Source organism: Pseudomonas sp. Eth.TT006 (assembly GCF_054456575.1).
Map to the genome: position 1 here is coordinate 111,217 of NZ_JBTJEN010000007.1, position 57,671 is coordinate 168,887.

Sequence of the window (57,671 nt, forward strand, 5' to 3'; positions counted from 1 at the left end):
CTGGGCGGACTGCTGGCCCTGATGCAGGAAATCGACCACAACGGCCTGTCCGATCTGCTCGAACCGCTGCGCGCCAAACACGGCAAACCTGCCCCGCGCCACTGAAGCGCCCTCCTCTCCTGAGCCGACTCGACCATGCCTGACAACACCCGCCGTGCCCGTGACGAAGCGTTCTGGCAAACCTTCGCCGATCGTTACGACGTGCAATCCGGCCCCCTGAATCTGGAAAACGGTTACTTCGGGCGCATGTCGCGCACGGTGATCGAGGACTACCAGCGCAACATCGAGCTGATTAACACCAGCAACTCGGTCTACGTGCGCCAGCGCTTCGAACAGCACGACGGCCTGGAGATCCGCGCGCAACTGGCCGAGACGCTCGGCGTGCGCGCGCAGAGCGTGGCGTTCACCCGCAACGCCAGTGATGCCCTGCAGTCGCTGATCCGCAACTACAACCGCCTGGAGCCGGGCGACCAGGTGCTGATCTGCGACCTCGAATACGACACGGTAAAAGGCGCCATGCGCTGGCTGGCGCGGCATCGCGGCGTGGAGGTGATCGAGATCGACCACACCCATCCCGCCAGCTTCGACAGCTTGCTGGACACCTACCGCGAAACCTTCATCCGCTATCCGAAACTCAAGCTGATGGCGCTGACTCATGTCACCCACCGCACCGGGCTGGTGATGCCGGTCCAGGCCATTGCCGCGCTGGCGAAACAGCATGGGGTGGACATCATCCTCGACGGCGCCCACGCCCTTGGCCAGATCGAGTTCGACCTTGAAGCCCTGGGCATCTCTTTCGCCGGCTTCAACCTGCACAAATGGATCGGTGCGCCGCTGACCCTGGGCTTTCTGTACATCGCGCCGCAGCGCCTGGCCGATATCGATCCGGACATGGGCGAAATGCATTTTCCACTCAGCGACGTCAGGGCCCGCACGCCATACAGCACGCCGAACATTCCGGCGCTGATGACCCTGCCGCTGGCGCTGGAAGAGCACCACTCGCTCGGCGGCGCAGCGGCGAAAAACGCACGCCTCACTTACCTGCGTAACCTGTGGGTCAGCGCGGTAAGGCACCTGCCGGGGATCGAAGTGATGACCCCGGACGATGCGCGGCTGTATTGCGGCATCACCTCGATGCGCTTCACCCGCCACGCCGATCAACAGGCGATGGTCGAGCGCCTGCTCAACGAGTACAACCTGTTCACCGTGGTGCGCAACGGTGCGGCTAGCGGGCCAAGCATCCGTATCACGCCGGGGCTGACCACCACCGCCGCCGACATCCAGACGCTGACCCGCGCGCTCAACGCGCTGCGCTGATCCGTTCACACGGTGTATTTGTCGAAGTCCTCGGGCTTGATCTGCGAGGAGGCAGCGAAGGTGTCGATGCCGATGGTCAGATGGCCGAAAAAACCGTCCTTGTGAGAGTCTCGGCCGATCGGCCACACCGTCAGGGTCGAACCCTCGCCGCCCATGGTCCTGTAATAGCTGTCATCGGCGTTGTTCAAGGGCATCGAAGCCCGTCCGCGGTAATCCCGGGCATTGAGTACCGAACGCGAAACCACTTCAGGGAAATACAATTGGCCGACCCAGGCCACGTTGCGCTCTTCCAGATACTCGCTGCCGGTCACGATGCGCACCGCCACATGGATGTGCAGTGCCCGGCCGGCGTAGAACCCCGGATAGATCGTGGTGAAGCGCGCCCGCCCCTGCTGATCGCAGAACTGGCTGCCACGCAGGTACGTGTGATCGTCGGTGCGCGGGATCGAGCCGATAGCCTCGACGTCGACCGCGAGATCCGGATTGACCCGGCTCCAGCCGGAATAGGCGCCCCGCGCGTTGCAATGCCAGATATCCACCAGCGCGCCTTTTACCGGCTCACCGGTCATGGCGTCGACAATGGTCAGGCGCAACAGCAAGGGCAGCCCTTCGGCGCCTTCACTGATGTTACGGCGCAGCAGCTTGGGATTGCGAAAGTACGGCCCGGCGATTTGCTCGGGGGCCAATTGATACACCGGTTTGGGCGGTGCGGCTGAAGTGTCTCGTTCCATGACGCGTTCTCTCTTCCATAAGATGAACGCAGATTACCGCCATGCCCAAATGCCTGTGCGGTAACTATGTGTCGCAGCGTAACGATCATCCCCGTAACTGTGTAGGAGCTGCCGAAGGCTGCGATCTTTTTAAAGCAGATCAAAAGATCGCAGCCTGCGGCAGCTCCTACAGGGGATTTGTTTTCTTTGGGCAAAAAAAAACGGTGCACCGACCAAGCGCACCGTAAAGCCGTAGAACACACAACGAAGTGTCTGGTAAAACTTTTAGTCCAGCAGCGCCAGCGCCTCGGCGGTGCATTCCTGAATGCGTGCCCAGTCGCCGTTCTTGATCCACTCCGGATCAAGCATCCAGCTACCGCCGACGCACATGACGTTTTTCAGCGCCATGTAGCTCTTGATGTTGGCCGGACCGACGCCGCCAGTCGGGCAGAATTTCACTTCGCCGAACGGACCGCCAAGGGCCTTGATCGCCGCCACGCCGCCGCTGACTTCGGCCGGGAACAGCTTGAAGCGGCGATAACCCAGGCCATAACCTTCCATGATCCCGGAGGCGTTGCTGATGCCCGGCAACAGCGGAATCGGGCTGTCGACGCTGGCTTCGAGCAGGTCACGGGTGATGCCCGGGGTGACGATGAATTGCGAACCCGCCGCTTCCGCTGCCGCAAGCATGTTGCGATCAAGCACGGTGCCGGCACCGGTCACCAGTTCCGGACGCTGTTCGCGCAGGATCTGGATCGCCTTGAGGCCGAACTGCGAACGCAGGGTCACTTCCAGTGCCGTCAGGCCACCGGCGGCCAGGGCGTCGGCCAGAGGCAGCACGTCCTGTTCACGCGCGATGGTGATCACCGGCAGGATCCGCGCCTTGGCGCAGAGGCTGTCGATCAGGGCAACTTTGTCCGCCATGGAAACGGTCGGGGATGGGGTTGTCATAGCGGCTGTTCCTTGGCTCATGGGCACCAGTAAATCTCTAGCGTAGGTTGCAGAAACGCGCGAACCGGCATGGCCGCGACGTCGCCGGATGCCAGTGCGGCATTCAGGGTGGTCAGTTTCGACTGACCGGAAATCGACAGAATCTTGTGCCTGGCCGAAGCCAGCAGCGCACGGCTCATGGTCAGGCGCTGACGCGGCACACTTGGCGCCAGCATCGGCCAGCAGCGACGCGTACCGTCCGCCTGCAACGCTTCGCTCAGGTTCGGACTGTCGGGGAACAGCGACGCGGTGTGTCCGTCATCGCCCATGCCCAACACCAGCACATCAATCGGCGGCAGTTCGGCGAGCAGGCGGTCAGCCTGTTCCGCCGCCTGCTCGAGGTTGGCCGCCACGCTGTACAGGCTAAGGAACTGCGCCTTGGCCGCCGGACCTTTGAGCAAGTACTGCTTGAGCAGGCCGGCATTGCTGTCGGCGTGCTCGACCGGTACCCAGCGCTCGTCGGCGAGGGTCACGACGACCTTCGACCAGTCCAGCTCCTGTTTGGCCAGGTGCTGGAAAAACGCCACCGGGCTGCGACCGCCGGACACCACCAGCACCGCGTTGCCGCGGGCAGCAATAGCGTCGCTGAGTTGCTTGGCCACGTTCAACGCCAGACCTTCGGCCAACAGCACCGGGCTCTTGAATTCGTGGGCAGTCACGCCCGTCGGCAGTTGCACATCAGATATCGCCATACCACGACCTCCCGTCCCGCGTAATCAGTGCGATCGAGCTCATCGGCCCCCACGACCCGGCCGCATACGGCTTGGGTGCGTCACCGGATTTCTTCCAGCCGGCGATCAACTGGTCACACCACTTCCACGCGGCTTCGATTTCATCTTTACGGACAAACAGGTTCTGATTGCCGTTCATCACTTCCAGCAACAAACGCTCGTAGGCATCGGGGATCCGCGCGCTGCGCCAGGTGTCGGAAAAATTCAGTTGCAGCGGACCGCTGCGCAGTTGCATGCCCTTGTCCAGGCCCTGCTCCTTGGTCATCACGCGCAAGGAAATGCCTTCGTCCGGTTGCAGGCGGATGATCAGTTTGTTGCTGATCTGCAGGCGTTGTTCCGGCGCGAAGATGTAGTGCGACGGTTCCTTGAAGTGAATGACGATCTGCGACAGTTTCTGCGGCATGCGCTTGCCGGTGCGCAGGTAGAACGGCACGCCGGCCCAGCGCCAGTTGCGGATGTCGGCACGCAGGGCGACGAAGGTTTCGGTGTCGCTCTGGGTGTTGGAATTCGGTTCTTCCAGATAGCCCGGAACCGACTTGCCTTCGCTGTGACCGGCGATGTACTGGCCGCGCACCACTTGCGTGGTCAGGCCTTCCGGGCTGATTGGCGCCAGTGCCTTGAGCACCTTTACCTTCTCGTCGCGGATGCTGTCGGCGGACAGGTCGGCAGGCGGGTCCATGGCGATCAGGCACAGCAGCTGCAGCAGGTGATTCTGGATCATGTCACGCAGTTGGCCGGCCTTGTCGAAGTAGCCCCAACGGCCCTCGATGCCCACCTTCTCGGCCACGGTGATTTCCACGTGGGAGATGTAATTCTGGTTCCACTGGGTTTCGAACAGGCTGTTGGCGAAACGCAGGGCGATCAGGTTCTGGACAGTCTCTTTGCCCAGGTAGTGGTCGATGCGGTAGGTGCGGTTCTCCGGGAAGAACTGCGCCACGGCGTCGTTCACTTTGCGCGAGGATTCCAGGTCGGAGCCGATCGGCTTTTCCAGAACCACGCGGGTGTTTTCCGCCAGACCGACTTTCGCCAGGTTCTCGCAGATCGCGCCGTACACGGCCGCCGGGGTGGCGAAGTAGGCAATCATGCGTTGCGTGGTGCCGGCGGCTTCGGCCAGCGCCACATAATCTTCGGACTTGAGGAAGTCGACGTGCAGGTAGCTCAGGCGCGCGAGAAAGCGCTCGGCCACGGCCTCGTCCAGCTCTTTGCCGACGTAACGGCGCAGTTCGGCGGCGATGAACGCCAGGTGCTGCTGTTCGGAGCCGGCTTCACGGGCCAGCGCGATGATGCGCGTGTCCTCGTGCAACAGGTCAGCGCCATCGAGGTGATAAAGGGCAGGAAACAGCTTGCGCAGGGCCAGATCGCCCAAAGCGCCGAACAAGGCAAAGGTGCACGGTTCAACCGTAATCGAAGGCATGATGTTTGTTCTTTTATCAAGTTAAGCTACAAATACCTTTTTTCAAGGCATCACTCAAGGGAAAATGTAGTAATAACCACAACATTTTCGCAAAATGCAGATTCCGAGTGGTGGTCGGTCGGAGCCATCAGTAGGATAGGCCACCGTCACGGGTCACATCAAAGGCCCAATTTGCATAGCCCGGCGCAGATTTGCGCAGGTGAATTAGGAATTCCATATGGACCGCGTGCGAAATTTACTGGAACAGATCCAGAGTCGCCTGGAAGAGCTGAACAAGGCCGAACGCAAAGTCGCCGAGGTGATCCTGCTCAACCCGCAGCAGGCCACCCGCTTCAGCATCGCCGCCCTCGCCCAGGCAGCAAAGGTGAGCGAGCCGACGGTCAACCGTTTCTGCCGCTCGTTCGGTGTCAGCGGCTACCCTGAACTCAAGCTGCAACTGGCGCAGAGCCTGGCCAGTGGCGCGGCGTATGTCAGCCGTGCGGTGGAGGCTGATGACAATCCCGAAGCCTACACGCAGAAGATTTTCGGCAGCGCCATCGCCTCGCTGGACAGCGCCTGCCAGGCACTCGATCCGAACCTGATCAGCCGCGCCGTCGACCTGTTGATTCAGGCGCGGCAGATCCACTTCTTCGGCCTCGGAGCGTCGGCGCCGGTAGCGCTGGACGCCCAGCACAAGTTCTTCCGCTTCAACCTCGCCGTCACCGCGCATGCCGATGTGCTGATGCAACGGATGATTGCCTCGGTGGCACACACCGGCGAGCTGTTCGTGATCATTTCCTACACCGGGCGCACCCGTGAGCTAGTGGAAGTGGCACGCATCGCCCGGGAGAACGGCGCCTCGGTGCTGGGCCTGACCGCCGAGAACTCGCCGCTGGCCAAGGCCAGTACGCTGAGCCTGAACATTCCACTGCCGGAAGACACCGACATCTATATGCCGATGACCTCGCGGATCATTCAGTTGACCGTGCTGGATGTGTTGGCGACGGGCATGACCTTGCGCCGCGGGGTGGATTTCCAGCCGCATTTGCGCAAGATCAAAGAGAGTTTGAATGCCAGCCGGTATCCGGTGGGTGATGAATTTAACTAAGGTCAAAAGCACCCTCACCCCAGCCCTCTCCCCGAGGGAGAGGGAGCTGACCGAGGTGCCTTGCGCTATACATCGACCTGAAATATCCAGTCGATTATGGATTCAGCACTGCTCTTTCATTTCGGCGTAATTCTTCAGCATCCCCAGATCGGTCCCCTCTCCCTCCGGGAGAGGGCTAGGGTGAGGGTAGCGGTGTACTTGGCACACTCAAGCCGCCGCCCACGCCTGCAAACTCAAATGCGCCTTCTCCCCCGGCGCCAGGTGCAGGCTGTCGGTACCGCCCGCAGCCGCTTCGACACAGACAAACTCCGCCACCTCATCCCAGCTCACGCCCAACAATGGCCGTGCGCCCGGATGCCAGACCACGGTGTCGGCACTGTCACCGGTATCGATGCACAGCTCGCGCTGCCAGGCGTGATCCTTGAGCTGCAATTCGCCCTCATGCTGGAACACCCGCTGACAGCCGCCATCCACGCGCAGTTCGCCTTCCTGCTGACAACTCTGCCGATTCAGCTGGTCATAACCCTGCGCTCCTTCGAGCCCAGACAGCGCTATCTCGCCAACATCGCCAATACGCCAGTAAGCGTGCAAAGCCTGGCTCAACTGGCACGGCATGTCGTCCTGATGCTCGGTGCTCAGGCGCAATTCCATGCGTTCGCCCAGGTGCGCGTGCAGGTCCGCCTGCCAGTCGCACAACTGCAGCTGCCAATGCAGGCGCACGCCGTCCTCGGCGCTGCTGCTGTCGATCAGTTTCCAGTCGAGCAGGCGCGCCCAGCCATGGGACGGCCAGGCATTTTCGCTCGGATGACGGCCATACCACGGCCAGCACACCGGCACGCCACCGCGGATGGCACCCACGTGCGGCCACTTCGCCGCACACCACAACCACGGTTTCTGCCCGCGCGGCTGAAAGTGCAGCAATTGCGCGCCTTGGCGACTGAACACCGCCTGACACAGCGGATGATCGATCACCAGCACATCGCGCAGCTGATAGCGCTCCCAGGCGAACACCGGTCGTTCGCGCAGGGATTTGAAGAAGCGTTGCAGCGGATGCTCATGCATGGGCCACGGTCCTGAAAATCATGGGGGTACTTATCAATCCAAAAGCCTTGCATAGCACTTTGTGGCGAGGGGATTTATCCCCGTTGGGCTGCGAAGCGGCCCTAAAAACACTCAATGAGGTGTATCAGTCAGACCGCGTTTTACGGATTTGCGACTGCTTCGCAGCCGAACGGGGATAAATCCCCTCGCCACAAATGCGTACGACACAAACCTTGCTGCGAGTGTCACAAAAAAAAGCGGACAGCCTTGGCTGTCCGCAAATATGCGCACATAGAGAGGAGCTTATCGCAACAACGTCAGAACGTAGACTGAATTTTCAGGCCGGCAACCAATGCGTTGTCCACTTGATCAACACCACCCGGGTGAGTGATGTACTGCAGGTTCGGACGCACAGTCAGCCAGTTGGTAACGTGGAAGCCGTAGTTGATCTCGTAGTTGTATTCGGTCTCACGAATCGGCGAGAACACCGGATTGTCGTAGTCCGAAACACCGTTGGAAGCGTTCAGCAGCTCGGCGTTTTTCTTCACGTCATCGTTGACGTGAATACGCGCCGCGCCAATGCCGACGTCATCCTTCGGACGGGCGTCGAACGGGCCTTTGTAGACAAACATCACCGACTGGTAGTTATCGATGAAGTTGGTGTCCTTGTCGTGGAAGGTCGCGTTGGCGGCAATGTTCAGACCACGGGAAGCGTCGCCGTTGTGGCTGGTGAGTTGCTGTTGCGCGACGAACCAGTAACCGTGTTTGCTGCTGTGGTTCTTGTAGGCGTCGCGGGTAGTAGCCGCGTCGAAACCATTGACGTCTTCACGGACGTCGCTGGCGTCAGCCGTGCTCTTGTAGTAACCAACGCGGTATTCGCCCGGCAGGCTGTTGACCTTCGGCGACCAGACCAGCTCGACCGGCAACACAGTACCTTTGGTGCCGCTGCCGCTGAGCTTGAAGCCGTTGCCGTGTTCCAGCTGCGACGGGTTCTGGTTGTACGCACCGATTTGCGCGTAGAGCTCGTCGTTGATGTTGTACTTCACACGGATCGCGGCCTGGCTCACCGGCCAGTTGTACCAGATGTTGGTCGCCCAGTTACCCACTTGCGAGCCGCAGAACGCCAGGTTCTGGAATTCGCACGGGAAGGTGTTGAAGTCTTCGCCTTCACCGAAATAACCGGCCTTGACGTCGAGTTTGTTGTCGAAGAACTGGTGCTGAATCCACAACTGGGTCAGACGCACCATGTGGCCGCGACCGTAGACTTCCTGCGAAGACGACAAGGTGCCGGCACGCGGATCGCCCACGCGGTCGTTGGAGATGTTTTGCCCGTTACGGTTGGTCAGCTGGATCTTGGCCTGGGTGTTGTCCCAGCCCCAGAGTTTCTGCAGGTCCAGCGCCACGCCCAGACCGAACTGATCGCTGTAGCGACCGGTCTTGTCGTCGTTGTAGCCGCCATGCAGGTTGGCGCCCATTTCCCCGACATAGTCCGCCTTGATGTCGATACCTTGCTCGATCAGCTTGGTCCGCTCACCACCCCAGTCGCCGGTCATCCATTTCGAATCGGAGCTGAAGGCATCGGCAGCCATGGCATTGCCGGCCAGCACCAATGCCGCCGCAGCTGACACTTGGCAGATCAACCGGGCATTGACGTGTTTCTTTTTCATCCCTACATCCTCGTCTTTATTGTTATTAACTGTTTTTTTCCAACGTGGTTTACATAAATTGCGCCGCCCGACTGGCCGGGCAACGCTTGCTCCTTGTGGAATCCGATCCCTGTGGGAGCTGGCTTGCCAGCTATGGCGGTGGATCAGGCGACATCCATGCTGGATGTGCCGGCCTCATCGCTGGCAAGCCAGCTCCCACATGAATGCATTCCAGTTTCGGTCTGTTTACCGCCCTTTGAACTGCGCCACATTCGCCGACCGTGCTTCGGTCTGCGCCTGGCCCGCAACGCCCAGACGCTCGCCAGTCTTGGCATCAAACAACAACACTTTCGATGGATCGAATTGCAGGGTCAGGGTTTCACCCACCTGCGGTGCCACGTCCGGCGCCAGACGGCAGCAGACCTTGGTCTCGTTGAGGTTGACGAACACCAGCGTATCCGGACCGGTCGGCTCGGTGACTTGCACTTCAGCCTTAATGCTCGGCAGACCATTGCCCTCGCCATTCGCCAGCACAATCTGCTCCGGGCGCAGGCCGAGGATCACTTCGCGATCTTCCAGCCCGGCGTCCTGCATGCTCATCGGCAGCTCGCAACGCGCCTGGCCGCTGTCGAGCAGTGCCAGCAGGCGACCGTCCTTGCGCTGCAGGCGCAGCGGGATGAAGTTCATCGGCGGCGAACCGATGAAGCTCGCCACAAACAGGTTGGCCGGGTCGTTGTAGATCTCTTTCGGCGTGCCGAACTGCTGGATGATGCCGTCCTTCATCACCGCCACCTTGTCGCCCAGGGTCATCGCTTCGATCTGGTCGTGGGTCACGTAGACCGTGGTGGTTTTCAGGCGCTGGTGCATCAGTTTCATTTCGGTACGCATCTCGACGCGCAGCTTGGCGTCGAGGTTGGACAGTGGTTCGTCGAACAGGTAGATCTTCGGCCGCCGCGCCAGCGCACGGCCCATCGCCACACGCTGTTGCTGACCACCGGAAAGCTGCCCCGGCTTGCGGTTGAGCAGGTGTTCGATCTGCAGCAGCTTGGCCACGCGAGCGACTTCTTCATCGATCGCCGACTGCGGCATCTTGCGGATCTTCAGACCGAACTCGATGTTCTCGCGCACGCTCATGGTCGGGTACAGCGCATAGGACTGGAAAACCATGGCGATGTCGCGATCCTTCGGGCTCATGCCGCTGACGTCCTGATCGCCGATCATGATCGCCCCACCGGTGATGGTTTCGAGGCCGGCGATGCAGTTCATCAGGGTCGACTTGCCGCAGCCCGACGGGCCGACCAGGATCAGGAATTCACCGTCCTTGATCGACAGTTCGATGTTCTTCAGGGTGTCCGGCAGGCCGGCACCGTAGGTCTTGTTGACGTTGCGAAGTTCGAGCGTTGCCATGATTACCCCTTGACTGCGCCGGCCGTCAGCCCGCGCACGAAATACTTGCCTGCGACCACATAGACCAGCAGGGTCGGCAGGCCGGCGATCATCGCCGCTGCCATATCAACGTTGTATTCCTTGGCGCCGGTGCTGGTGTTGACCAGGTTGTTCAGCGCCACCGTGATCGGTTGCGAATCACCGCTGGAGAACACCACCCCGAACAGGAAGTCGTTCCAGATCTGGGTGAACTGCCAGATCAGGCAGACCATGATGATCGGGGTCGACATCGGCAGAATGATCCGCCGGAAGATCGTGAAGAAACCCGCGCCATCCAGACGTGCCGCCTTGACCAGCGCATCGGGGATGCTCACGTAGTAGTTACGGAAGAACAGCGTGGTGAACGCCAGACCGTAGACCACGTGGACGAAAACCAGGCCGGTGGTAGTGCTGGCCAGGCCCATCTTGCCGAGGGTGAACGAGGCCGGCAGCAGCACGGTCTGGAACGGCAGGAAGCAGCCGAACAGCAGCAGACCGAAGAACAGCTGCGAACCACGGAAGCGCCACATCGACAGCACGTAACCGTTCAGCGCGCCGATGGCGGTGGAGATGACCACGGCCGGCACGGTGATCTTGATCGAGTTCCAGAAGTACCCGTCAACCGTGGCCCACGCCTTGACCCAGCCGATGCCACTGACCACGGTCGGCCAGCTCAACAGGTTGCCGGTGCTGATGTCTTCCGGGGTCTTGAAGCTGGTCAGCAGCATCACCACCAGCGGAATCAGGTACAGCAATACCGCAAGGATCAGCACCGCGTAGATCGCGATGCGACTCAGGCTGATAGCGGGTTTGGCAGCAAGACTAGTCATGGCGCTTGGTCCTCAGCTCGGAGTACAGGTAAGGCACGATGATCGCGAGGATCGCACCGAGCATCAGAATCGCACTGGCCGAGCCCATGCCCATCTGGCCGCGACTGAAGGTGAAGGAATACATGAACATCGCCGGCAGGTCGGAGGAATAACCCGGACCACCGGCGGTCATTGCTGCGACGAGGTCGAAGCTCTTGATCGCGATGTGGGCAAGGATCATCACCGCACTGAAGAACACCGGACGCAGGCTTGGCAGCACCACTTTCCAGTAGATGGTCGGCATGCTCGCGCCATCGATCTGCGCCGCACGGATGATCGATTGATCGACACCGCGCAGGCCGGCGAGGAACATCGCCATGATGAAGCCCGAGGCTTGCCACACGGCGGCAATCACCAGGCAGTAGACCACGCGATCCGGGTCGATCAGCCAGTCGAGACGGAAGCCTTCCCAGCCCCAGTCACGCAACAATTTGTCCAGGCCCATGCCCGGGTTGAGCAGCCATTTCCACGCGGTACCGGTGACGATCATCGAGAGCGCCATCGGGTACAGGTAAATGGTGCGGATAAAGCCTTCGCGACGGATGCGCTGGTCGAGGAACACCGCCAGCAGCACGCCGATCACCAGGGTGATGCCGATGAACATGCCACCGAACAGCGCAAGGTTCTTGCTCGCCACCCACCAGCGGTCGTTATCGAACAGCCGCGCGTATTGCGCCAGACCGGCCCACTTATAGTTGGGCAGGAACGTCGAGGTGGTGAACGACAGCACAAACGTCCACAGGATGTAGCCATAGAAGCCCACCAGCACGATGAACATGCTCGGCGCCAGCACCAGTTTCGGTAGCCAGCGCTGCAGCGCATCGAACGGCGAGGCCTTGCTGAACACAGCAACAGAACTCATGGGGAAATCCATAAAAAAGATAAGAGCAGTTGCAAGCTGCAAGCTACAAGACCAACAGCGCGCAAGCCTTTAACTTGCAGCTTGAAGCTTGAAGCTTGCAGCTCGCCGTCAAGGCGGTTATTTGGCCGACTGAACCGCCGCGCCCAGTTTCTTCGCCGCATCGGCCGGATCGGCTTTCGGGTCGTTGATGTAGTTGGTGACTACGTCAAAGAACGCGCCCTGCACTGCCAGCGTGGTCGCCATGTTGTGCGCCATGCTCGGCTGCAGGCCACCGGACTTGGCGTCTGCCAGGAAGTCCTTGGCGGCGGTCTGCGCGCAGGAGTCGAAGCCGAGCTTGTCCATGTTGGTCAACATGTCGTTGCGCACCGGAATCGAGCCTTTGTTGATGCTGAAGACTTTCTGGAAGTTTTCACCCAGCACGACCTTGGCGATGTCCTGCTGACCGGCCGCAGTGCCTGCGTCCTTCTGCTTGAACACGGCCAGCGAGTCGATGTTGTAGGTGAACGCCTTGTCGGTGCCCGGGAACGCTACGCACTCGTAGTCCTTGCCGGCAACTTTCTTGGCCGCAGTCCATTCGGACTTGGCCCAGTCACCCATGATTTGCATGCCGGCCTTGCCGTTGATGACCTTGGCCGCTTCCAGGTTCCAGTCCTGGCCTTTGCCGTCGGCGTCCATATAGGTCGCAACTTTCTTCAGCTCGGTCAGCGCCTTGACCATTTCCGGACCGGTCAGCGCCTTGTTGTCCAGATCGACCAGGGCTTTCTTGTAACCATCAACGCCCATGACCGAAAGCACCACGGCTTCGAACACGGTGCTGTCCTGCCAAGGCTGACCGCCGTGGGCCAGCGGGATGAAGCCCGCAGCCTTGAGCTTGTCGCCAGCGGCGTAGAATTCTTCGAGGGTGGTCGGGTTCTTGGTGATCCCGGCTTTCTTGAACACTTGCGGGTTGATCCACAGCCAGTTCACGCGGTGAATGTTCACCGGCACGGCCACGTAATCACCGTCGTACTTCACGGTATCGGAGACTTTCTTGTCGAGCAGGCTGTCCCACTTTTCCGACTTGGCGACGTCTTTCAGCACGTCGGTGTCGAGCAGTCCGGTGGAGGCCCATTCCTGAATGTCCGGGCCTTTGATCTGGGCCACGCCTGGCGGGTTGCCGGCAACGGCACGGCTTTTCAGCACGGTCATGGCCGTGGCACCGCCACCGCCAGCGACCGCGCCGTCTTTCCAGGTGAAACCATCTTTTTCGACTTGCGCCTTGAGCACATCGACAGCGGCTTTTTCGCCACCGGACGTCCACCAGTGCACGACTTCGACCGAACCTTTGGATTCGGCAGCGGAAACACTGAGAGGCAGAATTGCGAGCGGGAACAGGGAGGCGACAGAAATGACAGTAGCGAGGCGAGAAATCGCATTCATCTGAGATGTACCTTTCTTGTTGTTATGCATGCAAGTCTGGTGCTTGCGCTGCACAGGAGTTTAAACAGGGCGTTTCCCCTCTCAGGTAACGAAGGGATGCGCAAATGTCACCACATGGTTACACAGGAATGCTCCGCGACCATTGCCCCAGAGCGGTTGCCATACTGGGTGCCAAGGGTAGACGCGGAATCAGCACCGCTTGCCAGGCGTGGTAGAGATCGGGTTTGCCCGGCCAGATATCGGCACTTGGGCGGTTTTGCGGATCGAGTTCGTGATGCCAGCTGCCATCGCAGCGATCGATGAAATGGTTTTCGCAGAACTCCCAGAACAACCGGTACCAGCGTTCGTATTGCGCATCGCCGGTGCGTTTGAGCAAGGCGCTGGCGGCGGCGCTGGCCTCGGCATGGGTCCAGTGCAAGCGATGGCGCACCACCGCTTTGTTGTCCCAGTCGAGGGTGTAGACGATCCCCGGCGCGCCATCGACGTCCCAGCCGTGGCGGCAGTTCTGCTCGAAGAGTTTTTGCGCATCGGTCGCCAGCCAGCCGGGCGTGAGCATGCCGGCCTGAACCCGCGCGGCCTCGAGGTGCAGCAACAGCCGCGCCCACTCGAAACCGTGGCCCGGGGTGGTGCCGTAAGGGCGGAAACCGTCGGCCGGGTTGTCGTGGTTGTACTCGCGCAGCGCTTGCCAGTCGCGGTCGAAGTGTTCGATGACCATGTAACCGTTGGCGGCGGCGTGACAGTGAATCACCCGCTCGACAATGCGTTGCGCACGCACCAGCCAACGCGGGTCTTCGGTGACATCGGCCAGCGCGAGGAACGCTTCGGTGGCGTGCATGTTGCTGTTGGCGCCGCGATAGGCTTCTTCTTCGCGCCAGTCGCGATTGAAGAATTCGCGCATGGCGCCCTCTTCTTCGCTCCAGAAATAGGTGTCGATGATGTCGATTGCGTCATCCAGCAACGCCTGGGCGCCGGGACGTTGCGCGACCACCGCCGAGCTGGCCGCGAGCGCGACGAAGGCATGCAGATAGGCGTTCTTGCCGGTGTTGCCATCGCGGTGTTCGGCCACCGCAAACCAGCCGCCGTGCAGCGCATCACGCAACGGCCCGCGCAGGGCGGCGATGCCGTGATCGACCAGTTCGGCAAACCCCGGCAGCCCCTGAATGTGGGCCATGGCGAAGCTGTGGGTCATGCGCGCGGTGTTCATGGTTTCGGCTTGCGCGTGCGCCGGCAGATGGCCGCGCTCATCGAGGTTGCCGAAGCCTTCGGGCAGCTTTGCAGCCTTGGCGAATGCCAGCAGGCGCAGACCTTCGTCGGCCAGCCATTGCTGGTGGGCAGGGGCGTTCAGCCAACTGCTGAAGTCCGGGTGAAAGGTGTCCATGAGTGACCCTTTTTTGTTGTTATGACTGCGGGCAGTCTAAACAACGGGCCGGGGTGGGCTTGTAACGAAGGGGGCGGGTTTTGTCACCGAACCGTGACAAAGAGCGAACCCTCACCCCAGCCCTCTCCCGGAGGGAGAGGGGGCCGACCGAGGTGTAATAAGCTTTCCGCCGACTGAAATACCGAGTCGATTATGGATTCGGCGTTGTACAGTCAGGTCGACGTATCTCTTCAGCATCCCCCGATCAGTCCCCTCTCCCCCTGGGAGAGGGCTAGGGTGAGGGAAAGCTTTTGACCTAATCCACTGAACGCGGCAACTGCAAAGTCACCCGCAACCCACCCTCACGCAGATTCTGCAACGTCACCTCGCCGCCATGGCTGTGGGCGATGTTGCGCGCGATGCCGAGGCCCAGACCGTAGCCCTGCTGCTGCCCCGCCAGACGAAAGTGCGGCTCGAACACCTGCTCCAGCCGTTGCTCCGGCACGCCCGGGCCTTCGTCGTCGACGTGCAGGACAAACGCGCGCTCATCGTCGTCGATGTGCAGATGGGCGTTTTGTCCGTACTTCAATGCGTTGTCGATCAGGTTGCCGATGCAGCGCTTCAACGCCAGCGGCTTGCCCGGATACGCCGCCACGGCCTTGCCCTGCTGGGTCACGCGGCCGTTGCCGTTGGGCGCCAGATACGGCTCTACCAGACAATCGAGGACATGGTTCAGGTCCACCGGCTCGATGTTTTCGTGGATGTCGGTGTCTTTGACGCACTGCAGCGCGCCTTTGACCAGCAATTCCAGCTCATCCAGATCACGGCCGAACTTGGTTTGCAGTTGCTCGTCTTCGAGCAATTCGACGCGCAGGCGCAGGCGGGTGATCGGTGTGCGCAGGTCGTGGGAAATCGCGCTGAACAACTGGCTGCGTTCGGTCAGGTACCGGCTGATGCGTTCGCGCATGGTGTTGAACGCACGCCCCACTTCCACCACCTCGCTGCCACCGCCCTCGGCCACCGGCTCGACGTCGGCACCCAACGACAGATCCCGCGCCGCGCGCGCCAGTCGCTTGAGCGGCCGGCTCTGCCAGTGCACCAACAGGCCGATGAACAACAACAGAAAGCCGCTGGTGAGGACGATAAACCACACCTGCTGCGCCGGCAGGCCTTGTTCTTCGAGACTGGTGTAGGGCTCGGGCAACAGCGAGGCGATGTACAGCCACTCGCCCGGCGCCATCTGGATCTGCGTGACCAGCACCGGCGGGTTCACCGGCTCCAGGGTCAGCGCGTAATGCGCCCAGGAGCGCGGCAGTTCGTCGAGTTTGAGCCCGGCATTGAAGATCCGCAGGTCTTCGGGGCTGACGAAGGTCACCGAGATATCGGTGTCATGACCCAGCGACTGGCGCAGCACTTCGTCCACCGCTTGAATCACTGCGGCCTTGCGCGGGGTGATCGGCAGCACGTCCATGCCCAACGGTTTGTCATTGAGCGTGACCACAAAACGGGTGCCGCCCATGCTGCGCAACTGATCGAGCACCAGCGGCCGATAGGCCACCGGCAACGAACGAAAATAACTGACGCTGGCGGTCATCGAATGCGCAAGGCTGCGGGCGCTGGTGACCAGACCTTCGAGCTGGGTCGCGCGCAGTTGCGAAACCCAGATCACGCTGGACAAGGTCTGCGCGAACAGCACCGCCAACAGCGTCAGCAGCAGCATCCGCCCGAGCAGCGAACGCGGCACCGGCACTTTGCTGGCGAGCCGGCGCAGCGCCTCAGTGGCCATTGCCGGCAACCACGTTGGCCGCCAGTTGGTAGCCGCTACCGCGCACGGTGCGGATCAGTCGAGGCGGTTTTTCCGTGTCGCGCAGGCGCTGGCGCAAGCGGCTGACGGCCATGTCGACGATGCGGTCGAGCGGCATCAGGTCGCGGCCACGAGTGGCGTTGCCGATGGTGTCGCGGTCGAGGATTTCCTGCGGATGGTCGAGGAACAGCTTCAGCAGCGCGAAGTCGGCGCCGGAGAGAATCACCTCCTCGCCATCATTGTGGAACAGCCGATGGCTGACCATGTCCAGCCGCCACTCGTCGAAGACCAGCACGTCACTGCTGCCGCGTTCCTGAGCGAACTGCGCACGTCGCAACAAGGCCTTGATCCGCGCCTGCAGTTCACGCGGGCTGAAGGGTTTGCCGAGGTAATCGTCAGCACCAAGCTCCAGACCGATCACCCGGTCGGCCTCGTCGGAACTGGCGGTGAGCATGATGATCGGCACCTGCGCCTGCCGCGGATGCTGGCGCACCCAGCGGCACAGGCTGAAACCGTCTTCGTCGGGCAGCATCACATCGAGGATCACCAGATCGCTCGGCGCCTCGTTGAGCGCCTGGCGGAAACTGGCGCCATCGGCGGTGGCCCGCACCTGAAACCCGGCACGGGTCAGGTAGGTTTCCAGCAACTCGCGTATTTCCTGGTCGTCATCGACCAACAATATCGACTTGTTGACTGAGCTCACTTCGAAGGCATCCTTGTTGTTGGAATTGGGGCGGATTATGCCTGATGAACCTGGAAAATTTATTGCCTGTTCTGGCCCCATCGCTGGCAAGCCAGCTCCCACAAGGATATGCGTTGCTCACAAAACCTGTGGGAGCTGGCTTGCCAGCGATGAAGGCGACTCGGTTTCAAGCCTGTTCGAGCGCCACACCCGCACCCACCAGCCCGGAATACGGCGCCGTCACCAGCCACACCGGAATGCCCTTGAAGTAATCGCTCATGCAGCCTTTGTCGGCAAAGCTGCGGGCGAAACCGCTGTTGAGGAAGAAATCGGCAAAGCGCGGAATCACCCCGCCCACGATATACACGCCGCCGCGACCACCGGTGGTCAGCACGTTGTTGCCGGCCACGCGACCGAGCCAGCAGCAGAACTGCTCCAGCACTTCCAGGGCAATCGGGTCACCGGCCAGGCCGGCTGCAGTAATCGCTTCCGGGGTAGAGAGGGTCGGTTCATGCCCGTCCACCGCGCAGATCGCCCGGTAAACACGCGGCAGGCCGCCACCGCTCAACGCGGTTTCGGCACTGACATGGCCGATTTCGTTGTGGATGTGCTGCCACAGCTGGGTTTCACGCGGGCTGCTCAGCGGCAGATCGACATGCCCGCCCTCCCCCGGCAACGCGGCAAAACGACCTTCACCGAGATCGAGCAGGGTGCCGACACCCAAACCAGTGCCGGGGCCGATCACCACCGCCGGGCGCAACGGCTCCGGCGTGCCTTCGCAAACCACACGGAATTCGCCAGGCTGCAAGCGGGTCATGCCCAGCGCCATCGCCGAGAAGTCGTTGATCAGCAGCAGTTGCTCAACCTGCAAGGTCTGGCAGAACGCCGTGCGGCTCAGGCGCCAGTGATTGTTGGTGAATTTGAATTCATCACCACTCACCGGCCCGGCCACCGACAGGCACACCGAACCGATCGAGCCCGGCACCAGACCGAGGCCGCTCAGGTACAGGCTGATCGCCTGCTCCGGGGTGGCGAAGTCGGCTGTGGCCAGCACTTGCACCGATTCCAGTTGCTGGTTTTTCCACAACGCAAAGCGCGCGTTGGTGCCTCCGATGTCACCGACCAAAGCCAGTTTCAATTAAGCGTCTCCAGGGCAGAAGTGAAGGCGCTGGCGCCCTGCTCCGCCGAGCTGAAGGCCAAACGCATGAAGCCAAACAGTTCGCGACCGCTGCCGATGTTATTGCCCAACAGGCCTTTGGCGGGTTCGCGCGCTGCAAATTCGGCGGCGTCGACTTTGAGTTCCAAAGTGCCTTTGACGCCATCGACGCGGATGATATCGCCCTCTTGCACCCGCGCCAAAGCGCCACCGACATAAGCTTCGGGGCTGACGTGAATCGCTGCAGGAATTTTCCCCGACGCACCGGACATGCGCCCGTCGGTGACCAGCGCGACTTTGAAGCCGCGATCCTGCAGCACGCCGAGGAACGGCGTCATCTTGTGCAGCTCGGGCATGCCATTGGAGCGCGGGCCCTGGAAGCGCATCACCGCGACAAAATCCTTTTCCAGCAGACCGGCCTTGAACGCATCGGCCAGGTCCTGTTGATCCTGAAACACCATGGCCGGTGCTTCGACGATCTGGTTTTCCAGCGCCACGGCGGAGACCTTCATCACCCCGCGCCCGAGGTTGCCTTCCATGACCCGCAGACCGCCCTCAGGCGAGAACGCACGAGCGACCGGGCGCAGGATGTTTTCGTCGAGGCTCTCGATCGGGCCTTCGCGCCACACCAGCTCGCCGTTGTCAAGGAACGGCTCCTTGGTGTAACGGCTCAAACCGTGGCCGAGCACGGTGTTGACGTCTTCGTGCAGGAGGCCGGCTTCGAGCAGTTCGCGGATCAGGAACGACATGCCGCCCGCGGCCTGGAAGTGGTTGATGTCGGCTTTGCCGTTCGGATAGACGTGGCTCAGGGTCGGCACGACTTCAGAGAGGTCGGCCATGTCCTGCCAGGTCAGTTGAATGCCCGCCGCCATGGCGATCGCTGGCATGTGCAAGGTGTGGTTGGTCGAGCCGCCAGTGGCGTGCAGCGCGACGATCGAGTTGACCAGCGCCTTCTCGTCGACGATTTCGCCGATCGGCAGGAAATTGCCGTTCTGCTTGGTCAGACGTGTGACCTGATGTGCGGCTTCGCGGGTCAGCGCGTCACGCAGCGGGGTGTTCGGATTGACGAAAGAGGCGCCCGGCAAATGCAGGCCCATGACTTCCATCAGCAACTGGTTGGTGTTGGCGGTGCCGTAGAACGTGCAGGTGCCCGGGCTGTGGTAGGACTTCATCTCCGATTCCAGCAGCTCTTCGCGGGTCGCCTTGCCTTCGGCGTACTTCTGCCGCACGTCGGCTTTTTCCTTGTTGGAAATCCCCGAGACCATCGGCCCGCCCGGAACGAAGATCGTCGGCAGATGACCGAAACGCAGCGCTCCCATCATCAGGCCCGGCACGATCTTGTCGCAGATACCGAGCATCAGCGCACCGTCGAACATGTTGTGCGACAGCGCCACCGCGGTGGACATGGCGATCACTTCGCGACTTGGCAGGCTCAGTTCCATGCCCGGCTCGCCCTGAGTCACGCCATCGCACATCGCCGGGGTGCCGCCGGCGAACTGGCCGACCGAGCCGATTTCGCGCAAGGCATTCTTGATCTGTTGCGGGAACACTTCGTACGGCTGGTGCGCCGAGAGCATGTCGTTATACGAAGAAACAATGGCGATGTTCGCCGAGTTCATCATCCGCAGGCTGTGCTTGTCTTCGCTGCCACATCCGGCCACGCCGTGGGCGAAGTTGGCGCATTGCAGCTTGCCGCGCATCGGCCCGTCAGTGGCGGCGCCGCGAATCAGTGCAAGGTAAGCCTGACGCGTGGCGCGGCTGCGGGCGATAAGCCGTTCGGTGACCTCAAGAACGCGGGGATGCATGTGTAGAACTCCAGGCTAACGGATGTGGCGACCTGATTGTCTATGCTGATCAAACGCCGTTGTGCTTGGAATGACAGACGGCTTTTTGACCATTCGGACCAGTTGATTCAGGTCACTCGTTGTAGATAAAACAAAATATTGCCACTAAAAAGGCTTGTTTTCTATTTTTATGCGAATAATCTTGTAATTCCAACAACAAAACGACGGCGGCGCTGCTCAATGACTCTTCGAATCGCAATCAATGGTTTTGGCCGCATCGGCCGTAATGTCCTGCGCGCACTGTATACCCAAGGCTATCGACAGGATTTGCAGATCGTCGCCATCAACGATCTGGGCGACAGCGCGATCAATGCCCACCTGCTCAAATACGACACCGTTCACGGCACATTCGACGCCGAAGTGGCCCATGACAATGAGAGCCTGACGGTCAACGGTGATCGCATTGCGGTCAGCGCCATTCGCAACCCGGCCGAACTGCCATGGGCTGCGGAAAAGATCGACGTGGTGTTTGAATGCACCGGCCTGTTCACCGACCGCGCCAAAGCCGCCGCGCATATTAGCGCCGGCGCACGCAAAGTGATCATCTCGGCCCCGGCCAAAGGCGCCGACGCCACCGTGGTTTATGGTGTGAACCACGACATTCTGCGCCAGTCGCACCAGATCATCTCCAACGCGTCGTGCACCACCAACTGCCTGGCGCCCGTGGCGCAGGTGCTGCACCGCGAGCTGGGGATCGAAAGCGGCCTGATGACCACCATTCATGCCTACACCAACGACCAGAACCTCACCGACGTTTACCACACCGACCCGTACCGCGCGCGTTCGGCGACGCAGAACATGATCCCGAGCAAGACCGGCGCTGCCGAAGCGGTAGGCTTGGTGCTGCCGGAACTGGCGGGCAAACTTACCGGTATGGCGGTGCGCGTGCCGGTGATCAATGTGTCGCTGGTGGACCTGACCGTGCAGCTCAAGCGCGAAGCCTCGGCCGACGAGGTCAACGCCCTGCTGAAGGCTGCCAGCCAGCACTCGAAAATTCTTGGTTACAACACCTTGCCGCTGGTTTCCAGCGACTTCAACCACAACCCGCTGTCGTCGATCTTCGACGCCAACCACACCAAGGCCAGCGGCAAGTTGCTGAAAGTGTTGGCCTGGTACGACAACGAGTGGGGCTTCTCCAACCGCATGCTGGATAACTGCCTGGCGTTGTGTAACGCGGAGTAATCCCATATCCCCTTGTGGGAGCGGGCTTGCTCGCGAAGGCGTCGTGTCAGACAACTAATGTATCGACTGACCCACCGCCTTCGCGAGCAAGCCCGCTCCCACGGGGGATATGTGTTGTATTGAAAAACAGGGCTTGACCACTCGACTAGATGATAAGCATTATCATTCGCTCGCAATGGATCAGGTCTCCCCGTGAGTCAATCGCGCTTCAATCACGTCTTCCTCTCTCAGCGCACAACCTTGCTGCGCACGCTCGAGCGGATGGTCAACAACCACAGCACCGCCGAAGACCTGCTGCAGGAAACCTACCTGCGTGTGACGCGGGTGCTGAGCGAGCGCGCCATCGATCACCTTGAACCCTTCGTGTTTCAGACCGCGCGCAATCTGGCGCTGGATCACCTGCGTGCGCGCAAGATTCACGCGCGGACCATGCTCGATGACGTACCGCAAGACGTGGTGCACAGCGTCGCCGCCCCCGCCAGCAGCGCCGAAGATGCCGCCCACGCCGAACAATTGCTGGAGCGCCTGAACGTGAGCCTCAGGCAACTCAGCCCGCGTCAGCAGCAGATTTTCATCCTCAGCCGCCTGCACGGGCACAGTTACCAGGAAATCGCCGACGAACTGGACGTGTCCCTCAGCACCGTGCAGAAGGAACTCAAGCTGATCATGTCGATCTGCATCGGTGTCGCCCAACGCCACGACAGCAGCGGCAAGCTGTAAGCTTCAAGCTCCAAGTAAAACGAAAAGCAGTACACGCATCTGGCTTGCAGCTTGCAGCTTGACGCTAGAAACTGCTTCGCCAGAAGCCCGAGGACACACCGTGACGCAAACCCACCGCCCGCCTTCGCCCGACTCGGCGCAAGACGCCGCCCGTGCAATGGACCAGGCGCTGGACTGGCTCATCGTGCTCGGCAGTGCGGACGACGAGCAGACCCGGCAATTTCACGCGTGGCTGGCAGCCGATCCGTTGAATGCCGAAGCGTTCGCCAAGGCCCAGGCGATCTGGGACGGCCCGCAAGTCGCCGAATGCGCGCAAAGCCTTGCGGCGCAGCCCGCCAAAGTCACGTTGCTCAAACGTCTGCGTCCGCACTGGAAACCGCTCGCCACGGCCGCGCTGTTGATCCTCGGCCTGTTCAGTTTCAGCAACCTGCCGCTGCGCCTGCAGGCCGATCACTTGACCGTGGTCGGCGAGCGCCAGCGCCTGCAACTGGAGGACGGCTCCAAGGTGTTGCTCAACACCAATTCGGCGTTTTCCAGCAGCATCAATGAGCGCCAGCGCGTGGCGCGGCTGTATCAGGGCGAAGCGTTTTTCGAGATTGCCGCGAATCGGGCTCAGCCGCTGGAAATCGACGCCGGCCCGGTGCAGGCCAGCGTGCGCGATACCGATTTTGCCGTGCGTTATCTGGACGGCGTCGCGCAGGTCGATGTGCAGCGCGGCGATGTCGATCTGCGCGCCACGCACAACGATGCGCGCGTGCGTTTGAGCGCTGGCGAAAGCATCCGCGTCGGCCCCAATGGTTTCGACCGTCCGGCCAAGCTTGATGCCGCCACCGACCTGGCCTGGGTTCAGGGCCGTCTGGTGTTCGAGAACTGCCCGCTGAATCAGGTGCTGGCCGAACTGCGCCGCTACTACCCCGGCTGGATCATCAACACCAACCAGCAACTGGCCGAGGTCAACGTCACCGGCAACTACCGCCTCGACCAGCCGCTGGACGTGGTGCGCTCTCTCGCGCACATTACCTCGGCGCGTTTGCAGGAATTCCCCGCGCTGGTGATTCTCAACTAAATGAGAATTATTTTTACTCGATAGCCAAAGCCCGTTCGTCTCGTTATAGCCAATGCAATTGATTCGCATCTTCGGACGCGGATCAGCACCTATAAAGATTCGTGCGACACGGAGCGCTATCGATGTCCTCTCGCCTTACCCGCCAGACTGCTTCCCCTTCCCGCGTATTGTCGCTGCTGACTGCCGCGATCCTCATGGCCGGCACCGCCCCGCTGATGGCGGCCAGCGAACCAGCGGCGCGCAACATGGGTGATTATTCATTCGCGATCGGCCAGCAACCGCTGGTGGCGGCGCTCAATGCCTTCACCTCGGTGACCGGCTGGCAGGTCGGCTTGCCAGCAGAGCTGGGTCAGGGCGTGTCGTCGCCGGGCGTGCGCGGTTCGCTGCCGCCGGAAAAAGCCCTGGAACGCCTGTTGGTGGGGACCAACCTGAGCTTCCGCAAACTGAGCAACAACAACAACGTGGTGCTGGAGAAACGCAGCAGCAGCGGCGCACTTAATCTGGATCAGGTGACCATCAGCGCCACCCGTCAGGAACAGTCGGTCAACAGCGTGCCGGCCACGGTCAGCGTGCAGGCCCGTGAGGATCTGGACCGCAACAACGTCAACACGATCAAGGATCTGGTGCGCTATGAACCGGGCGTGTCCGTCGGCGGTGCCGGCCAGCGCGGCGGGATCAGCGGTTACAACATTCGCGGCATCGACGGCGACCGCATCCTGACTCAGGTCGATGGCGTCGAAGTGCCGGACGGGTTCTTCAACGGCCCGTACGCCAAGACCCAGCGCAATTACGTCGACCCGGAAATCGTCAAACGCGTGGAAATCCTGCGCGGCCCGGCCTCGGTGCTGTACGGCAGCAACGCCATCGGCGGCGCCGTCAGCTATTTCACCCTCGACCCGGATGACATCATCAAGCCCGGCAAAGACCTCGGCGCGCGCCTGAAAACCGGATACAGCTCTGCCGATGACAGCTGGCTGAAATCCGCCACCGTCGCCGGGCGTGCCGAGCAGTTCGACGGCTTGCTGCACTTCAGCCAGCGCGACGGCCACGAAACCGATTCCTACGGCACCAACAACGGCACCGGCCTTGCGCGCACCGCCGCCAACCCGGAAGACGTCGAGGCCAGCAACGTGCTGGCGAAGATCGGCTGGAACTACAACGACGATTCACGTCTGGGCCTGACCTACGAAAAGTACAAAGACGACCGCGACACCGATCAGAAAAGCGCCTACGGCGGCCCCTACTTCAACGGCGCGCCGACCATCCCCAACAGCCTGCTGCCCGGCGGCATGTACCAGTGGCGCACCGGTAACGACACCATCACCCGCGAGCGTTTCGGCGTCGAACACCGCTTCGCCCTCGACAGCCTGCTGGCCGATAACGTGAAGTGGAGCCTCAACCATCAGATCGCCAAGACCGATCAGAGCACCGACGAGTTCTACTACCCGATGACCCGCAAAGTGCTGCGCACCCGCGACACGGTCTACGAGGAAAAACAGTGGGTGTTCGACGCCCAACTGGACAAGGCCTTCGCCCTCGGTGACACCGATCACGTACTGACCTACGGCACCACGATCAAACAGCAGAAGGTCACCGGTTCGCGCAGCGGTGACGGCAAGTGCCTGGCGGTCGGCCGTGGCTGCACGGCCATCGGCGCCACCAGCGCGGCGGATGTGCTGAAGAAGTCCAGCGACTTCCCGGACCCGACCATCAACACCTACAGCCTGTTCGCTCAGGATCAGATCAGCTGGAACAACTGGACCTTCCTCCCGGGCCTGCGCTACGACTACACCCAGCTCAAGCCGCACATCACCCAGGAATTCCTCAACACCGTGGCCGCCGACGGTAACGGCACGGTCAGCGACCAGAACAAGACCTGGCACAAAGTCTCGCCCAAATTCGGCCTGACCTACGCCCTGAGCGAAAACTACACCTGGTACGGCCAGTACGCCGAAGGGTTCCGCACGCCGACCGCGAAAGCACTGTACGGGCGCTTTGAAAACAGCACCACCGGCTACAACGTGGCGCCGAATCCGAACCTCGAACCGGAAAAAAGCCAAAGTTATGAAACCGGTCTGCGCGGCAACTTCGAGCAAGGTTCGTTCGACGTGGCGGTGTTCTATAACAAGTACCGCGACTTCATCAACGAAGACGCGGTTACCCCCGGCTACGACGAGCTGACCTTCCAGTCGAGCAACATCAAGCACGCGACGATCAAGGGCGCCGAAGTCAAAGGGCGTCTGAATCTGGATGCGTTCGGCGCGCCGCAGGGCCTCTATAGCCAAGGCTCGATTGCCTACGCCTACGGTCGCAACAACGACAACGGCGAGCCGCTCAACAGCGTCAATCCGCTGACCGGCGTATTCGGCGTGGGTTACGACCAGGACAACTATGGCGCCTTGTTGAGCTGGACCGTGGTGAAGAAAAAGGACCGCGTCGACGACAGCAACTTCAAGTCGCCGGATGGCGTCAGCAGCCAGTTCAAGACTCCGGGCTTCGGCATTCTCGATCTGGCCGGCTATTACAAGGTCAGCGACGACATCACCGTCAGCGGCGGCATCTACAACCTGACCGACAAGAAATACTGGTTGTGGGATGACGTGCGCGGTTACGACAGCGTCGGCGAAGCCTCGGTGACGCAACCGGCCAACCTCGATCGCCTGACCCATCCGGGCCGCAACTTCGCGATCAATCTGGTCTGGGACATCTGATCCGGACGGCCCGGCGACGCGCGCATCGATCAGCGTGTCGCCGGGCTTTTTTTACGCTTTGGCAGCTGCCCGTTCGTCTCATTATCAAGCGCCTCTTTTATCAAGGACACCTCATGACCACTTCGGAAAAAGCCCTGCGTTCACAACGCCTGAACCAGATCACCCACGCGCCGCACAGCAAGCTCGACGCCTTGGTCAAGGCTCACGCGCCGTTCGAAACCCGCGCCAGCTTTGCGCGTTTCGTGGTCGCGCAGTACCTGTTCCAGTCGGAACTGGTCGAGCTGTACAACAACCCCGAACTGACTGCGATCATTCCCGATCTGCCGACTCGCTGCCGTGCTGAGGCGGCCAAAGCCGATCTCGCCGACCTGCACACCGAAGTCCCGGCGCCGGTGGCGGGCGCAGTGAAGAACCCAAGCAAGGCCCGTGCGCTCGGCTGGCTGTTCGTCTCCGAAGGTTCGAAGCTCGGCGCGGCGTTCCTGATCAAACGCGCCGCGGCGCTGGAGCTGAGCGAAACCTTCGGTGCCCGCCATCTGGGTGAGCCCGAAGGTGGTCGCGCCGAGGGCTGGAAAAGCTTCGTGCGCACCCTCGACGCGCTGCCGTTCACTGCCGAGGAAGAAGCCGACGTCGAGCAAGGCGCGCTTGATGCGTTCAACCGCTTCACCGTGCTGCTGGAACAGGCTTACGCCACCGAAGCCGAACCGGCCTGACACACCACAAATCCCCTGTAGGAGCTGCCGCAGGCTGCGATCTTTTGATTTTGCTTTTCAAGATCAAAAGATCGCAGCCTGCGGCAGCTCCTACAGGGGAATCGCGTAAGCCTGTAAGATTCCCGTCCCGCTTCAGAAGCCACCGCTGAGCCCATGCCGCAACCCGCCTCCTCCAAACTCGCCCGTCTGCTGTTCGGCGTGCTGGCCTACGTCAGCCTCGGCATCGGCCTGATTGCGATCGTCGTGCCCGGCCTGCCGACCACCGAGTTCATCCTGCTGGCCGCCTGGGCCGCCACGCGCAGCTCGCCGCGCCTGAGTGCCTGGCTGGAAAACCATCGGCTGTTCGGGCCGATTCTGCACAACTGGCGCAACGGCAAGATCATCGCGCGCAAGGCCAAGGTCAGCGCCACGCTCAGCATGCTGCTGTGTGCGACGCTGATGCTGGTGATGCTCGATCACGGCTGGCCGGTGTACCTGGCGATTGCCGGGATGAGCCTGGGCAATCTGTGGATCTGGTCGCGGCCGGAGGGCATTCCGAAGTCTGTCTGACCACCGCCTGTCAGGGGTAAATGGGCTTTTTGTGGTGAGGGGATTCATCCCCGATTGGCTGCGAAGCGGCCACTGACATCCGCAGGGTTTCAGTTTGAAATGGGTTCGCAGGTTTTGGGTCTGCTCCGCAGACCATCGGGGCGGTGCGACGTTTCGATAAATCCCCTCGCCACAAAGGCTCCCCACTGCTCTTGCTCGAGCAAACAGGTTATTCAAAGTGCTGAAACTTCCCTGTAATAAAGCCCCTTTTCAGCACAATCCCCTGCGCAAACGTTTAGCGCTGACCGTCCGTCGGCAAGCGCCTCATGCGACCTCGCTGCGCGCCGATGAGCAATGCATGGCGCTGAATGGATTTGGCAGACCGGTTATTTCGCCCGGGCCACCTGCTCCTTTTTCATTCACGGGATCACCCCATGTTCGACTCTCTCTCCATTCGCCTGAAAATCGTTCTGCTCTCCGGTCTGTGTCTGCTCGGTGTGGTCGCGCTGATCGTCGGCATGAACATTTACCAGACCAACCAGAACGACGTACTGGTCAGCGACTCCAGCAACAAACTGCTGACGGCCAGCGTGCAGAACCTGTTGCAGGCCAAGGCTGCCGAGCAAGCGGTACGGGTGCAAAAAACCTTCGGCGAAAGCCTGACGGTAATCACTGCCCTCGCCGATCAGATCAAGGACATGCGGGTGATGGCCGCCAAGCGTTCGATGGACGCCGGCGCCCTGCGTGAAGAGTTGAACCTGAGTCTGAAAACCGCATTCGCGCGCAATGACAAGGTGCTCGGCATCTGGCTTGCCTTCGAACCCAACGGCCTCGATGGCAAGGACAGCGAGTTCGTCAACGATGCTGCGCGCCAATCCAACGAAGCCGGACGTTTTGCGACGTACTGGAGCCGCGCTGCCGGGTCCGCGCTGAACACGATCATGGTCGAAGAAGACATGACCAAGACCACCCTCAGCGTCAGCGGCACGCCGTACAACAGTTGGTACACCTGCCCTCGTGACAACAAGCGCACCTGCCTGCTCGACCCGTACGCCGACACCGTCGGCGGCAAGGAAATGTTGATGACCACCATTTCCGTGCCGCTGATCGTCGACGGCAAGGCCATCGGCGTGGCCGGCGTCGACATCGCCCTCGACGCCCTGCAAGCGGCGGCCGTGGAGTCCCAGCGCAACCTGTTCAACAACACCGGGCACATGCTGATCGTCTCCGGCAGCGGCGTGCTCGCTGCCGACAGTTCCGACGCAACCCGGGTCGGCAAGAACATCAGCGATACCCTCGGCGCCGACGGCAAGGACCTGCTGCAACTGGTGAGCAGCGGCACACCGAAAATTCTCGAACAGGGCGAGTTGATTCGCGCCGTGTACCCGGTCGATCCAATCGGCAATTCGCGAGCCTGGGGCGTAGTCATCGACCTGCCGAAACAGGTGCTGCTGGCCGACTCGGTCAAGCTGCAAGCGGTACTCGACGATGCCCAGGAAACCGGGGTGATCACCGCGCTGCTGGTGGCGGTGGCCGCCGGTCTGATCGGCCTGTTGCTGATCTGGCTCACCGCGTCGGGCGTGACCCGACCGATCAACAGCGTCGCTGAAATGCTGAAGAACATCGCCAGCGGTGAAGGCGATCTGACCCAGCGTCTGGACTACAGCAAGCGCGATGAACTGGGCGAACTGGTGAACTGGTTCAATCGCTTCCTCGACAAGCTGCAACCGACCATCGCCCAGATCAAGCAGAGCATCACCGAGGCCCGCGGCACTGCCGACCAGTCTTCGGAAATCGCCCGGCAGACCAGCGAAGGCATGCAGGTGCAGTTCCGCGAGATCGATCAGGTGGCCACCGCCTCCAACGAAATGAGCGCCACCGCCCACGACGTCGCCAACAGTGCCTCGAACGCAGCCAACGCCGCCAAGGGTGCCGATCAGTCGGCCAGGGACGGCCTGTCGATCATCGAGCGCAGCACCCGCGACATCAATCAACTGGCCGACGAAGTCAGCAAAGCGGTGAGCGAAGTGGAAGAGCTGGCGGTCAACAGCGAGCAGATCGGTTCGGTGCTGGAAGTGATCCGCAGCATCGCCGAACAGACCAACCTGCTGGCGCTCAACGCCGCCATCGAAGCCGCGCGTGCCGGCGAGAGCGGGCGTGGTTTCGCGGTGGTGGCCGATGAAGTGCGCAACCTGGCCAAGCGCACCCAGGATTCGGTGGAAGAAATCCGCGTGGTGATCGAGCGCATCCAGACCGGCACCCGTGGCGTGGTGGCGACCATGCATTCGAGCCAGACCCAGGCGCACAACAACGCCGGACAGATTCGGCAGGCGGTGGACGCGCTGGGCAAGATCAGCGATGCGGTGACGGTGATCAGCGACATGAACCTGCAGATCGCCAGCGCCGCCGAACAACAGAGCGCCGTGGCCGAAGAGGTCAACCGCAACGTCTCGGCGATACGCAGCGTCACCGAAACCCTGACCGAACAGGCGACCGAGTCGGCGGCAATCAGCAGCCAGCTCAATGCCCTGGCGAGCCAGCAGATGAAGTTGATGGATCAGTTCCGCGTCTGAATCCCACCACCATCCCTGTGGGAGCTGGCTTGCCAGCGATGGCGGTGAATCAGTCGACACATGCTTGGCTGACCCACCGCTATCGCTGGCAAGCCAGCTCCCACAGGTTCCAGTGATATCCCGATAATCGGGGATTTCATCTGACTCGATGATCTTTTGCACTATCATCGCCCTCTCCCCCCGGAGGGCCTTCGATGACTGATTTACTAACGTCCATTCAAGCCGCACTCGGCCTGCCGCACACGCCGATTCCCTTCACCGCCACTGGCGCCCTGTCCTCGGCGTTTGCCGTCACCGACCTGGCCTGCGCCAGCATCGCCGCCGCCGGTCAGGCCGTCGCCGAACTGCTTCAACAACAAACCGGGCATCTTCCCGCCGTGGCGATTGATCGACGCCTGGCCTCGTTCTGGTTCTCCACCTCGCTGCGCCCGATCGGCTGGGAAATCCCGCCGCTGTGGGATCCGATCGCCGGTGACTACGCGACCAAGGACGGCTGGATCCGCCTGCACACCAACGCCCCGCACCACCGCGCCGCTGCCGAGCGCGTGCTGGGTATCTGCGCCGACCGCGCCGCGATGGCGGAGAAAGTCGCGCGATGGTCCAGTGCCGAACTGGAACAAGCGGTGGTCGCGGCCAACGGCTGTGCTGCCGAAATGCGCAGCTGGGCGCAGTGGCAGCAACATCCGCAGGGGCTGGCGGTGAATGCCGAACCGTTGGTGCGGTTCATCGACGCGCCGGATGAAAACAACCATCCGTGGCGAGGCTCGATTACGCAACCGCTGGCCGGCCTCAAGGTGCTGGACCTGACTCGCGTCCTCGCCGGCCCCACCGCCAGCCGCTTTCTCGCCGGCCTCGGCGCCAACGTGCTGCGTATCGATCCGCCGAGCTGGAACGAGCCGGGCGTCATCCCCGACATGACCCTTGGCAAACGCTGCGCACGTCTGGATCTGCAGCAGCCGACTGATCGCCTGCTGCTGGAAAGCCTGTTGCAGGATGCCGACATCCTCGTGCACGGCTACCGCGCCGATGCGCTGGAACAGCTCGGCTTCGGCGCCGAACGCCGTCGGCAACTGGCCCCGGGGCTGATCGACGTCGGCCTCAATGCCTACGGCTGGAGCGGCCCGTGGCAGAACCGCCGTGGTTTCGACAGCCTGGTGCAGATGAGTAGCGGCATCGCCGAGGCCGGGCAGCGCTGGAAGCATGCCGACACACCGACGCCGCTGCCTGTGCAGGCGCTGGACCATGCCACTGGGTATCTGCTGGCGGCGAGTGCGATTAGGCTTCTGACACAACGGTTAGCCACTGGCCGCGCAGGTTCGGCACGTTTATCGCTGGCGCGCACCGCCAGGCTGCTGATCGAGCACGGGCCGGGGACGAGCGAGGCGTTACGCGCTGAAGAGGCACTGGATCAAAACCCGCAAGTCGAGCAGACGCCGTGGGGGCCGGCGCGGCGCTTGCTGGCACCGCTGACAATCAGCGGGACGCCGCTGCAGTAGGCGTTGCCGGCCAGCGAATTGGGTTCGCATCGCCCGCATTGGTGACCTTCAAACCGCCTTCGCGAGCAAGCCCGCTCCCACATTTGGAAAGCGTTCCCCTGCAGGAGGTTGTTCCCATATTTGGAATGCATTCCCTGTGGGAGCGGGCTTGCTCGCGAAGAGGCCCGCACTGACACCACCGATACAGAATCCACTCACCTACAACGACAACACCCCACTGTACAACCCATACGCCGCCAGCCCCGCGCCAATGACCACACAGGCGAAAATCCCCTTCTCCACAGTCGTGAACAGTGGCTGACCCTGCTCGCGCTTGGCCTTGGCGAACAGCACCACCCCCGGCGCATACAGCAGCGCCGACAGCAGCAGGTATTTGATCCCGCCGGCATACAGCAGCCACACCGCATAACACAGGGCGATGCCGCCGATCAGCAGGTCCTTGGTGCGTTCAGCGGAGGCATGTTCGTAGGTTTCGCCACGCCCGCTGAGCAGCACCGCGTACGCCGCCGACCACAGGTACGGCACCAGAATCATCGACGAGGCGAGGTAGATCAGGCTGGTGTAAGTGCCTGCGGAAAACAGCGTGATCAGCAGGAAGATCTGGATCATCACGTTGGTCAGCCACAGCGCATTGACCGGCACATGGTTGGCGTTTTCCTTTTTCAGGAACGCCGGCATGGTCTTGTCCCGCGCCGTGGCAAACAGGATTTCTGCGCACAGCAGCGCCCACGACAGCAAGGCGCCGAGCAGCGAAATCGCCAGACCCAGGCTGATCAGCAACGCGCCCCACGGGCCGACGATGTGCTCCAGCACCGCGGCCAGTGACGGGTTCTGCAGGTTCGCCAGTTCCGGCTGGCTCATGATCCCCAGCGACAGCACGTTGACCAGCACCAGCAGCGCCAGCACCCCGAGAAAACCGATCACCGTGGCGCGGCCGACGTCGCTGCGTTTTTCCGCCCGCGCGGAGTACACACTCGCGCCCTCGATGCCGATGAACACGAACACCGTGACCAGCATCATGTTGCGCACCTGATCCATCACTCCGCCGAAACTCGGGTTGCTGCGGCCCCAGATGTCGCGGGTAAAAATGTCGGCCTTGAACGCCACTGCCGCAATGACGATGAACATGATCAAGGGCACGATCTTGGCGACCGTGGTCACCTGATTGATGAACGTCGCCTCCTTGATCCCGCGCATCACCAGAAAATGCACGGCCCACAGCAGCACCGACGCGCAACCGATGGCCACCGGCGTATTGCCCTGGCCGAACACCGGAAAAAAGTAGCCGAGGGTGCTGAACAGCAACACGAAATAACCGACGTTGCCCAGCCACGCGCTGATCCAGTAACCCCAGGCGGACGAGAAACCCATGTAGTCGCCGAACCCGGCCTTGGCGTAGGCGTAGACGCCGGAGTCCAGCTCGGGCTTGCGGTTGGCCAGAGTCTGGAACACGAAGGCCAGGGTCAGCATGCCGATCGCGGTGATGCCCCAGCCAATCAGGATGGCGCCGGCATCGGCGCGTGCCGCCATGTTCTGCGGCAGGGAAAAAATCCCCCCGCCAATCATCGATCCCACCACCAGGGCAATCAACGCACCCAGTTGCAGCTTTTGCGTCGGTTGCGACATTCCAGTCTCCCTTTCCCGTCGGCGGCGCACGCCTTTACAACATCAATTATTAACTAACCGGATAAAGCGTAAGTACGTTTATTGAATAACGCCAATCACGCCTTTTATATAGCGAACGGCACTAACCCATAACACAGTTAATCGCGTTTTGTGCGCTGTTTCTGATAATTCAATTCTGTACTGAAAACAGCTGTGAAAAATTTGCCAAAAGCCCAAAACAAACTAGCGTGATAATTCGAAAGCAATAGCATCGATTCCCAACCACACCTCTGGAGGCCTTTGAAACAGGCGTTTTCCGGCAGCAGAGTTATGCCATCTGCTCTCTCATAAGTCATTCATTAACAATGGAATGTGCCCATGAACTGATCCAGGTCAGCTGTTCGAACAGACAACAGCACTACGCTGTGAACTCTTCTCTCCTGCAATGGAGTTATGCAATGTCTGAAGCTCCCGGAAAACTAAGACTCGGTGCCTTGGTTGCATTGGTAGTCGGTTCAATGATCGGTGGCGGGATATTTTCCTTGCCACAAAACATGGCCGCCAGCGCCGATGTAGGCGCGGTGCTGATCGGTTGGGCCATCACCGCCATCGGCATGCTGACTCTGGCTTTTGTCTTTCAAACCCTCGCCAATCGCAAACCTGATCTGGACGGCGGGGTTTACGCCTACGCCAAGGCCGGATTCGGCGATTACATGGGTTTCTCGTCCGCCTGGGGTTACTGGATCAGTGCCTGGCTGGGCAACGTTGGTTACTTTGTTCTGCTGTTCAGTACCCTCGGTTTTTTCTTTCCGGTGTTTGGCGAAGGCAACACGGTGGCGGCGGTGATTGGCGCCTCGGTGTTGCTCTGGGCCGTGCATTTCCTGGTGCTGCGCGGGATCAAGGAGGCAGCGTTCATCAACCTGGTGACCACCGTCGCCAAGGTCGTGCCGCTGCTGCTGTTTGTGCTGATCGCGATCTTCGCGTTCAAGCTGGACATCTTCACCGCTGACATCTGGGGCGTGAAAAACCCGGACTTGGGCAGCGTGATGAACCAGGTGCGCAACATGATGCTGGTCACCGTGTGGGTGTTCATCGGCATCGAGGGCGCGAGCATCTTCTCCGCTCGCGCCGAGAAACGTTCGGATGTGGGCAAGGCCACGGTGATCGGTTTCATCACCGTGCTGCTGTTCCTGGTGCTGGTCAACGTGCTGTCGCTGGGCATCATGACCCAACCGGAACTGGCGAAACTGCCGAACCCGTCCATGGCCCGCGTGCTTGAGCATGTGGTAGGGCACTGGGGCGCGGTGCTGATCAGCGTCGGTCTGATCATCTCGCTGCTCGGCGCATTGCTGTCGTGGGTGCTGCTGTGTGCGGAGATCATGTTCGCCGCCGCCAAAGACCACACCATGCCCGAGTTCCTGCGCAAGGAAAACGCCAACCACGTGCCGGTCAACGCCCTGTGGCTGACCAACGCGATGGTCCAGCTGTTCCTGATCATCACCCTGTTCTCGGCCAGTACTTACCTGTCGCTGATCTACCTCGCGACCTCGATGATTCTGGTGCCGTACCTGTGGTCGGCGGCCTACGCCCTGCTGCTCGCGGTGCGCGGCGAAACCTACGAAGGCTTTGCGGCCGAGCGGCGCAAGGATCTGCTCATCGGCGGCATCGCGCTGGTCTATGCGGTCTGGCTGCTGTACGCCGGCGGCGTCAAGTACCTGCTGCTCTCGGCCCTGCTGTATGCCCCCGGCGCGATCCTGTTCGCCAAGGCCAAGCTCGAACTCAAACAAGCGGTTTTCACCAACGTCGAGAAGCTGATTTTCGCCGCAGTGGTTGTGGGCGCCATCGTCGCCGCCTACGGACTGTTTGACGGCTTCCTGACTCTGTAATCCCTGATTGATCTGTTATCTGGAGGATCTGAAATGACCACGGAAAAAGTTAAGTACGGCGTCCATTCCGAAGCCGGCAAACTGCGCAAAGTCATGGTTTGTTCCCCAGGCCTGGCCCATCAGCGGCTGACCCCGAGCAACTGCGATGAACTGCTGTTCGACGATGTCATCTGGGTCAACCAGGCCAAGCGCGACCACTTCGATTTCGTCACCAAAATGCGCGAGCGCGGCATCGAAGTGCTGGAGATGCACAACCTGCTCACCGAAACCGTGCAGAACCCGGAAGCGCTGAAATGGATTCTTGATCGCAAGATCACCGCCGACACTGTCGGTCTGGGCCTGACCAACGAAGTGCGCAGCTGGCTCGAAGGCCTGGAGCCGCGCAGGCTCGCCGAATTCCTGATCGGCGGCGTGGCCGGTGAAGACCTGCCCGACAGCGAAGGCTCCGACGTCATCAAGATGTACCGCGATTATCTGGGCCACTCGAGTTTCCTCCTCGACCCGCTGCCCAACACCCAGTTCACCCGCGACACCACCTGCTGGATCTACGGCGGCGTGACCCTCAATCCGATGTACTGGCCGGCGCGCCGTCAGGAAACCCTGCTGACCACCGCCATCTACAAATTCCACCCCGAGTTCACCAACGCCGATTTCGAGGTCTGGTACGGCGATCCGGATGTCGATCACGGCAAGGCGACGCTGGAAGGTGGTGACGTCATGCCGATCGGCAACGGCGTGGTATTGATTGGCATGGGCGAACGCACGTCGCGCCAGGCCATCGCGCAACTGGCGCAGTCCCTGTTCGCCAAAGGCGCGGTGGATAAAGTGGTGGTCGCCGGCCTGCCGAAATCCCGCGCGGCGATGCACCTGGACACCGTGTTCAGCTTCTGCGACCGCGATCTGGTGACGATCTTCCCTGAGGTGGTCAAGGAAATCGTGCCGTTCATCATCCGTCCCGACAACAGCAAGCCGTATGGCCTCGATGTGCGACGGGAGAACAAGACCTTCCTCGAAGTGGTGGCCAGTTCGCTCAACCTGCCGAACCTGCGGGTGGTGGAAACCGGCGGCAACAGCTTCGCCGCCGAACGCGAGCAATGGGACGACGGCAACAACGTGGTGGCCGTGGAGCCGGGCGTGGTCATCGGCTACGACCGCAACACCTACACCAACACCCTGCTGCGCAAGGCCGGTGTCGAGGTCATCACCATCAGCGCCGGTGAACTGGGCCGTGGCCGTGGCGGCGGCCACTGCATGACCTGCCCGATCATCCGCGACCCAATCGATTACTAAACGACCATCTCCCGGCCGCACTTATCCCGTAGCGGCCGGGCCGATTACCGAATCCAAGGAGAATCAAATCATGGCGTTCAACATCCACAACCGTAACCTGCTCAGCCTGGAACACCACACCCCACGTGAGCTGCGCTACCTGCTCGACCTGTCCCGCGATCTGAAACGCGCGAAATACACCGGCACCGAGCAACAACACCTGAAGGGCAACAACATCGCCCTGATCTTCGAAAAAACCTCGACCCGCACCCGTTGCGCGTTCGAAGTGGCGGCCTATGACCAGGGCGCCAACGTCACCTACATCGACCCGAACTCGTCGCAGATCGGCCACAAGGAGAGCATGAAGGACACGGCCCGCGTGCTGGGTCGCATGTACGACGCCATCGAGTACCGTGGCTTCAAACAGGAAATCGTTGAAGAGCTGGCGAAGTTCGCCGGGGTGCCGGTGTTCAACGGCCTGACCGATGAATATCACCCGACGCAAATGATCGCCGACGTGCTGACCATGCGTGAGCACGCCGACAAGCCGATCCACGAAATCAGCTACGCCTACCTCGGCGACGCGCGCAACAACATGGGCAACTCGCTGCTGCTGATCGGCGCCAAGCTCGGCATGGACGTGCGCATCTGCGCGCCGAAAGCCCTGTGGCCGCATGACGATCTGGTTGATCGGTGCAAGAAGTACGCGGAGGAATCCGGCGCGCGCATCACCCTGACTGACGACCCGAAAGCCGCGGTCAAAGGCGTCGACTTCATCCACACCGATGTCTGGGTGTCGATGGGCGAGCCGGTGGAAGCCTGGGCCGAGCGTATCCAGCAACTGCTGCCGTACCAGGTCAACGCCGAGCTGATGAAAGCCACCGGCAACCCGCGCACCAAGTTCATGCACTGCCTGCCGGCGTTCCACAACAGCGATACCAAGGTCGGCAAACAGATCGCCGAGCAGTATCCGCACCTGAAAAACGGCATCGAAGTGACCGACGACGTGTTCGAGTCGCCCGCCTGCATCGCCTTCGAGCAAGCGGAAAACCGCATGCACACGATCAAGGCGATCCTGGTGTCGACTCTGGCCGATCTGTAACCCACTGAGGGAACCGACTCCCCATGTGGGAGCGGGCTTGCTCGCGAAAGCGGAGTGTCATTCAACAGTGATGTCGACTGATCTGACGCCTTCGCGAGCAAGCCCGCTCCCACAAGGGATCCTGGTTTCAACATGGAAACGAGTCGTTTGCCATTCCTCTGTACAAGAAGGACATGCACCATGCGTATCGTCGTAGCTCTGGGCGGTAACGCCCTGCTCCGCCGTGGTGAGCCGATGACCGCTGACAACCAGCGCGCCAACATCCGCATCGCCACCGAGCAAATCGCCAAGATCCATCCCGGCAACCAGTTGGTCATCGCCCACGGCAATGGCCCGCAAGTCGGCCTGCTGTCGCTGCAAGCGGCCGCTTACACCTCCGTCACTCCTTACCCGCTGGACGTGCTCGGTGCCGAAACCGAAGGCATGATCGGCTACATCATCGAACAGGAACTGGGCAACCTGCTGGACTTCGAGGTGCCGTTCGCCACCCTGCTGACCCAGGTCGAGGTCGACGCCAAGGACCCGGCATTCAACAACCCGACCAAACCGATCGGCCCGGTCTACGAAAAAGCCGAAGCGGAAAAACTCGCCGCCGAAAAAGGTTGGGCCATCGCCGCGGACGGCGACAAGTTCCGCCGCGTGGTTGCCAGCCCACGGCCGAAACGCATTTTCGAAATCCGCCCGATCAAGTGGCTGCTGGACAAGGGCAGCATCGTCATCTGCGCCGGCGGCGGCGGGATTCCGACCATGTACGACGAGAACCGCAACCTCAAGGGCATCGAGGCGGTGATCGACAAGGACCTGTGCTCGTCGCTGCTGGCCGAACAGCTGGAAGCCGACTTGCTGGTGATCGCCACCGACGTCAACGCGGCGTTCATCGACTACGGCAAGCCAACACAGAAAGCCATCGCCGAGGCGCATCCGGATGAACTGGAACGCCTCGGCTTTGCCGCCGGCTCCATGGGACCGAAGGTGCAGGCAGCCTGCGAATTTGCGCGCCATACTGGCAAGGTCGCAGTGATCGGTTCACTCGCGGATATCGAAGCGATTGTGCAGGGCACTGCCGGTACTCGCGTAACCACCGCCAAGCCGGGCATCAGCTATCGATAATCAGAAACTCCGGGGGCAGGCTCAAGTCTGCCCTTCTCCCATGCCTTGAGAAGGAGAAACCCATGGCCAAATTCGAACCGGGACATCTGCACATTGAACGCCATGCGTTGACCGACGATGACGTCAATTACAACGTGTGCCTTGACTACGAAGTGTTCACCGACCCGCAAAAAGGCAAAGGGATACAGTTCACCCTGCATGGCAGCATGCAGGGCAAGGACATGAAGGAAGTATTTTTCCTGCCCAAGGAAGAGGCTTACAACTTCGCCCGCGACGTGACCCGGATTGCCGAAAAATATGGCATTCCCAAGAGTCACAGCCAGATCGGCTCGGTGCACAAGCCTTACGATCTGGTGTTTGAAGACATTCGGCAGAAGCTGAATATGCACTCCGGCGACGCAGTGAACATCGAACACTTCGAATAACCCGAACACAATACCTTCCCCTGTGGGAGCGGGCTTGCTCGCGAAGGCGTCGTATCAGTCGATCTCCATGGTGACTGATACACCGCTTTCGCGAGCAAGCCCGCTCCCACATTGAATCCATGCCGGCTGCGAGATCGTGTCGGATTTCACCATTAGCCCGCCCCAAGGCATACTTGCCACCCTCCGCACTGCAGAACACTGAACCGCCCCCATGCGTATCCACGTCAGCTTCATCGACCGCGTCGGCATCACCCAGGAAGTCCTGGCTATTCTCGGTGGGCGCAATCTCAATCTGGATGCGGTGGAGATGATTCCGCCCAACGTCTACATCGATGCGCCGACCTTGAGCCCGCAAGTGCTCGAAGAGCTGAAAGATGCGCTGTTTCGCGTGCGCGGTGTGGAAGCGATAACCGTGGTCGACATCCTTCCCGGCCAGCGTCGGCACTTGCAGCTCGATGCGTTGCTCGCGGCGATGACCGATCCGGTGCTGGCCCTGGACAGCGCCGGCAAGGTGCTGCTGGCCAACCCGGCGCTGATTGCGCTGTACGGGCGTGAGCCGGCGGGGGAAAGCGTCGCGGAACTGTTCAACGATCCCGGCCTGCTGGATGCCTTGCTTGAGCAAGGCTTCCGCCTGCCGCTGCGGGAAATCACCGTCAATGGCCAGACCTTGCTGCTCGACGCCACACCGATCACCGACGCCGGCGCGCTGCTGACCCTGTATCAGCCCAACCGCATCGGCGAACAACTCTCGGCGTTGCACCACGATCACGCCGAAGGCTTCGATGCGCTGCTCGGCGAATCGCCGGCGATCCGCACGCTCAAGGCCCGCGCGCAACGGGTCGCAGCCCTCGATGCGCCGCTGCTGATCCAGGGCGAAACCGGCACCGGCAAAGAACTGGTGGCCCGCGCCTGCCACGCGATCAGTGCGCGGCACACTGCGCCATTCCTCGCGCTGAACTGCGCGGCGCTGCCGGAGAACCTCGCCGAAAGCGAACTGTTCGGCTACGCTCCCGGCGCCTTTACCGGCGCGCAACGTGGCGGCAAACCGGGGCTGATGGAACTGGCGAACCAGGGCACGGTGTTTCTCGACGAGATCGGCGAGATGTCGCCGTACTTGCAGGCCAAGCTGTTGCGCTTTCTGAATGACGGCAGCTTCCGCCGGGTCGGCGGGGATCGCGAGGTCAAGGTCAACGTGCGGATCCTCAGCGCCACCCACCGCGATCTGGAAAAAATGGTCAGCGAAGGCCTGTTCCGCGAAGACCTGTTCTACCGCCTCAACGTGCTCAACGTTGAGGTGCCGCCGCTGCGCGAGCGTGGTCAGGACATCCTGCTGCTGGCGCGCTATTTCATGCAGCAGGCCTGCGCGCAGATCCAGCGCCCGGTCTGCCGCCTCGCCCCCGGCACTTATCCGGCGCTGCTCGGCAACCATTGGCCGGGCAATGTGCGGCAGCTGCAGAACGTGATCTTCCGCGCGGCAGCGATCTGCGAAAGCAGCCTGGTGGACATCGGCGATCTGGACATCGCCGGCACCTCGGTGGCGCGCCAGGCCGACAGCGACGTCGACAGCCTCGAACAAGCCGTCGAGTCCTTCGAAAAGTCGCTGCTGGAAAAGCTCTACGTCAGCTACCCCTCGACCCGCCAACTGGCCAGCCGCCTGCAAACCTCGCACACGGCCATCGCCCATCGGCTGCGCAAGTACGGCATTCCGAATAAACCGTAGCCGCACGCGGTCAAAAATGTGGGAGCGGGCTTGCTCGCGAATACGGTGGGGCATTTAACAGTGATGTCGACTGATCTGACGCTTTCGCGAGCAAGCCCGCTCCCACATTTTGAACTGCGGTCCAAATTGTTCCCTGTAGGAGCTGCCGAAGGCTGCGATCTTTTGATCCTGCTTTTAAAAAACAAAATCAAAAGATCGCAGCCTTCGGCAGCTCCTACAGGGGGGCGTGGCAGATCCAGAAGCGACCTCCATCTGTACTGAAAGCGCTACAGCGGAACGATATCGCTACACCCTCCTTCAGCGACCGCTGTGCAAGGCTTTGATCCGCTTCAGCTTTTCTCCCTGCCCCGATCTGTAGCGATTTCGCTACACATGCGCATTTGCCGGCTTCATCAAAAACACACAACTCGTTGTTTTATATGGATAAATCCAAGATGGCCGCGTTTTTGCTAAGTATCCCTTCATAAAATCAGGCCTTACCGCCCGAACCTTCCACCGCGTCCACCAGACGAGTCTGGCCCCTTAGGAGTTTCCATGAGCGAGTTGCGTTTTACTGAAGATCACGAATGGCTGCGCGCCGAAGCTGACGGCAGCGTCACTGTCGGCATCACCGCTTTCGCGCAGAACGCCCTGGGCGACGTGGTGTTCGTGCAACTGCCTGAGCTGCAGGCTTACGACAAAGGCGCTGAAGCCGCCACCGTGGAATCGGTAAAAGCCGCCAGCGGCGTGTACATGCCACTCGATGGCGAGGTGCTGGAAGTCAATCCGGCGCTGCAAGACGCACCGGAACTGGTCAACGAAGATCCGCTGGGCGAAGGCTGGTTCTTCCGCTTCAAGCCTGCCGACGCATCGGCTGTCGCCAAACTGCTGGATCAGGACGCTTACGACCGTCTGATCAAAGCCCAAGCCGAAGCCTGAGGAAAAGCGCCATGACCCAAGTAAACCTCGGCACTGCCAACGAATTCATCGCCCGTCATATCGGCCCGCGCGCTGGCGACGAGCAAGCCATGCTCAACAGCCTCGGCTTCGATTCGCTCGAAGCCCTGAGCGCCAGCGTGATCCCGGAAAGCATCAAGGGCACCAGCGTGCTCGGCATGGACGACGGTCTCAGCGAAGCCGATGCCCTGGCGATGATCAAATCGATCGCCGGCAAGAACCAGCTGTTCAAGACCTACATCGGCCAGGGCTACTACAACTGCCACACGCCATCGCCGATCCTGCGCAACCTCCTGGAAAACCCGGCCTGGTACACCGCTTACACCCCGTACCAGCCAGAAATTTCCCAGGGCCGCCTCGAAGCGCTGCTGAACTTCCAGACGCTGATCAGCGACCTGACCGGCCTGCCGATCGCCAACGCTTCCCTGCTCGACGAAGCCACCGCCGCTGCCGAAGCCATGACCTTCTGCAAACGCCTGAGCAAGAACAAGGGCAGCCACCAGTTCTTCGCCTCGATCCACAGCCACCCGCAAACCCTCGACGTGCTGCGCACCCGTGCCGAGCCGCTGGGCATTGAAGTGGTGGTCGGCGACGAGCGTGAACTGACTGACGTGACGCCGTTCTTCGGCGCACTGCTGCAATACCCGGCGAGCAACGGTGACCTGTTCGACTACCGCGAGCTGACCGAGCGCTTCCACGCGGCCAACGCGCTGGTGGCCGTGGCGGCCGATCTGCTGGCCCTGACCCTGCTGACCGCCCCGGGCGAGTTCGGCGCGGACGTGGCGATCGGTTCCGCGCAACGCTTCGGCGTGCCGCTGGGCTTCGGTGGCCCGCACGCCGCTTATTTCTCCACCAAGGACGCGTTCAAGCGTGACATGCCGGGTCGTCTGGTCGGTGTCTCGGTTGACCGTTTCGGCAAGCCGGCCCTGCGCTTGGCGATGCAAACCCGCGAGCAACATATCCGCCGCGAGAAGGCCACCTCGAACATCTGCACCGCGCAAGTGCTGCTGGCCAACATCGCCAGCATGTACGCCGTGTACCACGGCCCGAAAGGCCTGACCCAGATCGCCAACCGCGTGCACCACCTGACCGCGATTCTGGCCAAGGGCTTGACCGCACTGGGCTTGAAGGTCGAGCAGGAAAACTTCTTCGACACCCTGACCCTCGCCACCGGCGCACACACCGCCGCGCTGCATGACAAGGCACACGCGCAGCAGATCAACCTGCGGGTGATCGACGCTCAGCGTCTGGGCCTGTCGGTGGACGAAACCACCACTCAGGCTGACATCGAAACCCTGTGGGGCCTGTTCGCCGACGGCAAAACCCTGCCGGACTTCGCGGCGCTGGCTGCTGCGGTGCAAAGCACGATCCCGGCTGCGCTGCTGCGTCAGTCGCCGATCCTCAGCCACCCGGTGTTCAACCGTTATCACTCGGAAACCGAGCTGATGCGTTACCTGCGCAAACTGGCGGACAAGGATCTGGCGCTGGATCGCACCATGATTCCGCTGGGCTCGTGCACCATGAAACTCAACGCCGCCAGCGAAATGATCCCGGTGACCTGGGCCGAGTTCGGCGCCCTGCACCCGTTCGCCCCGGCCGCCCAGAGTGCCGGTTACCAGCAACTGACCGACGAGCTGGAAGCGATGCTCTGCGCCGCCACCGGCTACGACGCGATCTCGCTGCAGCCGAACGCCGGTTCGCAGGGTGAATACGCAGGTCTGCTGGCGATCCGCGCCTACCACCAGAGCCGTGGCGACGAGCGCCGCGACATCTGTCTGATCCCGTCGTCCGCCCATGGCACCAACCCGGCCACCGCCAACATGGCCGGGATGCGCGTGGTGGTGACTGCGTGCGACGCGCGCGGCAACGTCGACATCGAAGACCTGCGCGCCAAAGCCATCGAGCACCGCGACCACCTCGCCGCGCTGATGATCACCTACCCGTCGACCCACGGCGTGTTCGAAGAAGGCATCCGCGAGATCTGCGGGATCATTCACGACAACGGCGGCCAGGTGTACATCGATGGCGCCAACATGAACGCGATGGTCGGCCTCTGCGCGCCGGGCAAGTTCGGCGGCGACGTTTCGCACCTGAACCTGCACAAGACCTTCTGCATTCCGCATGGCGGTGGCGGCCCGGGTGTCGGTCCGATTGGCGTCAAATCGCACCTTGCCCCGTTCATGCCGGGCCACGCCCAGATGGAGCGCAAGGAAGGTGCGGTCTGCGCAGCGCCGTTCGGCAGCGCGAGCATTCTGCCGATCACCTGGATGTACATTCGCATGATGGGTGGCGCGGGTCTCAAGCGTGCTTCGCAACTGGCGATCCTCAACGCCAACTACATTTCCCGTCGCCTGGAAGAGCACTACCCGGTGCTGTACACCGGCAGCAATGGTCTGGTGGCGCACGAGTGCATTCTCGACCTGCGTCCACTGAAAGACAGCAGCGGCATCAGCGTCGATGACGTGGCCAAGCGCCTGATCGACTTCGGCTTCCACGCCCCGACCATGTCGTTCCCGGTCGCCGGCACGCTGATGATCGAGCCGACCGAAAGCGAATCCAAGGAAGAACTGGACCGCTTCTGCGACGCCATGATCCGCATCCGCGAAGAAATCCGCGCGGTGGAAAACGGCACCCTGGACAAGGACGACAACCCGCTGAAAAACGCCCCGCACACCGCGGCGGAGCTGGTCGGCGAGTGGACTCACCCGTACAGCCGCGAGCAAGCGGTGTACCCGGTGGCGTCGTTGATCGAAGGCAAATACTGGCCACCGGTCGGTCGCGTCGACAACGTCTTCGGCGATCGCAACCTGGTGTGCGCCTGCCCGTCGATCGAAAGCTACGCTTAAGGAAAGCAGCTTCAAGTTTCAAGCTTCAAGCGGCAAGAAAGAGCGACTCTGCTTTTAACTTGCGGCTTGTTGCTTGCTTCTTGCCGCTGCGGCGTGAACACGAGCTGTAAGAAGAAACCGATCCGCTTTCAACTTGCAGCTCACAGCTTGCAGCTCACAACTGCTCCGCAGGAGCCCCCCCTCATGTCGTTAAGCGTGTTCGACCTGTTCAAGATTGGCATCGGTCCCTCCAGTTCCCACACCGTCGGCCCGATGCGTGCCGCGGCGCGTTTCGTCGAAGGCCTGCGCCGGGAAAACCTGCTGACAAGCACCGCCAGCGTGCGTGTCGAACTCTACGGTTCACTCGGCGCCACCGGTAAAGGTCACGGCAGCGACAAGGCCGTGCTGCTCGGGCTTGAGGGTGAACACCCGGACAGCGTCGACACCGAAACCGTCGCCGCGCGTCTGCAAGACATTCGCGGCAATGGCCGGCTGAATCTGCTCGGTGAACACAGCATCGTGTTCAACGAGAAAGAACACCTGGCGATGATCCGCAAGCCGCTGGCCTATCACCCCAACGGCATGATCTTCCGTGCGTTTGATGCGGCGGGCATTCAGATTCGCAGCCGCGAGTATTATTCGGTGGGCGGCGGTTTTGTCGTCGATGAAGACGCGGCCGGCGCCGACCGTATCGTCGAAGACGCCACGCCGCTGACCTTCCCGTTCAAAAGCGCCAAGGACTTGCTCGGTCATTGCGCCACTTATGGGCTGTCGATCAGCCAGGTGATGCTGACCAACGAAAGCGCCTGGCGCCCGGAGGCGGAGACCCGCGCGGGTCTGCTTAAGATCTGGCAAGTGATGCAGGACTGTGTGGCGGCCGGCTGTCGCAACGAGGGCATTTTGCCGGGCGGGCTGAAGGTCAAGCGGCGCGCGGCGGCGCTGCATCGGCAACTGTGCAAGAACCCGGAATCGGCGCTGCGCGATCCGCTTTCAGTCCTGGACTGGGTCAACCTGTACGCGCTGGCGGTCAATGAAGAAAACGCCAACGGCGGGCGCGTGGTCACTGCGCCCACCAACGGCGCGGCGGGGATCATCCCGGCGGTTCTGCATTACTACATGCGTTTTATTCCCGGTGCCAACGATGACGGCGTGGTGCGTTTTCTGCTGACTGCCGCGGCGATCGGCATTCTGTACAAGGAAAACGCCTCGATCTCCGGTGCCGAGGTCGGCTGTCAGGGTGAAGTCGGCGTGGCCTGTTCGATGGCGGCGGGGGCGTTGTGCGAAGTCCTCGGCGGCAGCGTGCAACAAGTCGAGAACGCTGCGGAAATCGGCATGGAGCACAACCTCGGCCTGACCTGCGACCCGATTGGCGGCCTGGTGCAGGTGCCCTGCATCGAGCGCAACGCCATGGGCTCGGTGAAGGCAATCAACGCGGTGCGCATGGCCATGCGTGGCGACGGGCAACATTTCGTCTCGCTCGACAAGGTCATCCGCACCATGCGCCAGACCGGCGCCGACATGAAAAGCAAATACAAAGAGACCGCCCGTGGCGGTCTGGCGGTCAACATTATCGAATGCTGAGCCTTATTTAACTCCGCCTCTCTCAGGGAGACGATCGTACTCAGCCCCTCTCCCTCCGGGAGAGAAACGTAACTAACTCCCTCTCCCTCCAGGAGAGAAACATAACTAACTCCCTCTCCCTCCGGGAGAGGGCCGGGGTGAGGGGCTTTTGATCTTGATCTCCCCCGATCCCGAATCACATTTTCAAGGAGCCACGCATGTCCACCGAACAACTGTCGAAAACCCCGCTGCACGCTCTGCACCTGGAACTCGGCGCCCGCATGGTGCCGTTCGCCGGCTACGACATGCCGGTGCAATACCCGTTGGGCGTAATGAAGGAACACCAGCACACCCGTGAGCAGGCCGGGTTGTTCGATGTCTCGCACATGGGTCAGATCCGCCTGACCGGTGCCAATGCCGCCAAGGCTCTGGAAAGCCTGGTGCCGGTGGACATCATCGACCTGCCGGTGGGCATGCAGCGTTACGCGATGTTCACCAACGAGACCGGCGGCATCCTCGACGACCTGATGGTCGCCAACCTCGGTAACGATGAGCTGTTTCTGGTGGTCAACGCCGCGTGCAAGGATCAGGACCTGGCGCATCTGCAAAAACACATCGGCGCTCAGTGCACCATTACGGAGCTGTTCGAAGCGCGCGCCCTGCTCGCTCTGCAGGGTCCGGCGGCGGTTACCGTGCTGGCGCGTCTGGCTCCGGAAGTGACGCAGATGACCTTCATGCAGTTCAACCGGGTGCAACTGCTCGGCGTGGATTGCTTCGTCAGCCGCTCGGGCTATACCGGTGAAGACGGTTTCGAAATCTCCGTGCCGGCTGCCGATGCGGAAAAACTTGCCCGCGCCCTGCTCGCCGAGCCGGAAGTTCAGGCCATCGGCCTCGGTGCCCGCGACTCGCTGCGTCTGGAAGCCGGCCTGTGCCTGTACGGCCACGACATGAACAGCGAGACCACGCCGATCGAAGCCAGTCTGCTGTGGGCGATTTCCCGGCCGCGCCGCGCGGATGGCGTGCGGGCCGGCGGTTTCCCGGGGGCAGAGACGGTTTTCGCGCAACAGCAAAACGGTGTCGCCCGCAAACGCGTCGGCCTGCTGCCGCAGGAGCGTACCCCGGTGCGTGAGGGCGCAGAGATCGTCAACGAAGCCGGCGAGATCATCGGCAGCGTGTGCAGCGGCGGTTTCGGCCCTACTCTGGGCGGTCCTTTGGCGATGGGTTACCTCGACAGTGCTTATGTCGCACTCGATACGCCAGTGTGGGCCATCGTGCGTGGGAAAAAGGTGCAAATGCTTGTAAGCAAAATGCCATTTGTTCCACAACGCTACTATCGTGGTTGATTGACTGTTCCTATAAGTAACGCGATTGCGTTATGCATGCACTAATGTGTAACGCAATCGCCACAAAAAAGTGCATTTTCTAACATCTGATTCGATTTTGAACTTTGCTTATAACGTTCGAAAACAATTGAACAAGCTGTTCTTCCCGGCCTTACTAGTGAAATGACTAAATGCCAGCAGGAGCAATAAAACCGGGGCCTTCATGGGGCTTGTTTTTTCTCCCGTAGTTGGCGTAGAGTTTCTCCACTGTGTTTGCATGGGTCAGCTTGGAATCGTGACCTGGGCAGTAGCCTACCAAGTTAGCTACATCCCGCTCGACGTCTTCTTACTCTCCTGCAACCAGCCCCAGTACTCTTTCATGAGAAAGAGACTGTCATCAATTTTATGCGTCAAAGGAAATAAGAAATGTCGACACGTCAGAGCGGTACCGTCAAGTGGTTCAACGACGAGAAAGGTTTTGGTTTTATCACTCCAGAAAGCGGTCCGGATCTGTTCGTGCATTTCCGCGCCATTCAGGGCAACGGCTTCAAGAGCCTGAAAGAAGGCCAGAAGGTGACCTTCGTTGCTGTGCAGGGCCAGAAAGGCATGCAGGCTGACGAAGTACAAGCTGAAGGCTGATCTGCTGTTACGAAAAAGCCCCTGATATTGATATCAGGGGCTTTTTTGTGCGCGCGAATCCGTAAAATGGCGCTTCATTTTGCGTCCAGAGGCTGCCATGTCGAAAAACCTGCTCAAACCCCAGGGCGACTTTCCTGCCGTTGGCCTTGGCCGGCGCATGGCGGCCATGTTTTATGATTTCCTGCTGTGCACCGCCCTGCTAATCGTCACCGGATTCATCTACAAGTTGATTCAGGCCGCGATCATCGGCGAGGAACGCCTGCGCGTGCTCACCGATGCCGGGAAAATGGACGGCGATCCGCTGTATTCCACGGTGCTGCTGCTGGTGCTGTTCGGGTTCTTCGCCAAGTTCTGGACCCATGGCGGGCAGACGCTGGGCATGCAGGTGTGGGGCATTCGCGTACAGAACACCGACGGCAGCGCGATCAGCGTGTGGCAGGCATTGCTGCGCTTCATGGTGTCGATCGCCTCGTGGCTGTGCGCTGGGCTCGGATTCTTCTGGTCGCTGTTCGACAAGCAGAAGCGCACCTGGCATGACATTTATTCCGATACCCGCGTGGTGCGGATTCCGAAGAAAAGCAAATAATTTCCAGACGCCGAATACCACTGTGGGAGCGGGCTTGCTCGCGAAAGCGGTGTATCAGTCAATTTCCATGGTGACTGATACACCGCTTTCGCGAGCAAGCCCGCTCCCACAATGGTTGTGTAAGGCAATTAGAGTCTAAGCGTTACCCGCCAGCTTCATCCGCGCCGCCTGAGTAAAGTCCAGCATACGCTTCAACGGCCGGATCGCCTGCGGAATCAACGCCGGATCGACAAAGATCTCGTTCGTCCCTTCCTTCAGGCTCTTGAGCGTGCGCTCCAGGGTGTTCATGGCCATCCACGGGCAATGTGCGCAACTGCGGCATGCCGCGCCGTTACCAGCGGTGGGCGCCTCGATGAAGACCTTGTCCGGGCATAGCTGCTGCATCTTGTAGAAGATGCCACGGTCGGTGGCGACGATCAGGGTCTTGTTCGGCAGGCTTTGCGCAGCAGCGATCAACTGACTGGTGGAACCGACGGCGTCGGCCAGTTCGATCACCGAGGTCGGCGACTCCGGGTGCACCAGAATCGCTGCGTCCGGGTACAGCGCTTTCATGTCTTCGAGCTGCTTGGACTTGAACTCCTCGTGAACGATGCAGGCACCGTCCCATAGCAGCATGTCCGCACCGGTCTTGCGCTGGATGTACGTCCCCAGATGCTTGTCCGGGCCCCAGATGATGGTCTCGCCGTTGTCCATCAGGCTTTCAACGATCTCCAGCGCGCAGCTCGAGGTCACTACCCAGTCGGCGCGGGCCTTGACCGCTGCGGAGGTGTTGGCATACACCACCACCGTGCGCTCCGGATGCTGGTCGCAGAACGCCGAAAACTCGTCCACCGGGCAACCCAGGTCCAGCGAGCAGGTCGCGTCGAGGGTTGGCATCAGCACGCGTTTTTCCGGGTTGAGGATCTTCGCGGTTTCGCCCATGAACTTCACGCCGGCGACCACCACGGTCTTGGCCGGGTGGGCGTTGCCGAAGCGGGCCATCTCCAGGGAATCGGACACACAGCCACCGGTTTCCTCGGCCAGGGCCTGAATCACCGGATCGCAATAGAAGTGGGCAACCAGCACCGCGTCCTGAGCCTTGAGCTCGGCGGCGATGGCGGCACGGTAGTGAGCCTCCTCCTCGGCACTCAGCGGTTTGGGCTGTTTGGCATCGAGGTGGGCTTGAACCAGAAGGCGTTCGGAAATCTGCGTCATGTTCGCAAGACCTGCAGGCGCTATCGCGCGAAAGTCGAGTATACACCCGGCTCCGGACCGCTTGAGGGTACCGCCGGGAGAGTGAGTATTATCAGGCACGGACAGCATTGAAGCTGCGCAAGGCTACAGAATATCCCGTTGATACAAAAGATGATTCTGACCTGTGTCAGGCATCGGGAAGCAGCGCGGCCCAAACAACGCTGCTGTCACGAAAAGCATTGATGAAAGTTGATCGCCAATTTTTGCGATTCATGGGCTGTAGATGATTACTTTGCGCCGCGGGCTGCTTTCTCCGCGTCTTTTGCCTTGCGTTCATCGGCGGCGTTTTTTTTCACTATTGTCCACGTTTCGCTCAACGATTTGGCTTCAGCCAAAGAGGCATTGACCAGCTCGGATCCGGTGCTGATGTCCGCCTTCTCCGCCAACACATTGGCACCGCAGACCGAATGGAAATTCACGGTGCCTTTGTTGGGCAGGCCAATGATCTGAACATAGTTCGGATCTGCGACCGTGGTGACGAACTCCAGACCAGAGAGTTCACTATTTTGATCGGTAAACTTGATTCTGGCGCTCCTGCAAGCAGGGATAAAAATGGCGTGTTGAGATTTGCCTTGGGTCGCGCTCAGGTAATCCTTCAGGGAGATCGTGGCAGGTGGCAAGGGGCCGAATGACAGCGTGAACCCGACCTTGCCGGCAGCTTCGGAGCTGCCGTTCTCAGCCGTGTATTGCAAATTCTCTCCGGTATAACCACTCAAAAAGGGTTCGGTATCGATTGCCAATGGCAAAGCGACCTTTGCCTTGGCGGGCGGCACTGGACCACCATCATCCTCCAGATCTATCGTTTTCGTAAAAAGCACAGCGGCGATGCTTGCCAGTGCACCACCCACCGCCTGAATGGTTTTGATGCGATTGTCCTCAACCTCCGTACCGACTGATTGCAGCAGGTTGGTGTTTTCTCGCTTGACCCATTTGAACGATGTCTTGATCAACCAGGGATCGTCCTGATGAATCTGAAAGAGGTTATCTTCGGACTCGCCAGGAATCGCCTCCAGCACTAATTTTTTATCTTTATCACGATCAAGCTTGAGTATGGTTTTGGGCAGATTGAACTTCACCAGGCCTTCAAGATCTGGCGTCGTTTTTGCCGTTACTTTTTCATATTGAACTGAAGGAAAGCGTGTACCGCACCCACTGAGCGTCAATGCGCCCAGCAACAGAACCAACATTGATTTATTCATCACGGCCTCCGAGTGGGGGCAATGGCGCCATCGCAGCGATAGCATCATTGCGCCATCTGACCCTAGCCTCGCCCTCATCCGGCGTCGAACAAGCACAACGGGTATCCCGCCCAACGGTCACGCTGCATACCGCATAAAAATTTTATTGGCACCTGTAAGACCTGACAGGTTTTTATAACGTTTCTCAATAACGTCAATAACCGCTGATCACGTCCGATGAATCAGGCGCCGAGGCTGGAAGTACGTAGATAGGTCAGGAGGGGGCTATGCAATTTGGTTGTGACATCAAGAACAGAAGGCTGCATCCGAGAACGCGTGCCTGGCGTTCCATCCAAACAAAGCGCAGCTTTATTACGAACAAAAAAAAACCCGGAAATCCTCACTTTCGTGGGCCTTCCGGATTTTCTAAACCGCCAAATATGGTGGGTCGTGTGGGATTCGAACCTACGACCAATTGGTTAAAAGCCAACTGCTCTACCAACTGAGCTAACGACCCGCTGTGTGGTGGCGCGTATAATACTGATTTTTAAGGACTATTCAACACCTTTTTTAAAAAAATCAAAAATAAGGTGTTGGGTCGCTCACACCGGCCGCGGCAAAGCCTTCTGCACGCAGGCGGCAGCTGTCGCATTTACCGCAGGCACGGCCGTCATCGTCGGCCTGATAGCAGGAAACAGTCAGGCCATAATCCACGCCCAGCTTCACGCCGGCCTGAACGATCTGCGCCTTGCTCAGGTTCTGCAGTGGCGCCTGGATGCGGAAACCATTGCCTTCCACGCCGGCCTTGGTCGCCAGGTTGGCCATGCGCTCGAACGACTCGATGAACTCCGGACGGCAATCCGGGTAGCCGGAATAGTCCACCGCGTTGACCCCGATGAAGATGTCACGCGCGCCGAGCACTTCCGCCCAGCCCAATGCCAGCGACAGGAACACGGTGTTGCGCGCCGGCACGTAGGTCACCGGAATGCCCTCACCCAACTCTTCCGGAATATCGATGCTGGTGTCAGTCAGGGCCGAACCGCCCATGCCGTTAAGGTTCAAGCCAATCACTTTGTGCTCGACCACACCCAGATCGCGAGCGACGCGCGCTGCGGCATGCAGCTCCGCATGGGAGCGCTGACCGTAATCGAAGCTCATGGTGTAGCAGGCGTAGCCTTCAGCGCGGGCCATCGCCACCACAGTGGCCGAGTCCAGACCGCCCGAGAGCAGAATGACCGCGCGTTTTTCACTGGTGTTCAGTTGTTCAGTCATCTCAGCGCCCCGGTTCATCATTCCATAGATATTTATGCAGCTGCAGTTGCAACCGCACTGGCAGGTTATCCGCCACCACCCAGTCCGCCAGCTGCCTTGCATCAAGGTCATGGTGGCTTGGAGAAAACAGCACTTCGCCGGCGCGCCGGTCGAGCCCGTACTGGATCAGTTTGGAAACCGCCCAGTCGTAGTCTTCCCGCGAGCAGATGACAAATTTCACCTGATCGTTGGGCGTCAGCAGTTCGATATTCTCGTAGCGATTGCGGTGGGTTTCTTTCGAGCCCGGCGTCTTCAGATCGACGACGCGACTGACGCGCGGATCGACGGCGGAAACGTCGAGGGCGCCGCTGGTTTCCAGCGAGACCTCGTAGCCGGCATCGCACAAACGCTTGAGCAAAGGAATGGCATTCGGCTGGGCCAGCGGCTCGCCGCCGGTGACACATACGTAGCGCGGACGGAACCCGGCCACTTGCTCAAGGATGTCGTCGAGGGTGCGGATCGTACCGCCCGTGAACGCGTAAGCGCTGTCGCAGTATTGGCAACGCAACGGGCAGCCGGTCAGGCGCACGAAAACCGTGGGCAGCCCGGCAGTCCGCGTTTCCCCCTGCAACGAGTAGAAAACTTCGGTGATTCTCAATGTGTCTTGCATAGTCGCCACGGGCGTAACAGCTAAACAGGCTGTCCGCCTCCGTCAGGCACTTCAGGTAACCCCGCCAACGCGTAGATCGCCAGAAGCGTGTTTCAGAAAAAGGGCGTGAATTCTAACGAAAAAACCCGCGACAAGCGCGGGTTTCTTCCAAACGGGGTAAAGCCGGTTACATGCGTTGCAGATCGCGTTGGGCCAACTGAGCGGCAGAGGTCCCCGGGTACTGGGAAACCACCTGCTGCAGAATGCCTTTGACCTTGTCGGTGTGACCGAGGCGGCGCTCTACGTCAGCCAGCTTATACAGCGAATCCGGCACTTTGGCATGCTTGGGATACAGCTGCGAAACCTTGGCGAACGCCTGACCTGCACCTTGCAGATCGCCCTTCGCCAGGTTCACTTCACCCAGCCAGTACTGGGCATTGCCCGCATATTGGCTGTTCGGGTATTTGCGCAGGAATGCGGCGAAAGCCTGGCTGGCCTTGTCGAAATCCTTGGCTTTGATCAGGTCGAAAGCCGCATCGTAGTACAGCTTTTCCTTGGCCGGATCACCCGGTTCGCTGCTCGCAGCAGGCGCTTGGGCGGCAGCCGCCCCGGCACCTGCAGCAGCACCGGCAGCAGCACTTGCATCGCCACCGGCAGAAGAATTCTCAGGAGTCGCGGCAGGTGCAGCACCGGATCCTATGCGCCGATCAAGATCCTGGTATCGCTCTAGGGATTCCTGTTTCATGCGCGCAACCTGATTCTGCAGTTCTTCGATCACACCTTGCTGGCGCGATATCTGATCCTGCATCTGTTGCAATTGGTTGAACAGCATGCCTTGTGCCGAGGCAGGGGCCGAAGCCGCTCCCCCGGCATAGGCGCCGTTCGTACCGTAACCTGCAGGCGGATAACTGCTCCCGCTATTGTTATAACCGGAGTTGTCATCGACCACAGGAACCGCAGCCCACGCCGCAAGCGGCGCGAGACTGAGAGCCAGAACAGTTACAGCACGACGGCACGTTCGCATATCGAATTACTTACGCAGTTCGACGCGACGGTTTTGAGCCCAGGACTGCTCGTCGTTGCCGGTAGCAACTGGACGCTCTTCGCCGTAGGAAACCAGTTCCAGCTGAGCTGGGGAAACACCTTGCAGTACCAGGTAGCGCTGAACGGCTTTCGCACGACGCTCGCCCAGTGCCATGTTGTACTCACGAGTACCACGTTCGTCGGTGTTGCCTTCCAGAACAACGCGAGCGCCGTTTGCTTTCAGGTCTTTGGCGTGAACGTCCAGAGCGCGCATGGCTTCTGGCTTCAGGTCCGAGCTGTCGTATTCGAAGTAGAAGGTGGTGATTGCGCGCAGAGCAGCTTCTTCGCTCAGGGAACCGTCAACGGCACCAGTGTTTGCGCCGTAACCAGCGTTTGGATCAACAGCGCCTTCACCGGCGTTGTCGCCGCCTTTGGACGAGCAACCTACAGCTACAGCCATGGCCAGAGCCAGCGCAGCAAATTTACCAAACTTCAGCATTTCCATCGTGAAACTCCTAATGAACCCCAGTGTGTTAAGTAAAACGTGTAGCGCCGCGTCAGTTCAGGTAAGGGGACCAGGACGGTTCTCTGACTTCGCCTTGTGCGGTAGGAAGCGGGAGCCTCACGCGTCCATTAATGGACACGAGCATCAAGACTCCCCGGCCCTGCTGGCGGGTGGCGTAGATTACCATGGTGCCGTTGGGCGCAACAGTAGGCGACTCGTCCAGAGTGCTATCAGTTAGGATTTTTACACTTCCGCGCTGCAAATCCTGAGCCGCCACTTTGAAATTGGTGAAGCCATCCTGACGATGGATCATTACCAGGGTCTTTTCGTCAGCCGACAGTTTCGGGTTGGCGTTGTAGTTACCGATGAAGGTCACTCGCTCCGCACCGCCACCACCAGCGCTGGTTTTGTAAATCTGTGGTTTGCCGCCACGGTCCGAGGTGAAGTAGATGGTCGAGCCATCCTTGCCCCAGTATGGTTCGGTGTTGATGCCAGGACCGGCAGTCACGCGGGTGATCTGACGCGAACCGAGGTTCATCACATAGATGTCCGGGTTGCCGTCCTTCGACAGCACGAACGCCAGGCGCGTGCCATCCGGCGACCAGGCTGGCGCACCGTTCAGGCCTTCGAAGTTGGTGATCTGCTCACGGCGACCGGTATCGATGTTCTGCATGAAGATGCGCGGACGTTTCTGCTCGAACGACACGTAGGCGATGCGCTTGCCATCCGGCGCGAAACGTGGCGACAGGATCGGCTCACGCGACTGCAGCAGAGTCACCGCACGGGCACCGTCGTAGTCCGAACGCTGCAGGGTGTAGCGAGTGTTCTTCTCGGAGAAACGCTCGGCGGTCACGTACAGCAGACGGGTGGAAAACGCACCTTTGATGCCGGTGAGTTTTTCAAACGACTGGTCAGAGATGAAGTGCGCCATGTCGCGCAGTTGCTCGGTGGTACCGGAAACACTGCCGTCAGCCACTTTCTGCTCGGTGGCCACGTTGAACAGTGCCCACTGCACCTGCAGGCGACCGCCCGCCGGAGCAATGCTGCCGACCATCATGTACTGAGCACCCACCGCCTTCCAGTCACGGAAGATGATTTCGCTCGGCTGGCTTGGCTGGCTGATCATGTTTTGCTTGGGAATCGGCGAGTAGTAGCCCGAGTTCCGCAAATCGTTGCCAATGATTTCCGCCATGTCGTCCGGCAGCACGGCACCGCCCTGCATGCCGAACGGTACGACGGCGATCGGGGTGGCCCGATCGCTGCCGCTGGTGACCAGAATGTTCTTTTCATCAGCCATCGCGATCCCTGCCATGCAGCAGATCACGACCAGCATTCCTCGAAGAAGGTTTCTCACAAGGCTAGATCCTCAGGTGTGAATGTCATCTTGAATGAACGATACGGAGCGAAATCGCTCGGCTTCATTCCCTGCATTTCCGTCAAACGTCCAATATTCTTGACCGCCGCCACTGCCGAAGCATCGAACGGACCGTCGCCACTGGACTTGGCCACGCTGACCGAAGTCACCGTACCGTCCGGCAACATGCCGATCTGCAGTACAACCGTCATGCCTTTGCGTGCCGAAGGAGGACGTGCCCAGCCTTCCGCTGCTCGCGCACGAATCAGGTCATCGAAACTGCCCGCGACTTCGTCACCCTGCTCATCGGCCAAGGCCTGCTGGCGCTGCGGCGTGTCGGAAAGCAAATCTGCCAGGGCCTGGGCCTTTTTCTCTTCGGCAGATTTACGCGCCGCTTCCTGCGATTTCTTCTTCGCAGCATCGGCAGCAGCTTTCTTCTTCGCTTCGTCGGCGACTTTCTTCTTCGCCTCTTCAGCTTCAGCTTTCTTCTTGGCGTCTTCGGCGGCTTTCTTCTTCGCGTCTTCGACGATCTTTTTCTTCGCTTCTTCAGCGGCCGCTTTCTTGGCCTCTTCTTCAGCAGCCTTTTTGGCTTCTTCTTCGGCTTTCTTCTTGGCTATATCAGCCAATTGTTTCTCTTCGGCCTTTTTCGCTTCGGCTTTTTTCGCGTCGTCGGCTTTCTTGGCTTCATCAGCCTTTTTCGCTTCGTCCGCTTTCTTCGCCTCGTCGGCCTTCTTGGCTTCCTCGGCCTTTTGAGCCGCTTCTTCTTTCTTTTGTTCCGCAGCCTTCACCGCTTCCTGCTCGACCTTTTTCTGCTCCATCTGCTCGACTTCGGTCTGGCGCGCGGCGGATTTCTTCGCCTCACCTGCAATCTTCTGATTGGTCTGGGTGGTCGCCTGACTTTTCGATTTCAGCTGGTACAGGGTCGCCTGGACAATCGGCTTGGCCGGCGGCAGCTCCGGTGTGAAGGCGAAACTGACGAACAGCATGCCGAACACCAGCACGTGCAGGACAATCGCCAGAACACTGGGCCAGAAGTAGCTTTCCGAGGCGGACGGCTCTCGCTGTTGCTGCATCAGGGGGCCTCGGTAATCAAGCCAACATTACCGACGCCGGCTTTCTGCAACCCGCCCATCGCACCCATGACGGCGCCGTAGTCGACCGACTTGTCGCCACGGATGAAGACCTGGGTACGCTTGCCGCCTTCGGTGCCGGCGCGAATGATCTTGGTCACCGCGTCAGTCATCTGCGGCAGCGTCATTGCCCGGTCCTGCTGCTTTTCAGTGTCGACTTCGCTGCCAAGGTTCCAGTAGTAGGTCTTGTCAGCCTTGATCGAAATGGTCAACACCTGAGTGTTGTTGTCCTGCGGCAAGGCTTCGCTGGAAACCTTGGGCAGATCCACTTTCACGCCCTGATTGAGCATCGGCGCGGTCACCATGAAGATAACCAGCAGCACCAGCATCACGTCGATGTATGGCACCACGTTCATCTCGGCGACCGGCTTGCGCTTGTTTCGGGCTCGAGCGATTAAAGCCATCGGGAAATACCTGCTTATTCTTCGCTGGTGTGCACTTTGCGGTGCAGGATCGCCTGGAACTCATCGGCGAAGGTGTAGTAGCGGCTCAGCAAGGTTTCGCTGCGGGCAGAGAAACGGTTGTAAGCGATAACCGCCGGGATCGCAGCGAACAGGCCGATCGCGGTGGCGACCAACGCTTCGGCGATGCCCGGGGCCACGGTGGCCAGGGTCGCCTGTTGGGCGCTGGCCAGACCGCGGAAGGAGTTCATGATGCCCCACACGGTGCCGAACAGACCGATGTACGGGCTGACCGAACCGACGGTGGCAAGGAATGGCAGGCTCTGCTCGAGTTTCTCTTCTTCGCGGGAGATGGCCACGCGCATGGCACGTGCCACACCTTCCATGACCGCTTCAGGATCGACGCCTGGCTGCTGGCGCAGACGGGAGAACTCCTTGAAACCGGCACGGAAGATCTGCTCCACGCCCGAATCCGGATCCGGGTTGCTGCCGGCCTGACGGTACAGCTTGGACAGGTCGATACCCGACCAGAAGCGCTCTTCGAAGCTCTCCAGGGCGCGTCGACCGGCGCGCAGCAGATTGCTGCGCTGAAAGATCATGATCCATGAGGTCACCGATGCGG

General features: G+C 60.7%; 48 protein-coding genes, 1 tRNA gene and 3 pseudogenes (2 of these 52 only partly in view). 25 read left to right on the forward strand and 27 right to left on the reverse strand.

Annotation, left to right across the window (positions count from 1 at the left end; genetic code table 11):
- Together ACXR0M_RS13320 and ACXR0M_RS13325 are read left to right on the forward strand one after the other, a co-directional pair.
- A protein-coding gene (locus ACXR0M_RS13320; protein WP_003227425.1) for a DUF3820 family protein crosses the window boundary here: on the forward strand, positions 1-105 show its 3' end. 132 nt of this gene lie to the left of the window's left edge; 105 of the gene's 237 nt are visible here — the last part of the coding sequence; its start codon lies beyond the left edge, outside the window; the stop codon is at positions 103-105.
- Between the two features lie 30 nt (positions 106-135).
- A complete protein-coding gene (locus tag ACXR0M_RS13325) occupies positions 136-1,317 on the forward strand; it encodes an aminotransferase class V-fold PLP-dependent enzyme (RefSeq protein WP_458832304.1) in 1,182 nt (393 codons plus the stop codon).
- Positions 1,318-1,322: 5 nt separating this feature from the next.
- On the opposite strand, the gene ACXR0M_RS13330 is transcribed toward ACXR0M_RS13325, so the two are convergent.
- The 4 genes from ACXR0M_RS13330 to zwf all read right to left on the reverse strand — a co-directional run bounded on the left by ACXR0M_RS13330 (position 1,323) and on the right by zwf (position 5,162).
- Positions 1,323-2,048, reverse strand: a complete 726-nt coding sequence (locus tag ACXR0M_RS13330) for an intradiol ring-cleavage dioxygenase (RefSeq protein WP_458832305.1) — start codon at positions 2,046-2,048, stop codon at positions 1,323-1,325.
- Between the two features lie 264 nt (positions 2,049-2,312).
- On the reverse strand, positions 2,313-2,978 hold the full coding sequence (locus tag ACXR0M_RS13335; RefSeq protein ID WP_007969324.1) for a bifunctional 4-hydroxy-2-oxoglutarate aldolase/2-dehydro-3-deoxy-phosphogluconate aldolase: 666 nt from the start codon (positions 2,976-2,978) through the stop codon (positions 2,313-2,315).
- A 17-nt stretch (positions 2,979-2,995) separates the two neighbouring features.
- Positions 2,996-3,709 (reverse strand): 6-phosphogluconolactonase, encoded by a 714-nt coding sequence (gene pgl, locus ACXR0M_RS13340; RefSeq protein WP_458832306.1) that lies wholly within the window; start codon positions 3,707-3,709, stop codon positions 2,996-2,998.
- Positions 3,696-5,162 carry a glucose-6-phosphate dehydrogenase gene (gene zwf / locus ACXR0M_RS13345; protein WP_458832307.1) on the reverse strand — a complete coding sequence of 489 codons (1,467 nt, stop codon included), beginning with the start codon at positions 5,160-5,162 and terminating at the stop codon, positions 3,696-3,698. The genes pgl and zwf overlap by 14 nt, the downstream gene beginning before the upstream one ends.
- Before the next feature lie 226 nt (positions 5,163-5,388).
- Between zwf and ACXR0M_RS13350 the strand changes: the two genes are divergently transcribed.
- Positions 5,389-6,249: a MurR/RpiR family transcriptional regulator gene (locus ACXR0M_RS13350; protein WP_169432688.1), complete on the forward strand. Its 861-nt coding sequence runs from the start codon at positions 5,389-5,391 to the stop codon at positions 6,247-6,249.
- A gap of 207 nt (positions 6,250-6,456) precedes the next feature.
- On the opposite strand, the gene ACXR0M_RS13355 is transcribed toward ACXR0M_RS13350, so the two are convergent.
- The 11 genes from ACXR0M_RS13355 to edd all read right to left on the reverse strand — a co-directional run bounded on the left by ACXR0M_RS13355 (position 6,457) and on the right by edd (position 20,315).
- A complete protein-coding gene (locus ACXR0M_RS13355; RefSeq protein ID WP_458832308.1) occupies positions 6,457-7,311 on the reverse strand; it encodes a D-hexose-6-phosphate mutarotase in 855 nt (284 codons plus the stop codon).
- A 296-nt stretch (positions 7,312-7,607) separates the two neighbouring features.
- Positions 7,608-8,957: a carbohydrate porin gene (locus tag ACXR0M_RS13360; RefSeq protein WP_458832309.1), complete on the reverse strand. Its 1,350-nt coding sequence runs from the start codon at positions 8,955-8,957 to the stop codon at positions 7,608-7,610.
- Between the two features lie 225 nt (positions 8,958-9,182).
- On the reverse strand, positions 9,183-10,343 hold the full coding sequence (locus tag ACXR0M_RS13365; protein ID WP_025112826.1) for an ABC transporter ATP-binding protein: 1,161 nt from the start codon (positions 10,341-10,343) through the stop codon (positions 9,183-9,185).
- 2 nt (positions 10,344-10,345) lie between these two features.
- The gene (locus ACXR0M_RS13370) at positions 10,346-11,191 is read right to left on the reverse strand and encodes a carbohydrate ABC transporter permease (protein ID WP_458832310.1); all 846 of its coding nucleotides are present in this window, start codon (positions 11,189-11,191) and stop codon (positions 10,346-10,348) included.
- Positions 11,184-12,092 (reverse strand): carbohydrate ABC transporter permease, encoded by a 909-nt coding sequence (locus ACXR0M_RS13375; protein WP_458832311.1) that lies wholly within the window; start codon positions 12,090-12,092, stop codon positions 11,184-11,186. The genes ACXR0M_RS13370 and ACXR0M_RS13375 overlap by 8 nt, the downstream gene beginning before the upstream one ends.
- Before the next feature lie 117 nt (positions 12,093-12,209).
- Entirely contained in the window at positions 12,210-13,511 is a 1,302-nt protein-coding gene (locus ACXR0M_RS13380; RefSeq protein ID WP_458832312.1) for an ABC transporter substrate-binding protein, read from the reverse strand.
- Positions 13,512-13,629: 118 nt separating this feature from the next.
- Positions 13,630-14,889 (reverse strand): D-mannose isomerase, encoded by a 1,260-nt coding sequence (locus ACXR0M_RS13385; RefSeq protein WP_458832313.1) that lies wholly within the window; start codon positions 14,887-14,889, stop codon positions 13,630-13,632.
- A gap of 295 nt (positions 14,890-15,184) precedes the next feature.
- Positions 15,185-16,654, reverse strand: a complete 1,470-nt coding sequence (locus ACXR0M_RS13390; RefSeq protein WP_458832314.1) for an ATP-binding protein — start codon at positions 16,652-16,654, stop codon at positions 15,185-15,187.
- Positions 16,644-17,375 (reverse strand): response regulator, encoded by a 732-nt coding sequence (locus ACXR0M_RS13395; RefSeq protein WP_458832315.1) that lies wholly within the window; start codon positions 17,373-17,375, stop codon positions 16,644-16,646. Before ACXR0M_RS13395 ends, ACXR0M_RS13390 begins: the two co-directional genes overlap by 11 nt.
- Positions 17,376-17,541: 166 nt before the next feature.
- Positions 17,542-18,492 (reverse strand): glucokinase, encoded by a 951-nt coding sequence (locus tag ACXR0M_RS13400; protein WP_458832316.1) that lies wholly within the window; start codon positions 18,490-18,492, stop codon positions 17,542-17,544.
- The gene (gene edd / locus ACXR0M_RS13405) at positions 18,489-20,315 is read right to left on the reverse strand and encodes a phosphogluconate dehydratase (protein ID WP_458832317.1); all 1,827 of its coding nucleotides are present in this window, start codon (positions 20,313-20,315) and stop codon (positions 18,489-18,491) included. Before edd ends, ACXR0M_RS13400 begins: the two co-directional genes overlap by 4 nt.
- Before the next feature lie 219 nt (positions 20,316-20,534).
- On the opposite strand from edd, the gene gap reads away from it, so the two are divergent.
- From gap to ACXR0M_RS13450, 9 genes and pseudogenes are all read left to right on the forward strand, one after another.
- Positions 20,535-21,536, forward strand: a complete 1,002-nt coding sequence (gene gap, locus ACXR0M_RS13410) for a type I glyceraldehyde-3-phosphate dehydrogenase (RefSeq protein ID WP_458832318.1) — start codon at positions 20,535-20,537, stop codon at positions 21,534-21,536.
- Between the two features lie 192 nt (positions 21,537-21,728).
- A complete protein-coding gene (locus tag ACXR0M_RS13415) occupies positions 21,729-22,256 on the forward strand; it encodes an RNA polymerase sigma factor (protein ID WP_458832319.1) in 528 nt (175 codons plus the stop codon).
- 100 nt (positions 22,257-22,356) lie between these two features.
- Positions 22,357-23,322, forward strand: coding sequence for a FecR family protein (locus tag ACXR0M_RS13420; protein WP_458832320.1), 966 nt, complete (start codon positions 22,357-22,359; stop codon positions 23,320-23,322).
- Positions 23,323-23,444: 122 nt separating this feature from the next.
- Positions 23,445-26,033: a TonB-dependent receptor gene (locus ACXR0M_RS13425; RefSeq protein ID WP_458832321.1), complete on the forward strand. Its 2,589-nt coding sequence runs from the start codon at positions 23,445-23,447 to the stop codon at positions 26,031-26,033.
- A gap of 113 nt (positions 26,034-26,146) precedes the next feature.
- The gene (locus ACXR0M_RS13430) at positions 26,147-26,743 is read left to right on the forward strand and encodes a biliverdin-producing heme oxygenase (protein WP_458832322.1); all 597 of its coding nucleotides are present in this window, start codon (positions 26,147-26,149) and stop codon (positions 26,741-26,743) included.
- A 153-nt stretch (positions 26,744-26,896) separates the two neighbouring features.
- Complete coding sequence (locus ACXR0M_RS13435; RefSeq protein ID WP_458832323.1) at positions 26,897-27,292, forward strand: YbaN family protein; 396 nt, start codon at positions 26,897-26,899, stop codon at positions 27,290-27,292.
- A gap of 704 nt (positions 27,293-27,996) precedes the next feature.
- Positions 27,997-28,986 (forward strand): annotated as a pseudogene (locus tag ACXR0M_RS13440) (methyl-accepting chemotaxis protein); the annotation flags it as partial.
- A gap of 333 nt (positions 28,987-29,319) precedes the next feature.
- A pseudogene (locus ACXR0M_RS13445) lies at positions 29,320-29,844 on the forward strand (methyl-accepting chemotaxis protein); the annotation flags it as partial.
- Positions 29,845-30,038: 194 nt separating this feature from the next.
- The gene (locus ACXR0M_RS13450) at positions 30,039-31,340 is read left to right on the forward strand and encodes a CoA transferase (protein WP_458832324.1); all 1,302 of its coding nucleotides are present in this window, start codon (positions 30,039-30,041) and stop codon (positions 31,338-31,340) included.
- 198 nt (positions 31,341-31,538) lie between these two features.
- On the opposite strand, the gene arcD (ACXR0M_RS13455) is transcribed toward ACXR0M_RS13450, so the two are convergent.
- Complete coding sequence (gene arcD / locus ACXR0M_RS13455) at positions 31,539-32,966, reverse strand: arginine-ornithine antiporter (protein ID WP_458832325.1); 1,428 nt, start codon at positions 32,964-32,966, stop codon at positions 31,539-31,541.
- Between the two features lie 437 nt (positions 32,967-33,403).
- Here arcD (ACXR0M_RS13455) and arcD (ACXR0M_RS13460) point away from each other — a divergent pair, with 437 nt between their 5' ends.
- The 13 genes and pseudogenes from arcD (ACXR0M_RS13460) to ACXR0M_RS13520 all read left to right on the forward strand — a co-directional run bounded on the left by arcD (ACXR0M_RS13460) (position 33,404) and on the right by ACXR0M_RS13520 (position 48,325).
- Entirely contained in the window at positions 33,404-34,831 is a 1,428-nt protein-coding gene (arcD, locus tag ACXR0M_RS13460; RefSeq protein ID WP_458832326.1) for an arginine-ornithine antiporter, read from the forward strand.
- A 33-nt stretch (positions 34,832-34,864) separates the two neighbouring features.
- A complete protein-coding gene (gene arcA, locus ACXR0M_RS13465; RefSeq protein WP_458832327.1) occupies positions 34,865-36,121 on the forward strand; it encodes an arginine deiminase in 1,257 nt (418 codons plus the stop codon).
- A gap of 70 nt (positions 36,122-36,191) precedes the next feature.
- Positions 36,192-37,202 carry an ornithine carbamoyltransferase gene (locus tag ACXR0M_RS13470; protein ID WP_458832328.1) on the forward strand — a complete coding sequence of 337 codons (1,011 nt, stop codon included), beginning with the start codon at positions 36,192-36,194 and terminating at the stop codon, positions 37,200-37,202.
- Between the two features lie 180 nt (positions 37,203-37,382).
- Positions 37,383-38,312, forward strand: coding sequence for a carbamate kinase (gene arcC, locus ACXR0M_RS13475; RefSeq protein WP_458832329.1), 930 nt, complete (start codon positions 37,383-37,385; stop codon positions 38,310-38,312).
- A 62-nt stretch (positions 38,313-38,374) separates the two neighbouring features.
- Positions 38,375-38,737 carry a DUF5064 family protein gene (locus ACXR0M_RS13480; protein ID WP_458832330.1) on the forward strand — a complete coding sequence of 121 codons (363 nt, stop codon included), beginning with the start codon at positions 38,375-38,377 and terminating at the stop codon, positions 38,735-38,737.
- A gap of 10 nt (positions 38,738-38,747) precedes the next feature.
- A pseudogene (locus tag ACXR0M_RS13485) lies at positions 38,748-38,846 on the forward strand (metal ABC transporter ATP-binding protein); the annotation flags it as partial.
- A 102-nt stretch (positions 38,847-38,948) separates the two neighbouring features.
- Positions 38,949-40,457 (forward strand): sigma-54-dependent transcriptional regulator, encoded by a 1,509-nt coding sequence (locus ACXR0M_RS13490; protein ID WP_458832331.1) that lies wholly within the window; start codon positions 38,949-38,951, stop codon positions 40,455-40,457.
- Between the two features lie 534 nt (positions 40,458-40,991).
- Positions 40,992-41,375, forward strand: a complete 384-nt coding sequence (gene gcvH, locus ACXR0M_RS13495) for a glycine cleavage system protein GcvH (protein ID WP_458832332.1) — start codon at positions 40,992-40,994, stop codon at positions 41,373-41,375.
- 11 nt (positions 41,376-41,386) lie between these two features.
- Complete coding sequence (gcvP, locus tag ACXR0M_RS13500; RefSeq protein ID WP_458832333.1) at positions 41,387-44,239, forward strand: aminomethyl-transferring glycine dehydrogenase; 2,853 nt, start codon at positions 41,387-41,389, stop codon at positions 44,237-44,239.
- Between the two features lie 183 nt (positions 44,240-44,422).
- Positions 44,423-45,799: an L-serine ammonia-lyase gene (locus ACXR0M_RS13505; RefSeq protein ID WP_458832334.1), complete on the forward strand. Its 1,377-nt coding sequence runs from the start codon at positions 44,423-44,425 to the stop codon at positions 45,797-45,799.
- Between the two features lie 197 nt (positions 45,800-45,996).
- Entirely contained in the window at positions 45,997-47,121 is a 1,125-nt protein-coding gene (gcvT, locus tag ACXR0M_RS13510; protein WP_458832335.1) for a glycine cleavage system aminomethyltransferase GcvT, read from the forward strand.
- A gap of 405 nt (positions 47,122-47,526) precedes the next feature.
- Complete coding sequence (locus tag ACXR0M_RS13515) at positions 47,527-47,739, forward strand: cold-shock protein (protein ID WP_003237709.1); 213 nt, start codon at positions 47,527-47,529, stop codon at positions 47,737-47,739.
- A 97-nt stretch (positions 47,740-47,836) separates the two neighbouring features.
- Positions 47,837-48,325 carry an RDD family protein gene (locus ACXR0M_RS13520; protein WP_458832336.1) on the forward strand — a complete coding sequence of 163 codons (489 nt, stop codon included), beginning with the start codon at positions 47,837-47,839 and terminating at the stop codon, positions 48,323-48,325.
- Positions 48,326-48,460: 135 nt separating this feature from the next.
- On the opposite strand, the gene nadA is transcribed toward ACXR0M_RS13520, so the two are convergent.
- The 11 genes from nadA to tolQ form a co-directional block, all read right to left on the reverse strand.
- Positions 48,461-49,519, reverse strand: a complete 1,059-nt coding sequence (gene nadA / locus ACXR0M_RS13525; protein ID WP_458832337.1) for a quinolinate synthase NadA — start codon at positions 49,517-49,519, stop codon at positions 48,461-48,463.
- 266 nt (positions 49,520-49,785) lie between these two features.
- On the reverse strand, positions 49,786-50,757 hold the full coding sequence (locus ACXR0M_RS13530; protein WP_458832338.1) for a hypothetical protein: 972 nt from the start codon (positions 50,755-50,757) through the stop codon (positions 49,786-49,788).
- 420 nt (positions 50,758-51,177) lie between these two features.
- Positions 51,178-51,253: transfer RNA gene (locus ACXR0M_RS13535), tRNA-Lys, on the reverse strand.
- A 62-nt stretch (positions 51,254-51,315) separates the two neighbouring features.
- On the reverse strand, positions 51,316-52,008 hold the full coding sequence (gene queC / locus ACXR0M_RS13540) for a 7-cyano-7-deazaguanine synthase QueC (RefSeq protein WP_083368092.1): 693 nt from the start codon (positions 52,006-52,008) through the stop codon (positions 51,316-51,318).
- 1 nt (position 52,009) lies between these two features.
- The gene (gene queE, locus ACXR0M_RS13545) at positions 52,010-52,657 is read right to left on the reverse strand and encodes a 7-carboxy-7-deazaguanine synthase QueE (protein WP_458832339.1); all 648 of its coding nucleotides are present in this window, start codon (positions 52,655-52,657) and stop codon (positions 52,010-52,012) included.
- A gap of 166 nt (positions 52,658-52,823) precedes the next feature.
- On the reverse strand, positions 52,824-53,660 hold the full coding sequence (gene ybgF / locus ACXR0M_RS13550) for a tol-pal system protein YbgF (protein ID WP_458832340.1): 837 nt from the start codon (positions 53,658-53,660) through the stop codon (positions 52,824-52,826).
- 6 nt (positions 53,661-53,666) lie between these two features.
- Positions 53,667-54,164 (reverse strand): peptidoglycan-associated lipoprotein Pal, encoded by a 498-nt coding sequence (gene pal, locus ACXR0M_RS13555; RefSeq protein WP_003178634.1) that lies wholly within the window; start codon positions 54,162-54,164, stop codon positions 53,667-53,669.
- A gap of 52 nt (positions 54,165-54,216) precedes the next feature.
- Entirely contained in the window at positions 54,217-55,497 is a 1,281-nt protein-coding gene (tolB, locus tag ACXR0M_RS13560; RefSeq protein ID WP_458832451.1) for a Tol-Pal system beta propeller repeat protein TolB, read from the reverse strand.
- 17 nt (positions 55,498-55,514) lie between these two features.
- The gene (tolA, locus tag ACXR0M_RS13565; protein WP_041068568.1) at positions 55,515-56,591 is read right to left on the reverse strand and encodes a cell envelope integrity protein TolA; all 1,077 of its coding nucleotides are present in this window, start codon (positions 56,589-56,591) and stop codon (positions 55,515-55,517) included.
- Positions 56,591-57,043: a protein TolR gene (gene tolR / locus ACXR0M_RS13570; protein WP_161794900.1), complete on the reverse strand. Its 453-nt coding sequence runs from the start codon at positions 57,041-57,043 to the stop codon at positions 56,591-56,593. The genes tolA and tolR overlap by 1 nt, the downstream gene beginning before the upstream one ends.
- A gap of 23 nt (positions 57,044-57,066) precedes the next feature.
- Positions 57,067-57,671, reverse strand: the 3' portion of a protein-coding gene (tolQ, locus tag ACXR0M_RS13575) for a protein TolQ (RefSeq protein ID WP_458832341.1). Its footprint extends 91 nt past the window's final position; only the last 605 of its 696 coding nucleotides appear in the window; the start codon falls outside the window, past its right edge; it ends in the stop codon at positions 57,067-57,069.

Coding starts and splice junctions, on each gene's coding strand:
- pgl (WP_458832306.1), bottom strand. CDS start 3,709: ATGGCGATATCTGATGTGCAACTGCCGACGGGCGTGACTGCCCACGAA.
- ACXR0M_RS13385 (WP_458832313.1), bottom strand. CDS start 14,889: ATGGACACCTTTCACCCGGACTTCAGCAGTTGGCTGAACGCCCCTGCC.
- arcC (WP_458832329.1), top strand. CDS start 37,383: ATGCGTATCGTCGTAGCTCTGGGCGGTAACGCCCTGCTCCGCCGTGGT.
- ACXR0M_RS13365 (WP_025112826.1), bottom strand. CDS start 10,343: ATGGCAACGCTCGAACTTCGCAACGTCAACAAGACCTACGGTGCCGGC.
- ACXR0M_RS13380 (WP_458832312.1), bottom strand. CDS start 13,511: ATGAATGCGATTTCTCGCCTCGCTACTGTCATTTCTGTCGCCTCCCTG.
- ACXR0M_RS13430 (WP_458832322.1), top strand. CDS start 26,147: ATGACCACTTCGGAAAAAGCCCTGCGTTCACAACGCCTGAACCAGATC.
- nadA (WP_458832337.1), bottom strand. CDS start 49,519: ATGACGCAGATTTCCGAACGCCTTCTGGTTCAAGCCCACCTCGATGCC.
- gap (WP_458832318.1), top strand. CDS start 20,535: ATGACTCTTCGAATCGCAATCAATGGTTTTGGCCGCATCGGCCGTAAT.
- gcvP (WP_458832333.1), top strand. CDS start 41,387: ATGACCCAAGTAAACCTCGGCACTGCCAACGAATTCATCGCCCGTCAT.
- ACXR0M_RS13480 (WP_458832330.1), top strand. CDS start 38,375: ATGGCCAAATTCGAACCGGGACATCTGCACATTGAACGCCATGCGTTG.
- arcD (WP_458832325.1), bottom strand. CDS start 32,966: ATGTCGCAACCGACGCAAAAGCTGCAACTGGGTGCGTTGATTGCCCTG.
- arcD (WP_458832326.1), top strand. CDS start 33,404: ATGTCTGAAGCTCCCGGAAAACTAAGACTCGGTGCCTTGGTTGCATTG.
- ACXR0M_RS13505 (WP_458832334.1), top strand. CDS start 44,423: ATGTCGTTAAGCGTGTTCGACCTGTTCAAGATTGGCATCGGTCCCTCC.
- ACXR0M_RS13530 (WP_458832338.1), bottom strand. CDS start 50,757: ATGAATAAATCAATGTTGGTTCTGTTGCTGGGCGCATTGACGCTCAGT.
- arcA (WP_458832327.1), top strand. CDS start 34,865: ATGACCACGGAAAAAGTTAAGTACGGCGTCCATTCCGAAGCCGGCAAA.
- ACXR0M_RS13450 (WP_458832324.1), top strand. CDS start 30,039: ATGACTGATTTACTAACGTCCATTCAAGCCGCACTCGGCCTGCCGCAC.
- ACXR0M_RS13390 (WP_458832314.1), bottom strand. CDS start 16,654: ATGGCCACTGAGGCGCTGCGCCGGCTCGCCAGCAAAGTGCCGGTGCCG.
- tolA (WP_041068568.1), bottom strand. CDS start 56,591: ATGCAGCAACAGCGAGAGCCGTCCGCCTCGGAAAGCTACTTCTGGCCC.
- ACXR0M_RS13335 (WP_007969324.1), bottom strand. CDS start 2,978: ATGACAACCCCATCCCCGACCGTTTCCATGGCGGACAAAGTTGCCCTG.
- ACXR0M_RS13325 (WP_458832304.1), top strand. CDS start 136: ATGCCTGACAACACCCGCCGTGCCCGTGACGAAGCGTTCTGGCAAACC.
- ACXR0M_RS13490 (WP_458832331.1), top strand. CDS start 38,949: ATGCGTATCCACGTCAGCTTCATCGACCGCGTCGGCATCACCCAGGAA.
- ACXR0M_RS13435 (WP_458832323.1), top strand. CDS start 26,897: ATGCCGCAACCCGCCTCCTCCAAACTCGCCCGTCTGCTGTTCGGCGTG.
- ACXR0M_RS13520 (WP_458832336.1), top strand. CDS start 47,837: ATGTCGAAAAACCTGCTCAAACCCCAGGGCGACTTTCCTGCCGTTGGC.
- gcvT (WP_458832335.1), top strand. CDS start 45,997: ATGTCCACCGAACAACTGTCGAAAACCCCGCTGCACGCTCTGCACCTG.
- pal (WP_003178634.1), bottom strand. CDS start 54,164: ATGGAAATGCTGAAGTTTGGTAAATTTGCTGCGCTGGCTCTGGCCATG.
- gcvH (WP_458832332.1), top strand. CDS start 40,992: ATGAGCGAGTTGCGTTTTACTGAAGATCACGAATGGCTGCGCGCCGAA.
- ybgF (WP_458832340.1), bottom strand. CDS start 53,660: ATGCGAACGTGCCGTCGTGCTGTAACTGTTCTGGCTCTCAGTCTCGCG.
- ACXR0M_RS13370 (WP_458832310.1), bottom strand. CDS start 11,191: ATGACTAGTCTTGCTGCCAAACCCGCTATCAGCCTGAGTCGCATCGCG.
- ACXR0M_RS13425 (WP_458832321.1), top strand. CDS start 23,445: ATGTCCTCTCGCCTTACCCGCCAGACTGCTTCCCCTTCCCGCGTATTG.
- queC (WP_083368092.1), bottom strand. CDS start 52,008: ATGACTGAACAACTGAACACCAGTGAAAAACGCGCGGTCATTCTGCTC.
- queE (WP_458832339.1), bottom strand. CDS start 52,657: ATGCAAGACACATTGAGAATCACCGAAGTTTTCTACTCGTTGCAGGGG.
- ACXR0M_RS13355 (WP_458832308.1), bottom strand. CDS start 7,311: ATGCATGAGCATCCGCTGCAACGCTTCTTCAAATCCCTGCGCGAACGA.
- ACXR0M_RS13330 (WP_458832305.1), bottom strand. CDS start 2,048: ATGGAACGAGACACTTCAGCCGCACCGCCCAAACCGGTGTATCAATTG.
- ACXR0M_RS13470 (WP_458832328.1), top strand. CDS start 36,192: ATGGCGTTCAACATCCACAACCGTAACCTGCTCAGCCTGGAACACCAC.
- ACXR0M_RS13515 (WP_003237709.1), top strand. CDS start 47,527: ATGTCGACACGTCAGAGCGGTACCGTCAAGTGGTTCAACGACGAGAAA.
- tolB (WP_458832451.1), bottom strand. CDS start 55,497: ATGCTGGTCGTGATCTGCTGCATGGCAGGGATCGCGATGGCTGATGAA.
- ACXR0M_RS13375 (WP_458832311.1), bottom strand. CDS start 12,092: ATGAGTTCTGTTGCTGTGTTCAGCAAGGCCTCGCCGTTCGATGCGCTG.
- edd (WP_458832317.1), bottom strand. CDS start 20,315: ATGCATCCCCGCGTTCTTGAGGTCACCGAACGGCTTATCGCCCGCAGC.
- zwf (WP_458832307.1), bottom strand. CDS start 5,162: ATGCCTTCGATTACGGTTGAACCGTGCACCTTTGCCTTGTTCGGCGCT.
- ACXR0M_RS13360 (WP_458832309.1), bottom strand. CDS start 8,957: ATGAAAAAGAAACACGTCAATGCCCGGTTGATCTGCCAAGTGTCAGCT.